Source organism: Ruegeria sp. CDSC079 (genome assembly GCF_059610505.1).
In genome coordinates this window covers 282,441-337,988 of record NZ_JBXWNT010000002.1, presented here as the reverse complement: position 1 = coordinate 337,988, position 55,548 = coordinate 282,441, and the positions used below count along the sequence as shown (strand labels likewise).

Here is a 55,548-nt window from a genome sequence, read left to right as displayed (position 1 = left end):
CCACACGCGCCGAGGTTTCAGATGTGGCAACCGCAATCTACGAAGGCACGGATGCCATCATGCTGAGTGCGGAATCTGCCGCTGGCTCATATCCGATCGAGGCCGTGCAGACCATGAACAAGGTCGCCATCGAGGTCGAAGCCGACCCCACTTATGATCAGATTATCGCAGCATCGCGCACGGCGAAGGGGACTACCGTGGCCGACGGCATCGTCGCCGCCGCTCGCGAAATTGCCGAGAAAACGGATATCAAGGCCATCTGTTGTTTCACTCAAAGCGGCACAACTGCGCTGTTGACCGCGCGCGAACGCCCCGGAGTTCCGATCATTGCAATGACCCCGGCAAAAGGAACGGCCCGTCGGTTATGCCTGAGCTGGGGCTGCCATTGCGTAATGACGCCCGAGCTTGAGCGTTTCAAAGGGGCGGTCGTCAGCGCCGCCCGTGCTGCTCGTTCTGGTGGATTTGCAACTGACACGGATCAGATCGTTGTCACCGCTGGTGTTCCGTTCAACGTGCCCGGCACGACCAATATCCTGCGGATCGCGCCTTGCGACGAAAGGCTGATCTATAACACGGATCCTGGCTGATCAGGCGGGTATGACATTCTGCCCGACCGGTTCCTTGACGATTTCCATCACGGTAAAGGAACTGGTCTGGTGAATGCCCGGAAGCTTATTTATCTTTTCCCCCAGGGTCTGGCGGAAATGGGCGATGTCGCGTGTGCGAACGGTTAACAGATAGTCAAACGACCCCGCCACCATCAGGCAGCTTTCGATTTCGGTGACATCGCGCACGGCATCGTTGAATTTATCCAATGAGTTCTCAGACGTTGCAGCCAGGGAAACCTGCACAACCGTCATATGCCCGAGACCCAACCGCTCCTTGTCCAGAACGGCGCTGTATCCGGTGATATAGCCGGTTCTTTCCAGTCGTTTTACACGCTCGGAACACGGGGTGTTGGTCAGGTTTACCCGCATGGCAAGCTCGACGATTGGCAGGCGGCCATTGGCTTCCAATTCCTGCAGGATGCGTTGATCGATCTTGTCCAATTCTCTGTCCATTAGGTAAATTCCCTGTAATTTTGGCGCATAATGGGATAATTTACTGAGAATAGACCAAAAATAATACCATTTCCTAGTGATTTTTCCTGATACTGACTTGAGGGCAGTCTACAATAAATGCTCCAAGTTCCGGCTGCCCTGCCGGGGGCACGGGCCCCGGTCAAATGAACAATAAATGGAGGAACGAGATGACAACAAAAATTGTCATAGGACTGGACGGGACAGAATCCGGAGAACGTGCCATCGCCTTCGCCAAAGATTTGGCTGAAAGAATTGGTTCATGCGAGCTTCTGGTTGCATATGTCATTGAATGGTCGCCCTACACTTTTCAGACACCTGAAGAAAACGCAAAGCGGCACATGCGGCGTGAGGAGGAGATTGAACTAGCAACGACACGGGTGGTGGCACCCGCCGTCGACGCCCTGAAGGCCGCGGGTTTCGCCGCGACCGGAGTGGTGCGCCACGGAGATGTGGCTGAAACGCTGAATGCCATCACGGTAGACAGCAAGGCCGTACAGATTGTCGTTGGACGCTCGTCCGCGGATGGCCTCAAAAAGCGTATCTTCGGCAGCTCTACGCAAAACCTTGTAATGCATGCCGATGTACCGGTCACGGTCGTGAATTGAGGGAGGCACAGGAATGAAAACACTATCTCAACTGGGATTGGCAGCCGCCACCCTGATGGCCAGCCCCGTCGCCGCGCAAGAGGCGCCCGGGTTGGACGAAAAGATCAATCAGGCTTTTGCTGATATCACTGGGCCATTCGTTAGCTTCATATTCGCACCAATTCCCGGGACAGGATTTCCCTGGATCGTGATGTGGTTGGTTATCGCGGCGTCGGTTTTTACTCTGTACTTTGCTTTTGTGCAGATGCGCTTTTTCGGCCACGCGATAAGTCTGGTCAAAGGCGACTATTCCGATCCCAACGATGCGGGTGAGGTTAGCCACTTTCAGGCATTGGCCACTGCCCTGTCGGGCACGGTCGGGCTTGGCAATATCGCAGGCGTTGCCGTTGCTGTTGGCATTGGTGGCCCCGGGGCGACCTTCTGGATGATCCTGGCTGGTCTTCTGGGCATGGCGTCAAAATTCACCGAATGTACACTTGGCGTAAAGTATCGCAACGAATACGAAGACGGCAGCGTCTCGGGCGGCCCGATGTACTATATGTCCAAGGGTTTTGACGAGCTTGGCCTACCCGGAGGTAAGATCCTGGCGGTTGTGTTCTCGATCTTCTGTATTCTTGGAGCGCTGGGCGGGGGCAACATGTTCCAGGCCAATCAGGCGCATCAGCAGATTGCAGGCATCGTCGGGAATTACCCGGGTTGGATCACCGGTGTGGTCTTTGCGGTTGTCGTGTTCATGGTGATCGTCGGTGGACTTAAATCCATCGCGCGAGTGACTGAAAAAGTTGTGCCCTTTATGGGCGTGATGTATGTCGCGGCGGCTCTGGTCATCATCGTCATGAATGCGGATATGATCGGTTGGGCCTTTGGTCAGATCTTTGCCGGTGCGTTTACCGGTCTTGGTGTGGCCGGCGGCATGGTCGGTGCTCTGATCCAGGGCTTCAAACGGGCCGCGTTCTCGAACGAGGCCGGCGTTGGGTCTGCTGCGATTGCCCACTCGGCGGTGCGCACAAAGGAGCCGATCACAGAAGGCTTTGTTTCGCTGCTTGAGCCGTTCATCGATACGGTCGTGATCTGTACCATGACTGCGCTGGTGATCATCATTACTCAGCAGTTGATCATCGACCCCGAGACCGGCAACTATATGTTGAACGAAGCAGGAAGCGCTATTGCGACCGTTGACGGCAACTCAGGCGTCAGCCTGACCTCTGCCGCCTTTGGCAGCGCGTTCAGCTGGTTCCCCTATGTTCTGGCGATTGCGGTGATCCTGTTTGCTTTCTCGACTATGATCAGCTGGTCCTACTATGGCCTCAAGGCCTGGACCTATCTGTTCGGTGAGGGGCACACCAAAGAGCTGGTGTTCAAGATCATCTTCTGCGTCTTCGTGGTGATCGGTGCTGCGGCCAACCTCGGCCCGGTTATCGACTTCTCGGATGCGGCGATCTTTGCGATGGCGGTTGTGAACGTCTTTGCGCTCTACTTCCTGATGAAGATCGTTCGTCAGGAACTGGCATCGTATAGTGAAAGACTGAAAAGCGGTGAGATCCGCAAATACGGTCACTAAATAGACCACCGGGGCGGCCTGCGTCGCCCCGGTGCCTGACTGGGCTGCTAAAATTGCAGATTCAGCCAAAACCCCCTTGCCAGTATGGTCGAACTTGCGTAAACGGCGCTTCTGATCGCGTGACCGGCCGAGATGGCATGCCGAGTCGCGTTTCGAACCGAACCCCGAAAGGAGACGGAAATGCCTAAGATGAAGACAAAGTCGAGCGCCAAAAAGCGCTTTAAGGTGACTGCGACCGGTAAGGTCCTTGCTGGCCAGGCCGGCAAACGTCACGGCATGATCAAGCGGACCAAGAAATTCATCCGCGATGCTCGTGGCAACACCACCCTGTCCGCCCCCGACGCCAAAATCGTCAAGGGCTATATGCCCTACGATCGATAAGAGGAGATTAAGACATGTCCCGCGTTAAAGGTGGAACCGTAACTCACGCCCGTCACAAGAAGGTTATCAAGGCCGCCAAAGGTTACTATGGCCGCCGCAAAAGCACCTTCAAGGTTGCCCGTCAGGCCGTAGACAAGGCCAACCAATATGCAACCCGTGACCGTAAGAACCGCAAGCGTAACTTCCGCGCGCTGTGGATCCAGCGGATCAACGCTGCTGTACGTTCGCATGACGAAGCCCTGACATATTCCCGCTTCATCAACGGCCTGAACCTGGCCGGTATTGAAGTGGACCGTAAAGTTCTGGCCGATCTGGCCGTGCACGAACCGGAAGCGTTCGGCGCGATCGTCGCCCAGGCTCAGGCTGCTCTGACCGCCTGATCCTCTGTAAAGAGACAGTGAATAAAGGGCCGTTCCGTTTGGGGCGGCCTTTTTTGTTACTGGTAACTGGTAGGGTCCGCTTTGAACCAAGAAGGCCGGATGCTGTGCAATGTCTGTCTGCTCGATTACTGAGAACGGTCAAACGATCTTGGGTTTATTCGCGATTTGGCTCACATAGGACATAAAACCAAAAAACATCTTGGCAGATACTCTGCGTTTCGCTTCTGATTTCAAAGCCTCTGCAGTTTCGGAAAATAACAGACCCTCTTCCACCATGCGGTCTGCTCCGCGTTCAATTACGGTGAGAAAATAGGTCGCTTCCCCTTCTGCCACATATCCATGACCTTTCCGAGCCCCAAGTTGAAATCCGGCATCGACCAGGATGCCTGAAATCTGACGCATTATCCAAAGATTAGTGACATTTTGATTGATCATGAATTTGATGAGTTGATCGAGCGGATCAAAGTCCGCGATCTGCGCAGTTGCGGTACTGTAGTCGCCATCACAAATTGCCAGCACACCTCCGGGCTTCAAAAGGCGGAAGGCCTCTTGAACAACGTCTTCAGGTCCAGGGACGTGGCACAACAACGTGTGCATTAACACAAGGTCAAAGGTCTCGCTTTCAAAACCTGTGTTTTTGGCATCCCCGATATCAAAGCTAAGTCGATCATCATCCCCAAAGCTCTTCTGGGCCCGTGCGACCATGACGGGCGAGGGTTCAATTCCATGAGCCGTTGCGGCTCCTGCAAGCTCCAACAAATCTCGGGTAACGTGTCCTGTTCCTGAACCAAGCTCCAGCGCCCGTGCACCTTTGGGGAGCCTCAGGTTTTCCATGTAGGCTTTGCGAATTGCAATCTGCGCAGGCTCTAAACAGCGCACTTCCATTGCTGTTGCGATCCGCTCTTGAAGGGCGGTGTCTTGCGCGCCGAGGTCAGAGTATGGATCGGCCATAAGTTAACTCATTTGAAATGGACCACAGGAGGACATGATAGACCAACATTTTCATCGGCGCCAATAGCGGCCATTGAGGCCCATTAGTCGTGTGACGGGGCATCTCCGGCCCTCTGTCCCCTAGCTACACCAGCAACACGTAGGGGCTTCGCCATCATCATGTGTGAAGTTGGCTCCTGAAAACCGCAACTCAGCGCGTAATATGCCGCCTGGTTTCGGCCATACCAATACCCTTTGTCAGGCTGAGTATGCCTATTCTCAAAGCGGCCTGTCAGGATGCAGGATCACCAACTATCGTGTTCAGATCGCGCTCAGAGATTTTGGTGCCGCACCCTCTTTGCGCCGTTCATCCCGACCAAGACCTGCACGCGGCACCAAATGTTGTCAAATTCGTTGCGACCACCCCATGCCACACAAACGCCCAGCATGGGATTTCTTTAGAGTGCTGCCTTGCGGCTTTCGTCCAGATAAATCTCGCGCAGACGTTTGGCTATGGGTCCCGGCGTGCCGTCGCCCAGCGCTGTGCCGTCAATTTCAACCACAGGCATGACAAAAGCACTGGCAGAGGTGGTGAACGCCTCATCAGCCTCTTTGGCCTCGTCGATAGTGAACAGGCGTTCTTCGACAACCATCTGCGCTTCAGCTGCCATTCGCAGAACGGCCTTGCGGGTGATGCCGTGCAGGATGTCGCTCGACAACGGCCGGGTGACAATCTTGTTGCCTTTGACAAAATACGCGTTGTTGCTGGTGCCCTCGGTCACATAACCGCCTTCGACCATCCAGGCATCATCACAGCCCGCGGCCTTGGCCATCATCTTGCCCAGCGAGGGATAGAGCAGCTGTGTCGTCTTGATGTCGCGCCGGCCCCAACGGATATCCTCGATCGAGATGACCTTGGCACCTTTCCGGGCAGCAGGGCTGTCTGCCAGACCCGGCTTGTTTTGGGTGAACAAAACCAGTGTGGGTTTGGTATCAGCCGCAGGAAATGCAAAATCCCGGTCGCCGTCGCTGCCGCGCGTGACCTGAAGATAGACCAGCCCCTCTTCAATGCCGTTCAACTCAACCAGCTTGCGGTGGATCTCCAGCAGCTCGTCCTTCGAGCAGGGTTCAGCCATCTGCAATTCGTCCAGCGAGCGCTTGAGGCGGACCGCGTGGCCTTCGAAGTCGATCAGCTTGCCGTCCAGAACGCTGGTCACCTCATACACGGCATCGGCCATCAGGAAGCCACGATCAAAGATCGACACTGTGGCTTCGGTTTCGGGCAGGTAGTCGCCATTCACATAAACGGTGCGGGTCATGTCAATCTCCTTAGCCCCAGAGCGCCGCCAATGGCGGGTACACTCCGGCATCATCAAAAGTCAGCGGGTTGTCGCGGTCTTCGGCCAACAGAAGTGGTCCGTCAAGGTCCGTTACCATCGCACCCTGCGCCAGCAATGTCGCAGGGGCCATCGCCAAAGAGCTGCCGACCATACAGCCGACCATGATGTCATAGCCTTCAGCAATCGCCGCTTTGCGCAGCTCCAGCGCTTCGGTCAGACCTCCGGTCTTGTCGAGCTTGATGTTGATCACATCATATTTGCCCTTCAGTTTGGGCAGGCTGGCACGATCATGGCAGGATTCGTCGGCGCATACGGGAACCGGGCGCTCCATCCCGATCAGCGCTTCATCGTCACCGGCGGGCAGAGGTTGCTCGACCAAGGCCACACCCAGGCGCACAAGATGTGGCGCAAGATCGGTGTAAACGGCGGCGGACCAACCTTCATTTGCGTCCACGATGATCGTCGCATCCGGTGCGCCTGCGCGAACGGCTTCAAGTCGGGGCATGTCATCCGGCGTGCCCAGTTTGATCTTTAAAAGCGGGCGATGTGCATTCGCAGCCGCCTGCGCCTGCATCACCTCGGCGGTGTCCAACGACAATGTATAGGCCGTGATTTCGGGGCCAGGCTGAGGCAGTCCAACCAGATCCCAGACACGTTTACCGGCTCGCTTGGCCTCAAGATCCCACAGCGCACAATCTACGGCATTCCGTGCAGCGCCCGCAGGCAATAAGTCCATCAGTTGCACTCGGTCGAAACTGTCGGGCAATCCGGCAATTTCAGCCTCGACCGAATCCAGTGTTTCACCATAACGCGCATAGGGCACACATTCGCCCCAGCCCTGATACTGGCCGTCAGAAATGCGTACAGTCAGAACCTTGGCCTCGGTCCGTGACCCACGTGAAATCGTAAAGACCTGAGCCAGCCTGAACACATCGCGAGAGACGTCAATTTGCATAACATACCTTTTCCTGGCAGAGCCGCCCGGATTTTCCAATTTAGATCCGGGCCGGCGGGACCAGACCGCTTTATACTGCTGCCAGCGCGTCGACCAGCTTGCCTGCACCAAAACGGAACGGGTCCGTCGCGGGCAGCCCCATGTCAGCTTCGACCTGTGCCAGATAGGCGGATGCGTCTGCTTCGCTCATATGCTGCGTGTTGACCGAAACACCGATGACCTGACACTCAGGATTGGCAACCTTGGCCAGCGCCAGCGCCGTGTCCCGCAGAGCCTGCAAAGATGGCAAACTATAGGTCGGCAGACCGCGCATATGCTCGCGGGTGGGTTCATGGGACAGGATCAACGCGTCCGGTTGACCGCCATGGATCAACGCCATTGTCACACCGGAATATGACACATGAAACAGTGACCCTTGCCCTTCGATCAAATCCCAGTGGTCGTCATCATTGTCGGGTGTCAGCCATTCGACCGATCCCGCCATGAAATCTGCGATCACCGCGTCCAGCGGTACACCGTCACCGGTGATCAGAATGCCAGTCTGGCCAGTAGCTCGAAAGGTCGACTTCATGCCACGCTTGCGCATCTCGGCGTCCATGGCCATCGCGGTGTACATCTTGCCAACCGAACAATCGGTGCCCACGGCAAGACAGCGCTTACCTTTACGTTTGATTCCGTTGGCGATTGGATAGTCGACCGACGGAACCCGCACATCATGCAGCTTGCGGCCTGTTGCTTCGGCGACTGCGACTAGATCGGGTTCATCACACAAAAGGTTGTGCAGGCCCGAGGCCAGGTCGAAACCTTCCTCCAACGCCATGACCAGCACCTTTTTCCATTCCTGACTGATCACACCACCACGATTGGCCACGCCGATGACCAAAGTCTTGGCCCCGGCCTCTTTGGCCTTAGCCAAGGACATGTCGGTCAGGCCCAGATCGGCTTTACAGCCCTCCATCCGGTATTGACCCACGGCGTTTTCCGGACGCCAGTCCTTGATTCCAACGGCAACCTTGGCCGCCAGCTGGTCGGGCGCATCGCCCAAAAACAACAGATACGGTGTCTCGATCATTGCGGTGCACTCCTTTGATTCTGGCGCAGGCTATGGGACGGGCAAGGCGAGTGTTTCTCGATTTCGCCCAGCATCGCTGGGTCCCGCAGGAAAATTTCGCGCAAATATCGTAGCTTGCGCAAAATTCTTTCAAGTTTTTAAAGCGATTAAACTTTAATCACCAGAGACATGGCGCATTGCGGCGAATGCTGCGACTGCATTGCCGCAGATGCACAAACGTGCTTGCGGAGACCTGCGCAATTTAATACCTCATAAGACAACAAAATCGCAATTTCCTTTCCTGCACGAGGTCCAGATGAGCTTTCGCATTCAACCCGCCGCCCCCGCGCGCCCTAACCGTTGTCAGTTGTTCGGCCCCGGGTCGAACACCAAGCTCTTCCCCAAGATGGCGGCCTCTGCGGCGGATGTGATCAATCTTGATCTTGAGGATTCGGTTGCACCATCTGACAAGGACACAGCGCGTGCCAATGTCATCGAGGCGCTGAACACCCTCGATTGGAGCACTAAATACATGTCCGTACGAATCAACGGGCTGGATACGCCTTACTGGTACCGCGATGTCGTGGATGTGATGGAGCAGGCCGGAGATCGACTGGACCAGATCATGATCCCCAAGGTCGGTTGTGCGGCGGATGTCTATGCGGTGGACGCGTTGGTCACCGCCATCGAACGCGCAAAAGGCCGTACTAAACCGATCAGCTTTGAGGTCATCATCGAATCCGCAGCTGGCCTCGCCCATGTCGAAGAAATCGCTGCCTCGTCCCCCCGGATGCAAGCCATGAGCCTTGGGGCAGCCGACTTTGCGGCCTCGATGGGCATGCAGACAACTGGCATCGGCGGCACGCAGGAAAATTATTACATGCTGCGCGAAGGTGAAAAACACTGGTCCGACCCGTGGCACTGGGCGCAGGCCGCCATCGTTGCCGCCTGCCGCACCCATGGCGTGCTGCCGGTGGATGGACCGTTCGGCGATTTCAGCGATGACGAAGGCTATATCGCGCAGGCCAAACGTTCTGCCACTTTGGGCATGGTCGGCAAATGGGCAATCCACCCCAAACAGATCGCGCTGGCCAACCAGGTCTTCACCCCCTCGGACGAGGCGGTGTCAGAGGCCCGCGAAATCTTGGCCGCCATGGAGCAAGCCAAGGCCATTGGCGAAGGTGCGACGGTCTACAAAGGGCGTCTGGTCGATATCGCCTCGATCAAACAGGCCGAGGTGATCGTGGCCCAGGCCGAATTGATCGCGGCCAACAGCTAAACGTAAAAAGGCGCCCCACCGGGCGCCTTTCTCTTACCGTCCGAAGACATCATTGGGTGTCCAGGTGAACCTTTCGCCCTTTTTCCCAGATTTCATCATCAGACAGGATGTCCCGAGCTTCTGGAAATAGATGATCTTGAGCGCGTACCACCCGGCTTTGGGCACATCGACTTCGGTCCGCTGATTGGCCTCGCAGCCCTGAATGCCCGAGACTTGTCCAATGTTCTGGCCTCCGACGAATGCCTCTATCCCGTCATTTGACCACGTTTCCAACTCGTAGATTCCAGCAGAGTCGAACCGCATGTACCCCGTAATTTCGGCGGCGACATTGTAAGCGCCGTCAAACGTCATGACGTCCTGACCCTTACTGGTGTCCCTGTAATCCAAGCCCCGCAACGGTTGTCCGGGCTGCGCTTTAGACAGCATGCTTTTTGCATGGCTCAGATCTCGGATCTTCTTGTGTTGATTGCCAGTGCCAAAGTAGTTCACATTCAATCCCGCCTTGGGGCTGGGCTGTGGGTTGGCAGGTTGCAGCTTTAACGGAGCTGCCAAAGATGCTCCCGCAATCATCACCAAAGTTGCGACCAGTGCTCCGGTCCGAACAAGTTTCATCGTCTTCTCCCTGAATACGACCGGTTGGGGTTGTCCCCATTTTTGGTCAAATCTTTGGCAAGACAGTAAAACGTGAATCCAACTCCGGCAAGCCGGTACAGAATCATCTTTCCAATGTCAGGCCCGCATATCCTTGGGCGAGCCCATGACGACATAGGACGTGATCGACGTGACATGGGGCAAAGTCCCCAGAACTTCGGTGTGAAAAGTTTTGTAAGACGACAGATCGGCACATTCCACGCGCAACAGGTATTCGATCGTGCCGGTGATGTTATGGCACTCCACCACCTCAGGCGCGCGCTGCAATGCACGCTCGAACCCTTCCTGAGCGGCCTTTGTATGTTCGCCCAGCCCCACGCCAATATAGGCGACAAAGCCGATGCCCAGCGCAGGTGGGTTCAATACAGCACGATAGCCCGAGATCACGCCCGCGCGCTCTAATTCCTGAACACGGCGCAAACAGGCCGAGGCTGACAGCCCGACCCGATCGGCCAATTCAAGGTTGCTTATCCGCCCATCACGTGTCAGCTCACGCAATATATGGCGATTTATATCATCCAACTTGATCATTAATTGCAGAATTACCGCAATAACCAGCGCAAACGCAATTTCATTTGGGCGGATTCCATCAATTATCTGCGCTATGAACCCTGAATTGCTATTTGCCCTCGTCACCTTTGCCTTCGTCTCGTCGATCACGCCGGGACCCAATAACCTGATGCTGATGGCCTCGGGCGCGAATTTCGGGTTTCGACGCACAATCCCACATATGTTCGGAATCGGGTTGGGCTTTACAGTCATGGTCCTTCTGGTCGGAACAGGGCTGGTACAGGTGTTTGATGCCTATCCGATCAGCTATACCGTGTTGAAAGCGGCTTCAGTCGCATACCTGCTGTATCTGGCATGGAAAATCGCGCATTCGGTCCCAGCCGAAGCGGGCGCGCCTGCGGGAACACCGATGACGTTTTTACAGGCCGCAGCATTCCAATGGGTCAATCCAAAAGCCTGGGCCATGGCCCTGACAGCAACAACCGTATACACCCCCGACCGCACCTTGAACGCCATCGTCATTGTCGCGATTGTTTTCGGCGCAATCAATTTGCCCTCGGTCAGCACGTGGACGGTGCTTGGGCAGCAAATGGCGCGAGTACTCACGAATCCGCGCCGGTTGATGCTGTTCAACTGGGTGATGGCGGGGCTGCTAGTCGCGTCGCTCTACCCTGTTCTGTGGTCGGGGTAAGAGCGTATACAGGCCTGCAACTGCTTGACGAATGCCGGCATCCTTGCCAACCCTTCAGATCTTGCTGAGTTGCATCCGACGCGACGTCAGGCCATATAGCAGAGAACTTCCGCGTTAAGAGGCGTCATGACCCAGTATTTGGAATTCGAAAAACCCTTGGCCGAGATCGAAGGAAAGGCCGAGGAACTGCGTGCACTGGCGCGCGCCAATGAAGAGATGGATGTGGCCGCAGAGGCCGCCGCTTTGGACGCCAAGGCTGAAAAGCTGTTGGACGAACTCTATGCCGATCTGACGCCATGGAGAAAATGTCAGGTCGCTCGTCACCCTGGACGTCCCCATTGCAAAGACTACGTGGAAGATCTGTTCACCGAATTCACACCTCTGGCAGGCGATCGGAATTTTGCTGACGACCTGGCCGTGATCGGCGGTCTGGCGCGGTTCAACGATCAACCTGTTATGGTGATCGGCCACGAAAAGGGCAGCGACACCAAATCGCGCATCGAACGCAATTTCGGAATGGCTCGCCCCGAAGGGTATCGCAAGGCTGTCCGACTGATGGAGATGGCAGGACGCTTTGGACTGCCGGTTATCACCTTGATCGACACGGCTGGCGCCTATCCCGGCAAAGGCGCCGAAGAGCGCGGCCAGTCCGAGGCGATTGCCCGCTCGACCGAAATGTGCCTGAAGATCGGCGTCCCGTTGGTCTCGGTCATCATCGGCGAAGGTGGATCAGGCGGTGCGGTGGCTTTTGCAACGGCAAACCGTGTCGCGATGCTGGAACATTCGGTCTATTCGGTCATTTCACCCGAAGGCTGCGCCTCGATCCTTTGGAAAGATTCAGAGAAAATGCGCGAAGCAGCCGAAGCGTTGCGGCTGACCGCGCAAGACCTGCACAAGCTGGGCGTTTGCGACCGGATCATTTCGGAACCCAAAGGCGGCGCACATCGTGATCGCGCCGCGACCGTGGACTCCGTGCGGGATGCAATTACGGCGATGCTCAAGGATCTGGACGGCAAGGATTCTGCCGCCCTGATCAGAGATCGTCGTCAAAAATTCCTCGACATCGGCTCAAAAGGGCTGGCTGCGTAACCCTCCTCAGCCCCCCAACTGCCTCAGCAGCGCAACTGAGGGCTCTCCGGTCGCGGGCAGCCCATTGGCCCGCTGGTACGCAGAAATCGCGGATGTCGTGTTTTTACCGACTACACCATCTGCGCCTTCGGTGTCGTACCCGGCGGATGTCAGGCGGCGCTGTAGCTCTTTGCGATCTTCAAGCGTCAGACCAGTCGCATCCGGTCCGAAAGAGGCCTGGAACGGCGCGCCTCCGGCAATCCGGTCTGATAGATGCCCTACCCCGATCGCGTAGCTGTCCGAGTTATTATACCGTTTGATCACCTGAAAATTGCGGAACACGGCAATGCGGGGCCCTGGTACCTGAGGTTGCAGCACGGCAACCGGCGTGCCCGAGACCGTCCCGGCCTCACCGCCCCAGGGCTGTCCACGCACCCAACCGGAACGCGCCAGATAAGCCGCCGTTGATGCCAGCGAATCCGTTGGATCGTCGGACCAGATATCGCGCCGTCCATCGCCGGTGAAATCCACAGCATAGGCCAGATAAGAGGTCGGGATGAACTGCGTGTGCCCCATGGCACCGGCCCAGCTACCTGTCATGTTGGCAGATGTCGTGTCACCGTTCTGCAGGATCTTCATCGCCGCTATCAGCTGGCTTTCAAAGAACTGCCCGCGCCGACCGTCATAGGCCAACGTCGACAGGGCCGATACAACAGGCACATCACCGCGCCGCGCACCATAGCGGCTTTCCAGCCCCCAAATCGCCACGACAACTTCTTTGTCGACGCCGTACTGCGCCTCGATCTGAGACAGCGTTCCCGCATGACGCACCAGCATTTGCTTGCCGGTCGCGATCCGTTCATCCGAGGTTGCAATCGCCAGGTAGTCTTCAAGCGACCTCTTGAACTCGACCTGATTTCGGTCCCGCTCGATCACTCCGGGCAGATATCCGGCGCCCTGGAAGGCGCGGTTAATTGTGCTTTGCGAAATCCCTTGTGCGGCCGCGCGGCTTTTGAAGCCCGCGACCCAGGCGTCCCAGCCCGCGTTCCGAACCGGTTGCATGCGCGCGGCCGGCGCCGAAGAAGGCACGCCATCCGTACAGGCAACCAACAAGCCGGAGCCCAGCCCAAGGGAAAATAACCGTCGATCAATCATGGTTGAAAACTGCTCTTATTGTGATTTCTCACAGCCTAGCGCAGAGAAATCGCCGGGGCCAGAACAGCGATACCGAACCGGGCGATTTCGGCAGCTTCGGCAACAAGCCGCTTAGCTGACCAGCATCCGCAGGCCCTGTGTAACATCCGAGCGAACCGCAAGGCGCAAACCCGGCTCATCCCCGGCCTTTAGCGCCGCAATTATCAGCTTGTGGTGATGCGGTGGTTCCGTTCGCTGCAGCCGCCCATAAAGCGCGCGCATCGTCGGCCCAAGCTGCAACCATACGGTTTCGGCAATCGCCAGCATCGCAGGGGCCTGCGCCCGCAGATACAGAGTTCGGTGAAACTCCAGATTGGTGCGAATATATCCAACGGCATCACGTTTGGTGACCATCTCGGCCACCGTCATGTTGATGCTCTGCAATCGGTCAATCAGGGCAATATGCGCACGCGGCAATGCCCGGCTGGCCAGCTCGACCTCAAGCAAGGCCCGCAGCGCAGCAAGCTCCTCGATCCGGTCATTGGTCAGCTCGGGCGTCGAGACGCGGCCCGAGGAAGACAGAAACAACGCCCCTTCAGCCGCAAGCCGACGCACCGCCTCTCGGGCCGGTGTCATTGAGACACCAAACTCTTTGCCAATTCCCCGTAAGGTCAGTGCCTGACCGGGGGCGATATCACCATGCATGATGCGGGATCGCAGGGCCCGGTACACCCGGTCATGCGTTGCGGTCTGCGTTTCCGAGGGGCGTGCGTTCAACATGTCTCTATGTGATCACAAACACCGCACAGGTCAACTCGCAGGCGTGTCAAATCTGTACTGGTGCAGCTGCGCCCCGTTGTCGCGCAGCCAGCGCCGCTGTTCTTTGTAATCTCCGAATAACCGCTCGACCTGGGCCCAAAAGGCTGGGGAATGGTTCATCTCGGCCAGATGCGCCACCTCATGTGCAGCAACATAATGCAGGACGTCTGGTGGAGCGAGAATCAGCCGCCAGGAAAACATCAACCCACCCTCAGAACTGCATGATCCCCAGCGCGATCGGGTATCCCGAATAGAGATGCTGGCATAAGCCCTACCCAACATCGCTGCGTAGTCATCACATGCGCCGGTCAGCCGGTCGCGTGCCAGTTCTTTCAAAAAGCGCGCCAAACGTCGCGCTTCAGCGCCTTCAGGTACTGAAATCTGATCCGCCTGCAACAGAACGCGTCGGCCCGTTGCCCGGACAATGCGCCGTTGGGTGCCCTCAACAGGAATATGCTGCCCAAATTGAACCACCGAGGGGTCTGGCCGATCACTCAGGTGCTGCCGAATCCAGCTTTCTTTTTGGCGGGCAAAGTTCAACGCATCGGATTCAGCAACGCCATTTGGATAGGTCAGTGTAACACGCCCGTCCAACTGGGATATACGCAGACTGATCCGCCGTGCCCGCGCCGATTTGCGCAATGTCAGCGGCACCGGAGGCGATCCTGGCAGTGCGTGATCTCCCATAGGTCTGTTTCTCCTGCTCAAAGGCTTTGACAGTGCCCGCTGCTTGTGGCACCTGACCTGAATCGTCGATACGACTCACCTGATATCAAGGGGATTGGACATGCCCAAGGAAGAATGGGGTGTAAAGCGCGTTTGCCCGACCACCGGTAAACGGTTTTATGACCTGAACAAAGACCCGATCGTTAGCCCTTATACCGGCGAGATCGTGGAACTCGAAACCGGTAAAAGCCGGATGATCGCAGCAGATGCAGAAGATGCTGCATCGGCCAAGGCGCGTGAAAACGCGCCTGAGGAAGAACTGGTTCTGGATGACGACGACGAAGTCGAAGTCGATCTGGATGATGATCTGCTGGATGACGATGATGACAGCAGTGATGAAGTTCCGCTGGACGACATCACTGACATTCCAGCAGAGGACGATAGCTGATCACGGTCAGAGGCGGCCTCGCGCCGCCTCGCGCCATTTGCAATCTGGTTTCAAAATTTTAACGGCGACGCCTGTTTTTGGACTTGCGCTTAGCGCCACTGTCTCATAAACGTCCGCCCACTGCTTCTGCAGTACCTGTATGGGGCCTTAGCTCAGTTGGGAGAGCGCTTGCATGGCATGCAAGAGGTCAGGGGTTCGACTCCCCTAGGCTCCACCAAAACCTCATTCAGATAATTTGCGTCACTTAAGAATCTGAATGGAAAAGATAATTCACCGGTTCGAAGATCCGATTTGGAAGAGTAACTTCCCTTCTGAACAAATAGCATTCTAAGCAGCGCTCTCTTGCCCCTATAGTCGCTTTTTTTCCATACTTTCCAAGATTTTGACAGAATTTTGGCGACCGGTTCGAACATCTCTTCAAAATTCCTTTGCGGAACTTCGAAATCTTCCAACTTCCGCTTGAGCTCTTCCTGCTTCATCGTCTGTCTGGCTACAGGAATGGCAACCCACACGTTGCGGACTTTTCCGCCGCTCCACCCATGATTGATAATACCTGGTCTGTAGCACATTGCGACAATAGTGACGTGTGCTTGTTTCAAGTTTCAATCCTGGCCGCTTTGACCGGATTGGGCCGTATAGTAAAGAATCTTGGAATTGCGGCCTGATCCAGGCAATATTGCCAAATCAAAGCGGTCTCAATCGAGTGCTGCGCCCACCCCAGAGTTTGATGCGGTAATGTTTACCGCTGTCAACTCAGCCAAGGATGGGCGAGACAGACATCCCCTAGCCCAATACTGCTGTAACCGCGCGCAGAGTTGCCGCGACGACGGTATCAGCTTCTTCACGACTCAGGCAAAACGGTGGCGCGAAGCCCAAGATGTCGCCTTGCGGCATAGCGCGTGCGATGACCTTATCCTGTGCCAAAAGAGCGGCTGAGACTTGCGGGCCAATCTTGTCCGCGGAGTCAAAGAAGGTGCGGCTATCTTTATCCTTCACGAACTCGACCGCGCACAACATTCCTTCGCCGCGCACATCGCCGACATTGGCGTGTGCTGACAGTGCATCCTTCATCGACTGTTTCAGATAAGCGCCGACGTTGCCTGCGTTTTCGATCAGGTTCAGATCATCAATCAATTTGAGGTTTGCCACACCGGCCGCGGCCCCGATCGGGTGTGCCGAATAGGTCCAGCCGTGGCCGATGGCGCCGTTTTCATCTGTGCCCTGTTCCAGCACCTTCCACACTTTTTCCGAAACAATCGAACCTGACAGCGGCGCGTAGGCCGAGGTGAGGCCTTTGGCGATGGTGATGATATCGGATTCCAAGCCGTAATGCTCAGAGCCGAACATGCTGCCCAGGCGGCCAAACCCGGTCACAACCTCATCGGCAACCAACAGGATGTCATGCTTGCGCAATACGGTCTGGATGGCGGCCCAGTAGCCTTCCGGCGGGGGCACGATACCGCCGGTTCCCAACACCGGCTCGCCAATAAACGCGGCGATTGTATCAGCGCCTTCACGTTCAATCAGCGCCTCCAGTTCAGTCACGCAATGCGCGACGAATTCGGCTTCGCTTTGGTCCAGATTATCGCGGCGGAAATAATAGGGCGCTTCGGTATGAACCACCTGCGTGAGCGGCAGATCGAACTTTTTGTGGAATAGTTCCAGCCCAGTCAGCGACCCGGTGACAAGGCCCGAGCCATGATACCCTCGCCAGCGCGAGATGATCTTTTTCTTTTCGGGGCGGCCCAGGATATTGTTGTAATACCATATTAATTTGACGTTGGTCTCATTTGCATCTGAACCGCCCAGGCCGAAATAGACCTTGGACATGTTCGAAGGCGCGCGATCAAGGATCATCTTGGACAGGGTGATGGAGGCTTCTGTGCCGTGGCCCACGTAGGAATGATAATAGGCCAACTCGCGGGCTTGATCCGCAATCGCTTCGGCAATTTCCTGACGGCCATAGCCCACATTCACGCAATAAAGTCCTGCAAAGGCGTCCAGCAATTTGGTACCATCACGGTCTTCGATATGGACCCCGCTTGCGGTTTTGATCACTCGGGTCGCTGTTTCGCCCCGCGCGTGCTGGGCCAGATGAGTGGAGGGATGGAAAAAGTTCTCGCGGTCCCATTGGTCAAGTTGATCGTTCTTCAGCATCTTTTCACTCCTCATGCCCAGTCGCGGCAGACATATTTGATTTCGGTAAACTCTTCCATTCCCCGTCTTGCCCCTTCACGGCCCAGACCGGATTGTTTGGTGCCGCCAAAGGGGATCGGCGCGCCGGTGACCTTGGTGCGATTCACCGCCACCATGCCAAATTGCAATGCACGAGATACGCGGTAAATACGGCGTGGGTCATGGCTGTGCAGATACGCAACCAAACCGTATTCGGTGTCATTGGCCCGGGCGATCACCTCTTCTTCGGTATCAAAGGGCGCAATGGCCGCCACAGGGCCAAATGTTTCCTCTGACATAACCACGGCATCGGCAGTCACGTCGGTCAGAACCGTGGGCTGATAAAACAGCGGGCCGAGAGGATCCCTTGCACCTCCGCACGCCAGTTTGGCCCCCTTGGCCAGCGCATCGGCGACATGTTCTTCCTGCTTTTGAACCGCCTTTTCATTCATCAGAGGGCCGATGTCGGGGTCGTCCATACCGATACCAAGGGACAACCTGCGGGTCGCTTCGGTGAACTGCGAGCAGAATGCGTCGTAAATTGAGCGCTCCACAAATATCCGATTGGCGCCAAGACAGTCCTGCCCGGATGTGGCGAATTTGGCCTTGATCGTTTCAGAAACCGCAATTTCAAGATCGGCCCCTTTGAACACAATCACCGGTGCATGCCCGCCTAGTTCCATTACAAGTTTTTTCACTGTGTCGGCGGACTGACGGTAAAGTAACCGTCCGATTTCGGTGGAGCCTGTGAACGAGAGTGCCCGAACACGGGTGTCTTTCGTCCAAGGTTCGACCACGGTCGAGGCCTGGCCGGTGACCACGTTGAACACGCCCGCCGGAATACCCGCCTTTTCCGCCAGTTCAGCCAACGCGAGGGCCGAAAACGGGGTTTCACCTGAGGGGTGAGCCACAACCGTACACCCCACGGCCATGGCTGCTGCTGCTTTGCGGGTCAGCATGGCAGCAGGGAAATTCCACGGTGTGATCATTGCCACCACCCCGACCGGCTCTAGCCAAACCTCGACCTCGGCATCGGGCAGATGGCTGGTGACGCCTTCAATATTGGGTCGCTTGGCCTCTTCGGCGTAGAATTCTACAAAAGACGCAGCATAATCAATTTCACCGCGCGCCTCGGACAGGGGCTTGCCCTGTTCCAGTACCATGATCCGTGCCAGATCTTCTTTGTGGTGCAGCATTAGGTCGAACCAACGGCGCAGAATGGCGGATCGGTCTTGTGGCAAGAGGCCCGACCAGGTCGGAAAGGCGGCCTGTGCCGCATCCACGGCGGCAGAGGATTCCTCTGCCGAAAGGCTGGCGGCCTCACCGATAACATCGCCAGTTGCCGGATCGGTGACGCGGATGGTGTAACCCGACGAAGCTGCACACCATTTACCATTCACATAGGAAAAACTACGCGCCAAAGATTTGTCAGCAATATCATCGCGCGCAGAAAGTGCAGTGTCTTTCATGGATACCTCTCCCTCGATGCCCGACAATGTCGGGCATTACAGGCAAAGGATGAGACCAAATTTCAGGGCCAAAGCAGAGTATTCTACTGTCAACCATCTCTCAGGCAGAGGGTTACTCCTGCCATCCAGCAATGAGGGAAATCGGCGGAACGCCCTGCCCCTTCACTGGTTTGGTGACAATATAGGTAAAATATTTTTCCAGACCTATGTCAGCATTGAGCATTTCATCAATCAGGCGTTGATAGGCATCGATATCGCGCGTCACGATTTGCAGGATGTAATCAAATCCTCCGCCAAGCGCCCAGCAGGCCAACACTTCTTCATAGCGTTGCATTGCGGCCTCAAAAGCCTGAAAGCTGGCAGCGGTATGATCGGACAGTTCGGCCGCAACAAAAACAGTTACATGTGGCCCAAGTTTGCGCAGGTTGATCTCGGCTCTATATCGCTTGATCAACCCGGCTTTTTCCAACTTTTTCAGCCGCTCCCAGCAGGGGGTGGGCGACAGGCCAACGCGGTCGGCCAAAGCCGTTTTTGTGATGCGCCCGTCGGTTGAAAGCACCCGTAGAATATCCAGATCGCGGGCGTCGAGCCGCATGGTCTCACCTCCGGGGAATAAAGTTATCCAACTTTCAACCCGATCACCGCCGCGCAATCGCCCGCTTTGATGAGACCGGGAAAGTGGCGACTGATCAAAAGGCCCGTAACTTTGGCTCGGTATTCAATCGGGGCAATCCCGGTGCGGTCAACCGGCCAAATGCGGGCCACAACATCGCCTTGGCTGACCTGTTCGCCAAGATCAACCATCGGCTCGTAGAGGCCATCGTTTTCCGAGAACACGAAGCAGTTACCATCGGGCATATCCAGGCGCACGGTTGGATCAATCTGCATCTCGCCCTTCAGAATTCCTGCGTGGATCAGCACATTGCGCAGGCCCTTTTTTGCAACGGCAATCGACTTGGCTGTGGCAGAGCCACCACCGCCCAATTCTGTTGAAACCAGAACCTTACCCATATCTTCGACCGCGGTGTCGTACATTCCGACATTGTCGATCTCCAGTAGCTGCACCGAATAGGGGGCGTTAAAGGCGGCCATCGCGGCGAAACAGGCCGCTTCATTGGCTTTATCTTCAAGGATATGGGCCGCCGCGAAGGGCACGAAATCCAGCGTTTTTCCGCCCGAGTGAAAATCCACCGCAATATCGGCCATTGGCAAAAGTACGCGCTGGAAATAGTCGGCAATCTTTTCGGTTGGGGTGCCATCTGGCCGGCCCGGAAAGGCACGGTTCATATTGCCTTTGTCGATGGGCGAGGTGCGTAACCCGGCGCGAAAAGCGGGATAATTGAAGGCAGGCACGATGATCACGCGTCCGGTGATGTCCTCGGGCTTTAGCGTAACCGTCAGTTCTTGCAACGCCACGGGCCCTTCATATTCATCGCCATGGTTGGCGCCGGTCAGCAAAGCCGTAGGCCCATCTCCGTTTTTGATAACCGTTAGCGGGATCATAATTGACCCCCATGCACTGTCATCCCGGCTGTAAGGCAGCCGTAGGAAACCGTGGTGGATACCATCGCTATCCAGCGGGATCGTCGGGGAAATTGGGTTGGGTGTCATTACTCAGTCCTTCACAACCATTTTGCGGGGCACGTTGGCCAGGCACTCATGGCCGGTTCTGGTGATGCGGATGCTTTCAGTAATCTCAAAACCCCAATCCTCCATCCAGAGGCCGGTCATGAAATGCAGGGTCATGTTCTCCTGCAGAACCGTCTTGTCGCCGGGACGAAGCGAGAAGGTCCGTTCACCCCAGTCGGGCGGGTAGCTGACACCGATCGGGTAACCGGTGCGGTTATCTTTGGTGATCCCGTATTTCTTTAGCACGCTGAAGAAGGCAATGGCGACATCTTCACAGAGGTTGCCCTCTTTTGCAGCCTCCAGCCCGGCCTCCATGCCCTCAAGCACAGCCTTTTCAGCGTCGAGGAATGTTTGCGTGGGCTTTCCAAGGAAGACCGTGCGCGACAGCGGGCAGTGGTAGCGTTTGACGACACCTGCGATCTCGAAAAACGTGCCTTCGCCGGATTTCATTGGCTGATCGTCCCATGTCAAATGCGGGGCTGAGGCATCCGCGCCTGAGGGCAAAAGTGGCACCAGCGCGGGATAGTCTCCGCCCGCACCGATCTGTGCGTCATAGCGTAAGGCCGCATCATAGATTTCGGCCACCAGATCGCATTTGCGGATGCCCGGCTCGACCTTTTCAAAGATACGTTCATGCATTCGGCCCACTATGCGGCCCGCTTGGCGCATATATTCCAGCTCGGTTTCAGATTTTACCGCACGCTGCCAGTTGACCAACGCAGTCGCATCGGAAAATTTGGCATTTGGCATGTGGTGCTGTAGCGCGGCAAAGGCCGCAGCTGTGAACCAGTAGTTGTCCATCTCAACGCCGATATGGCCCTTATCCAGCTTACGATCGGCCAGCTGTGCCGACAGGTAGTCCATCGGGTGACGTTCGGTGGATTGTACATAATGGTCCGGGTAACCGATGATATTGGCGGGATCCATAAAGCAGGTGCGAAGCGCGCCATTGGCATCTTGTCCACGGCCGTACCAGACCGGCTCGCCAGTGAGACTCAGCACTACGCATTGATGCACGTAAAAAGACCAACCGTCATAGCCGGTCAACCAGTTCATGTTCGAAGGGTCCGTCACGATCAGAAGGTCAAGCCCACGTTCGGCCATGGCGGCGCGGGTTTTTGCAATGCGCTGGCTGAACTCATCGCGTGAGAAGTGGAGTTTTGGTTCTGGCATAGAATTAATCCGTTGTTAGCTTGAAAACGTGTTGCCTTTGCCTGAGTTTTCCGCGCGCTGGCGAGCAAGCGTGGCAATGGCGGTGTCCTGGACACCCGTACCTGTCAGGTCAGCAATAATGATGTCACTGTCGGATTGTCGCCCCGGCGCCTTGTCGGAGGTGATATCACCCAGTTCAGCAAACCTGCCATCAGCCGGGAAAATGCCTACCGCAATGGCGCTGCGCAGCTCGCCTTTGAGGGCGCATTGGGCTTGGCTGTCGGGCACATAGAGCGTTGCCTTGGCAAGACAACCCGGGTCAAGCTCGACCTTGTGTTCCTGATCCGAACCCATCGCAATGACAAGCTGCCCCGGTTGCAGCCAGTCCGCTTTGATCAGCGGGGTCGCCGAAGGGGTTGTCGTGACGATGATATCTGCCGAGGACACGGCACCCGCCCTATCAGTGCTGGCCGTGACGTCGACCCCAAGTTCTTCGCGAAGGCTGGAAGCCAAGGTTTCGGCCTTGGCCGCATCCCGCGCCCAGATCACAGCGCTTTCGATGCCGCGCACAAGGGTCAGCGCCTTGAGTTGTAGCTTCGCCTGCACACCAGCACCGATGATACACGCGCGTGTCGCGTCCTCGCGCGCAAGGTGGCGCGCAGATACCGCTCCCGCAGCGGCGGTGCGCACATCCGTGAGATAACCATTATCCAGAAGCAAAGCTTCCAGAACGCCAGTGGTGCTTGAGAATAGCACCATCAAGCCTGATGTGCTGGGCAGGCCCAGCTTGGGATTATCGAAAAAGCCGGGACTCATCTTCATGGCAAAGCTGTCTATGCCGGGGACATAAGCAGACTTTACACATACCTCGCCATTATGATCTGGAACCATCAGTGTCATGATTGGCGGCATGACCACTTTGCCCCCGGCCAGTGTCGAAAAACCCTGTTCGATGCAGTCCACTGCATCGATATCGAGCGGCACCAGATCGCGCAATTCGGCTTCTGTCAGAATTTTAATCTGCGCCATTCTAGCCCTCCGCCGTCACATCTACATCTTCGCCGGAAATGATCCGGTGATGCAGCTGCATGTCGATGTTTTGCCCCGATATCAGCGCGACGCACCGACCTGGGTCTTTGATTTTTCCCGCCAGAAGCGCGGCAATGCCGACACTGCCGGACCCTTCAATGATCTGACGTTCCTGCCAATAGGCGTGACGGATGGCAGCAGCAATCTCGGTCTCGGTCACAAGAATCAGATCATCAACAAAGGCACGAGTCATGGCAAAAGTGTGCTGGTTGTCCAATCCAACCCCACCGCCCAGCGAGTCGGCCAGTGTCGACAGTTCTTCGACCAGAACCGGTTTCCCCGCCTTCTGGCTTCCATACATAGCCGCCCCGCGCTCCATCGAAATTCCGATAACGCGGACCTGCGGATTAACCGCCTTCATCACCATCCCGACGCCGGAAATCAGCCCGCCGCCCGACAGCGGCACCAGAACCGTTTCAAGATCCGGGGATTGTTCCAGCATTTCCAGTGCAACGGTGCTTTGCCCGGCAATGATATCGCGATGATCAAACGGGGGAAGCATGACCATCCCATCGGCGACCAGCCTGTCAACTTCTACCTGTGCGTCATCCTGAGAACGCCCGACAATGCGCACCTCTGCGCCCTGCGCCTTGATCCCATCCACTTTGTTTTGTGGAACCAGCTCGGACATGCAGATGATGCACCGCACTCCGGCCTGCTTTGCCGCATAGGCCAAACCGCGCCCGTGATTGCCCGTCGATACTCCCACCACACCTTTGGCGCGCTGCGCATCGCTAAGTGACAACACAGCATTGGATGCCCCGCGCAGCTTGAAACTGCCGGTAATCTGGCCTTGCTCCAGCTTGAGGCGAATATCACCGCCCGTGGCCTTGCTCAGCGCGTCTGAGGACACCGTCGGTGTGACCCGGATCGACTGTGCGATCCGCGCGCGCGCAGCAAAACTATCCTGAAGTGTGATTTCAGAGCTCATCTCTTGTCCTGACTTTTTTCCTATTTACTGAACAACATACCGCCCGCGGGATAATTAGAAGTAATCCCAAGATGCCTCATGCAGCGCCAAACCATCGCCTGATTGGAGGTAACAACCGGTTTGCCAAGCCGGGCCTCCAATTGTGCGACACATGGGGCGGCACGCACCGCCGTACAGGAAATAAAAAGCGCATCAGCATCGGGATCGCACGCAGCAACACCACCTTCGATAATGCTGTCCATTGAGACGCGCGCCATGTCGCGATCATCGGACAATCCAAAGCAAACAGCGTTCACCACGTCGAGGCCGTGTTGCGAGAAATAGGTGACCAGAGAATCCGTCACATCCTGCGTATAGGGCGTAAGAACACTTACTTTTTTTACCCCCAAAGCCTCAAATGCATCAAAGGCTGCCGAGCTGGGTGTGACGCATGGCGTGCCTGGCTTTGCGCTGTTCATGTGCTCGGCCACTTTGTCGTTCCCCAACACTACCGAAGCTGCAGTGCATCCATAGACCAATACATCTAGCGCCTCGCCAGGCAGGATCTCTGCTGCGGCATCGGTCAGCAGCGGCCCTGTCTTCAAAAGGCTTTCATGTGTGGTTGGGTTTTCAAACCCGATCCGGTTTACATATACGCCCACATCATGCCCATGCAGAATGCGTGCGAAATCAGTTTCCGTCGTATGATCCGTGGCCAGCGTGACCAGCCCGATACGATGTGTGACAGGGCGAGCATCCAGCGCGAGAGCCACAGACGAAGTCGAAGATTGTATATCCAAAGCCATTGCCATCCTCACACCACCAGAACCGGGCATTGCGCAAGGCTGGTCACTTTGTGAGAGACGCTGCCCAGCAAATAGCCCTCAATCGATCCCAATCCCCGGCTGCCCATCACGATCAGGTCATTCTCATGTTCTTTGGAAAAGCTGACGATAGTCCGCGCCGTTGGCCCGCCTTTGACAAAGGCCCGGATGTTCTCGCACCCCGCCTCGCGCGCAATGGACGCGCCGCGTTCAGCAGTTATCTTTGCGTGATCGCGCATGATCCCGTCAATATCATCGGGCTTTTCTGCATCGATGACATACATCGATCCTTCCAGTATCGAATGATGACGGTAGAGCGTCAGTACCAACATTTCCGCATCACACAACCTAGCCAATTCAGCGGCTTTGCGAAGGGCGGCCTCTGATCCTTCAGACCCGTCAAAAGCAGCGAGTATTGATTTGAACATTTGTCGCTCCTTTTATTTGTTAAATGCGATGTCGCGCAAAAACAGTGCCACCTGCGGGAAGAAGATCATCAAGACCGAGACACTCAAAAGCATGATCACGAAAGGCGGCGTTCCTCTGATTACTTCCAGATAGGGACGTTTGAACACCGCTACCGCCGTGAAGATATCGCATCCGAACGGCGGAGTGGCCGAGCCGATGGCGGCTTGCAATGTGATCAAAGTGCCTACCAGAATTGGGTCCAGCCCGGTTTTCTCGACCACGGGCGCAAAGATCGGAACAAAGATCAAGATGACCACGATGGGATCCACGAACATACAGCCGATGAAGAACGCAATCGCGATTGTGAACAGGACGCCGATCTGCCCCATTTCATCAATGCCAAGAGCGCCCAAAATCTGTTGCGGTATCTGCGCGAATGACAGAACCCAGGCAAAGGCAGCACCTGCACCCACCAAAATAAAAACTACCGCCGTTACCATGCCCGTTGACAGGGCGACCTGGTATAGGCCTGTGATTTTCATTGTTTTGAAAATGAAGACTTCCAGCAACACCGCATAGGCCACGCTGATTGCTGCGGCTTCGGTCGGGCTGAAAACGCCGAAGAAGATGCCGCCGATGATCAGAACCGGGAAACCCAGCGGCCACAAGGCCCGTTTAACCGCTACCGCGCGTTCGCACCATGTGGCGGCCGGTTCAGTGGGGACGTCATTTAATTTGGCGTAGATCATACTGTAGACCGAGAACATGAACAGGATTAACAATCCGGGCCCGATGCCCGCGATGAACAGTTCAGGGATGGAGGCCTTGGCAACTACACCGTAGATGATCATCCCAATACTGGGCGGGATCAGGAACGCGATGTCACTTGAGTTGACGATCAGGGCCAAAATGAAAGAATCCTTGTAGCCACCTTTCAGCATTCGGGGCCTGAGTGGCGTTCCCACCGCAACGACCGTGGCTTGGGTGGACCCGGACACGGCACCGAACAATGCGCAAGCCGCAGCTGTACTGACGGCCAACCCCCCTCGAACATGGCGAACAAAGGCCATGACCATATCAATCAGCCGCCCTGCGGACTGGCCACGTGTCATGATATCCGCTGCCAGAATGAACATAGGCACGGCGATCAATGAAGAGGGCCGGATACCACCCAACATTTGCTGAATCATAAACTCAGTTTTGTCGATTGTGCCAAACAACTCGATCACGCCGATGAACGCGCCGGCAATGAGGGGTACCATCATCGGGAAACCCATAAGCAGCAGGACAACCATTGCGGAAAACATTAAGAGTGCCATGGTTAAAGCTCCACTTCCAGTTCCCGCGCATCTGCTTCTCGCAGATCAGTTGACAGGTAGATTTCAGGTTCCTGAAGATTTTTGATGAAAGTGAGCGCGTATTGAACCCCGGTCACAAACAGCCCAATCGGCACCCAGATGTAGCTGAGATAAACAGGGAATCCGAGGGCAGGATAGACCCGCCCCTTTGCGTACATGCTGATGATGTATTGCACAGCGTACCACGCCAAGAGCAGCAACAGCACAGCGGTGACTCCCGTGACTACAACCATCAAGATTTTTCTGACCCGTTCGGGTAACGCGTCTGAGATGGCGGACATGCGGATATGCCGACCATGGCGCGCGGCGTAGCCGATACCAGCAAATGTCACCAACAATATGAATATACTGTTCAACTCTTCGGCGAATATAATGGAGTGGTTGAAAACAAACCGGCTGATGACATTTGCGATGGTGTTGACTGCCATCAGAATGACGCCTGTGGCCATGATCACCCGCTCAAGCGCAGCGATCCCCCTGTCAATGCCATCAACAATTCCGGCAAGGCCCGACTTTTTCTTCGTCGTTTCGCTCATATTCCCCCCGAACATTCGCAATATAGGCTGATCGCCGGTTTACTATTTCCAAATTGCAGGCCCGAACTATGGTTCTGGGCCTGCACCGATTTTTCAGATGAACACATCGCAAACGTGATGGATGCCTGTGGCAAAGCGCTACTGCTGCGCAGCCGCTAGATCCTTCTTCATTTGCTCGAGGATGGCAGCGCCACGTTCGCCCGCTCTTTCGACAAAGGCTGCTTCGACCGCTTTTGCACGTTCTTTAAAGGGTGCACGCTCTTCCTCGGTTAGCCGGTTTATTGTGTAGCCCGGATTGCTCTCCTGAATTTTTGCCAGACCGGTTGCATCCAGTTCGACGGCAACATCAAGAATATAATCGAGTGCGACTTGCGACGCATTCTGAACAAGTTCTTTGTCCGCATCGCTTAGCGCGTCGTAAAACTCTGCATTTGCCATCACAGCAGTCGTGTACTGACCATGTCCGGTATAGGTCATCACATTAGTCAGGTTATCCAGATCATAGGCCTCGATCCAAATTGCCGGGTTTTCCTGCCCGTCAACCATTTTGGTTTTCAGCCCGCCGATCAGCTCGCCCCAAGGCATAGCAATCGGGGAAGCGCCAAAGGCCGTGTAAGTCTCCAAAAGCAATGGTGAGGTCATGGTCCGAATTTTCATACCTTCCAAATCGGCAGGTGTCCGAAATTCCTCCATTGTGGTGACCACCATTTCACCTTCCGGGAACACCGACAACAATTCCAATCCCTGTTCGCGATAGATATCGTGGAACATCTCGTTTACAGCGACGCCTTCTTTGAAAAACTTGCGCACGACTTGAGGGTCCGTCGGCTGGATATATGGCACCAGAAAGGCTTCGGCCTCTGGGATCAACGCACCGGTGAAACCTGGAGATTGATCAATGAACTGCAGCAATCCAGCCTGGGCCTGCTCCATGGCGTCGGCCGATTCACCAAGCGTACCCACAGGATAAATCTGGACTGTGTGATCCGAGTTGGCTTCGATTTCCTCTTTGAACTTGGTGGCGTACAGGCCTTGCGGATCTGTCAGCCCCTCTTCCATAGCATAGCGCCAATTGTCCGCATAAGCGGCAGTTGAGGTTAGCAATGCAGCAGCAAGGGGTGCGCAGACGCGCAGGGTAAAACGTGCAGTCTTGGTCATCATATCCTCCCAGATATCACCTTCTTTGTTAGTGATGTTCCACCACATCCCGAAGATTGTACTGCGAGTCAATTATTATATTGTTGCGCTACATTCTAGTAAGCGAATTGCGGCAAAGGCTCGCGTGGGCGCAAAAGTAAACCGGCCAGAAGCTTCAGAGCTTGGCGAAAACGTTCGATTTCGCGAATGCTTCCCACCGAAATGCGCACTGCATTTGTTGGGGTAGCCTTGGGAGAAAGGAATGGGCTTTCGGGGGACACCGCAACATTTAGTTCGCGGGCATGGGCGACAAAACTGTTGGAATCCCAATCTGGAGGGAGCTGCAACCAAAGATGCAAACTGGCCGGATGGCCCGTCCATTTAAAACCAGCAAGCTCTTGCGTTGCTATGTGATACCGCTTGACTATTTCTGCGCGCTGCCAAACCGCCAGCGCTTGTGCTGTGCCATCTTCCACCCAGCGTGAGGCAAGTTCGCAGATCAGCGGCGTTGCCATCCAACCAAATACGATCAGTCTCGCTGTCAATGCAGGAAGCAAATGGTCCGGAGCAACGGCATAACCCGCACGCAACCCGCTGACCGTGCATTTGGTGAACGTTGTCAGGTAGACCGACAGTTCTGGTGCGAACATCGAAACAGGCGGCTGGCGATCCGCTGCGACCGGACCAAACGCATCGTTTTCAATAATATGCAGCCTATGTTTGCGGGCGATTGCAGCAATTTGGCGCCGACGTTCCTCTGGCATCATATGTACATTAGGGTTGGCAAGAGATGGCAATAAATACAAGGCCTTAGGGGCCTTATCAACGCACGCCTTTTCCAATGCATCGGGCAGGATTCCGTGCTCATCAGTTTCAAGGCCAACATGTCGGTATCCGAAATATGCGACACTCGAAACCAAGAGGTGATGCGTGACCATATCCGACAGAATGACGTCGCCAGGACGCAATATCGCAGACATTGCTGCCGACATTCCATGCGTTACCCCGTTCGTCATGAGGACTGAATCTGCATTTGTCTCAAGGCCGCAATGTGAAAGCCATTTGACTCCCGTTTTTCGGTGAGTCGCGTGGCCTACATTCGGACGTGTAGAAAGATATATGGCCGGGTCGAGCCCGGCATGCAAAGTCCTCAGCGTTGATTGCATCGCCTCAACATGCAGGCCACTAAACAAGGGGCGCGAAATCGACATGTCGAACAAGTTTCGAGGTTCTGACTCCAACTTGAATGGCTGTCCGTCGGTTTTGTCAGTGTCGACAACATAGCTGCCACGCCCAATCTGACCATCGATCAGGTTTTGGCGACGCAGAATGTCGTAAGCTTTGCTGACGGTATTAACGCTCAACCTCAGGTCATCGGCCAGTTTCCGGTGTGTGGGTAATTTCTGTCCAGGTGACAAACTGCCGTCTTCGATCGCGCCTGCAATCATCGTGGCAAGGCTCGTATGCAGCGGTGAACTCAGCGTATCTCGGGATGGTTTCCAATTTGTCATGCGACAATAGTAACCAATTCGAATTCGCGAACAAGCAGATCAATCACAAAGAGCTTCACAGGGGTCGGAATTACAGCTTTTTCTATGTGTCTCCCTTGAAAAGAAAGTAATTGCTGTGACCGTGGATCTATCACTTAGTTTTCCTGAAGATCTCAACACGTCAGTATGCGCGGATTGTCCGGGACTGGATGAAGCCCATTGGCTTCGAGGCCAGCGCCTAAGGAACTCCATCAATGCGCCGGACCAAAGTCACGCAGTTCTACAAGAAAAGACAGGAAGTCTTCGGGCGATTCAGTTGCTCTTGGGTCATGCAAAGATGGTAAGCACGGTTCGGCATCTGAGCGTCGAGCTTGAAGACGCCTTTGCCATCGCAGCAGCAATCGAGATCAAGAGCTTGTAGACCAATTTTGAACCGGCCATCTGCTGCTGCGCATCTCATCGAACCTGCTGTTCGTTGCTAGCGCAAATTCTAACCCACCCCCAACTCGCAAGTTGAGGGATTTTTGCTCCGCGTCGCATAGAGAACAGACACGCGTTTAGCGACGTTTCTACAAGATGAGATGTCCTCGGCTGATTCCATACCTCAATCTACGGATCGCATTCTTGCAGGAGTTGCACTGATGCTTGGATTTTGCCTCACCGCTCCTTTGCTGGACGTAGCTGCAAAACTCGCGTCGGCTAGCGTACCAGTTGGGCAGATTACGGCTGCTCGCTTTGTAGTGCAGTGCGTGTTGATGGCCCCGTTCGTCTGGATAATGGGGCTGTCGTTGCATGTAGCGCGAGGCAAATTGATCGTACTCGCATTCCGCTCATTACTTTTGCTGTTCGCAACTTTTTGCTTCATTGCTGCCATCCGTGTGATGCCACTCGCCGATGCGTTGGCAATCGTGTTTGTGGCCCCGTTCATTGTCTTGTTGGTTGGTAAGTTTTACCTTGGTGAAGACGTAGGTCCGCGTCGTGTCGGGGCAGCTCTTGTCGGGTTTGTTGGGGTAATGTTCGTCATCCAGCCCAGTTTCGCGGCCTTCGGCGCGGTTGCAATAATTCCGCTTGGTACGGCAGTTGCTTTCGCTTTCTACATTCTTGTGACGCGAGGATTGTCACGTCGGATGCATCCCGTGGCTCTGCAATTCCACACTGGCCTGATTGCCAGCCTGTTTTCCATTCCAATCTTAATATTTGCGCAAGGCTCTGGTTCGGAGCTGTTCGATCCTGTTTGGCCGACAGACATCGCTTTGTTGTGGCTTTTGGGAGCTGGTTTTTTTGCAACGGTGAGCCACATGATGATGACCTATGCGCTTTCGTTCGCGCCTTCGGCCACATTGGCGCCTTTGCAGTACTTTGAGCTGCCGGTAGCGACCCTGTTCGGCTATCTTGTCTTCAATGACTTCCCGAACACGCTTAGCCTACTTGGTATTGCAATCATCATCAGTGCAGGGCTGTACATGATTCATCGCGAAAGAGCCGTAGCCAGACAATTGGTCACAGAACGTGCAGCACCTCCAATCTAAAACTACTCTCTCTCGCGGCCCATTTCAGACATTTGAGCAAAGCAGAATTTGGGATGACCGCTTCCGCCGAGTTAGCCCTGGTACATTGCACAACATCGGGCGGCTACGGCCCCTCGCAAACCAGCGGGAAGGCACCGATTTCCGGAATCGTGAGCGTGCCTACAGTGACGGATTTGTCTCCTTCGACAGCGGTTATCAATCGAACCGAGGCAACGATCCGACTGTATTCGGGATCGGCAAAGTCGATAACAGTACGCATATCGACATCGGCCCCCTGTGCCACGATGATTGGTATCGCACCATCGACTTCAGTAAGGCTCCAGTGTTTGCCGTCTGCGTGAATGGTCGCGCTTACGACTGCGAGACCAGGGACAGTTCCCAATCCGACATCAAATACAGCGCCTGATCCATCAGGGGCCTCGCAATACAGCCCGACAGTTGCGAATGCCGAGGTTGCCGAGAGGAGAGCTAAGAGCGTCAGTGCAGTAGTTCTGATCATGAACTTTCCTTTTCGTTCGCAATCCGGTCAAAATATATCTTTGGTTCAAAGTTCTCAATAAGCGCGTCTGAACGCAGATCAAAGAAGCAGAAACACCGGCACCCTCAAACCACTACGTTGCCCCAAATTAATGGCACCGCACGGCTGGAACTTGGCTGGTTCCAGTGAGATTCTGCGCTTCGGAGCGGACATCCAACTTCAGCGCAGCAGCGAAAGCAAAGATTTGCATCATCCATTTCTCTGGATGTCGACATTGTCAAAAATGTGGACAACGCTCCGCCCGGCTTTCTAGGTGAAGTTGGACACGACCTCACACACACGTTAGCCTTAAATTCAGAGCGGTACGACAAACGTTAAGGAGACCGTTTTGCGTTTATTTATGTGGATCGCCGCCACACTGCTATGCGGTTCGCTCGCCACTGCCGAGGAACGGCTGGCGATGGTTATTGGGATCGACAGCTATGAAAATATTAACGACCTGCAAAAGGCAGGCAATGACGCTCGAGCCGTCTCTGCCACGCTGAGCGAACTCGGATTTGTGGTCACCGAACTGATCGACCCCGAGCGGCTGGACCTGCGGCGCGGCCTTGTAGATTTCTCTCGCCAGATCAGTCCTGGAGACGAGGTCGTGTTCTACTTTGCAGGACACGGCATCGAAGTAGAAGGTCGCAATTACCTGCTGCCCACCGACGTACCCCAAGTGCGTCCGGGCGAAGAAGATTTTGTGACCGGCGAAAGCATCGCTGCTGACCAGATCCTTGATGTAATCCAGTCCCGCGGTGCGCGCGTGGCACTGATGATACTCGATGCCTGCCGCGACAACCCATTCCCCGCCCAAGGTACCCGGTCCGTGGGCCGCTCGAGCGGGCTATCGCGAATGGAACCGGCCGAAGGGGCCTTCGTCCTCTTTTCTGCCGGTACAGGCCAGACTGCGCTGGACCGACTGTCGGACAATGACCCAAACCCCAACTCGGTCTTCACTCGCTCCCTGCTGGAGCGGATGACCACACCCGGCCTACCTCTGAACGAGCTAGTGCGCCTTGTGCGGACCGACGTGCGTAAACTGGCTGCCAGTGTGAACCACAACCAGTTCCCAGCTTACTACGACCAGCTACAGGGCACATTTACCTTTGAGCGCGGCGGCCCCGCCCCGCTCCCAGTAACTGTTCCAACGCCCCAACCCTCTGCCCCTCAGATCAGCCCATGCGACGCGGCACGCGCTGACTGGGAGGTGCTACAAACCACGTCTAGCACCTCCGCGCTGGAAGCGTTCATGACCATGCACGCGGGCTGCCCCATCTATGCCGCCGCTGCTCAGGATCGGATCGACACGCTCAGTGCCGCTACCCAACCCGCCGAAAGGGCCGTGGCACCAGTGCCTTCGCCGCCCAGCACCTGCGAACAGCTTTGGTACTCGCGCAACCTCATCTTTCATAACAACGGCTTCTGCTTTCAGTCCACGCGTGCGCGGGCTGCCTTTGACACAAGCCAATGCACCACTCGAAACCCGCGCCTGACAGCAGCCGAACAAGGCGAGGTGCAGCGTCTGCAAGCGCTCGAAAGGGCCAATGGATGCTAATATCGCGGCTAGTCGCTGTCTCTCTTGCGCTTGGACTCTTGCCGAGTTTTGCGCGTGCAGATGGCTGCGTCCCCCGCGATTTTCTGACGATGCCATTACCGCAGGGTCGGTCCGCAATCGCCACAGCACTTGAGACCGCATATCCCGGCCTGACCGTCGACGAAGCAGCGAAAACGCTAACAACGGGCGGCCAGACGCTGCCACTTGGCGCGGCTCATAACGGTCCGCCGAAGGAACGGCTGGCGAACGCCTCCATCACCGACCAGTTCGCACAGATTTATCCGCTGGCCTTTGACCTCGCGGCGCGTGACACACCCTGGTTCGATCCAGGCCGCGCCCGCAACGACGCCTTCTTCCGCGCACTTTATGGGCAAACAGAAACTCAGGTTGCCGCCCGGCTCTGGCGCGCAGAATACCAGGGGCCGAAGCGCCGCGCCCGCTTTGCCTTGAACAGCCACCACTGCGCTGCACATCAATTACAAGCGGCGTTCGATGCAATGGCTGCCAGTGGTGAGGATTTTGACCCATATTTCACCCAAGTCGGCGGAAGCTTTAACTGGCGCCGTATCGCTGGCACGCCACGGCTTAGCGCGCACAGTTTTGGTATCGCGGTCGACTTCAACACGCAGCTTGGCGGCTATTGGCGCTGGTCAGGCGCTCCTGAAGGCAACGCCGGGGCCTACGAAAATCAATACCCAGTTGCGCTCGTTCAGCAGATGGAACGCTTTGGGTTTATCTGGGGAGGCAAATGGCACCACTTCGATGGAATGCATTTTGAGTACCGACCCGAACTCATCTTATACGCACGCCTCAAAACGGGTTCACAAAACAACTGAGTCGCGCTTATCCTTGTCTGTCAAGACTCCTGGGTGGACACACACAATGAAGAACCTGACATCAGCGGCCTCCATTTGCATCGCGTGTGCCCTCGTCGCACCGCCGGTTTTTGCGGATTGCGGGTTTTGCGCCGAAAAGGTCACTTTGAACGAACTGCTCGCGAAATGCTATCTCAAGCGGCTGAACGACGAACGCTTGGCGGCATCACAGAACAACTCAGAGGTGCACCTTGTTGATTTGTCCGCATGTGGTTTAGATCGCAGTGCGACTGCGCTTCCGGACGTGCAAACCGATGGAGGGGGGCCGGTGCAGCTGGACCAGGCGTTTCTAATACCCGAACCGGCGCTTGATTGTCTTGCGCGCGAGGTCGAAACCGCGCAATTCGAAAAGGACAAAACACTGACATTTGAGGTCCGCGTTGACTGCTCCAACTGACAAACGGTCGATTAGGCGTACGCGTTCCAATGATCTGGACCCGGGCGCAGCCGAACTTTCCGGTGTTCTTGAATCTGTACAGGCGGACGAGGATGTCGAACCAGGAGACGACGGCCCGCTTGGCCGCCGAATTGCCACCGCCGACACGGCCCCCGCGCCTAAAACCGCATGGGAACGAATTGAGAGCACCTTTCGCCTTTTGTCACTGATCGCTATTGCCGCCTCGGCCGGGGTCTCGGCGTTGAACTTCTATCAGGGCTACCTCGACACAAAAAAGGAGCGCTCCATCGAGTTGATGTCGGACTGGCAGAAAACCGGTGCACGCGAAACATACACCCAACTAGGCAACGTTCTGATCCCCGCAATCAAAGCTGCGGGCGAAGTACCCGCGGACTTGCCCGAGCGAGCACGGCAACTGGCCCGTAAGCAGATCGGTGCGAACCTATTGGAAAATCTCAAAACAGGCGATGCAGATACACTCAAAGAAATCGAAGCGCAGATCGACACAGTAGTTGTGTTTTTCAGCGAGGTTGAATTTTGTTTACGTGCCGACCTTTGCAATACTCCTTTGCTCAAAGACTATTTTGGCACGGAAGTGACCTTATTTTGGGACTATTTTCAGGCCTACGCCTTTGAACAACGCGCCGGTCTATACCCAACCTACGGGGACGCGGTAGAAGCGCTGGCTATCAGCTTTGCAAGCCCATGAACGACGTTACGAAACGGCGCATATACTGAGGACCAACTTTTCCCAATAAAGATAATGTCGGCCCAAAAGAGACATTCCCCACCCGCGCGCGATGCTACGTTCGCAACCAGCGCTGCCCACCCCAGCCAGACACCGCAGCGCGTCAGACATGAGTTTCGCCAGAATATCGCCGGTAGCCGGCCAGACCGATGCTCTCGCCAGCAAGGGCAGTTACAACATCTGGATCAATACACAAACTCACGCGTCGATGAGCAGGTCTTGGGAAACCATATTTCCGACTTGGAGTATTTGCTGCGAGAGTGGCGAGAAGACCTCGACTATTCGACGGATTGAAATGCAGCAAATCGAACAACGGCCAATGCACAAAGCAAATACGATGTGACTAACCTTCCAGAAGATTGATGCGACCACTGAATCCCAACGTAAGTTCCTCTACTATGCGATCGTCGGCGTTGGCACTGCTGCGACCTGTGTTGCCGTTTGGCCGCTAATCAGTTGCTAGGCCCGACTGATAGAAATCAAAATAGACCCGGACTCTCTGCATCTGATGAAAATCGCGTGTCGGACAAGAGCGGCGAATTCCCCATCACGGAAATCAGCGTTGTAATTTCCTTTAGAACGGCGTGGCGCATAATGAAGCCGCAGGCGTTGTCTTGTGTGTTCCGCTGCATTAGCGTCCGGAATCATGGTCATCCGACGATACACATTTGCGCTATTGACGAGTCTTCTGGTCATTCTGGCCGGATTTGGTGGCGAGTCTCATGCCTGCGTCGGGCTTCACTGCGGGGACCATATGCAATCGGCAGGACACTCCGCCGCGGTGAAAAGCATCCCTGACATCTCGGCCCAAAGCAGCCATCACGACACGGATAATGCCGGTACCGGAGAGTGTAACCCCTTGCTTTGCCAAGCCGTCGTACTGATCTCGCAGAACAGCCAAGTCGTGTGGAATCAATATCAGCTTGACCGAGAGTTCCAGATTGGATCCCAATCCAAGTTGACTGAACCAGATAGCCCCTACAGACCCCCTGACCTTTGAAGCTGCCAAGATCCGCGCGCGCCTAAGTGACCGGCCCTTGCGGCTGTTTGCGATGTGCCGCAGCACTTCCAGCCTCCACAAAGTCAGGTTCAACCCATGAAGAAAAGTCACTTGTTAATCGGCGCTTGCGTCGTCTCGGCTGTTGCCGCTTTCATAGTTTTTCGTTCAGACCCAATCGAAGAATCCAGCCTTCAGGCGACAGTTTCAAGAGTCGACCTAGTCGCAATTCAGATGCCACCTATTGAGGGCAATGCAGCAATCGGCCAGCGGGTCTTTGATGCCTCCTGTGCCACTTGCCACGGAGTCAATGCGGTCGGAATTGACGGCGCAGGACCGCCACTGATCCACAAGATATACGAACCTAGTCACCACGCTGATGAAGCGTTTCAGAGGGCGGTTTCACAGGGTGTAAGAAGTCACCATTGGCAGTTTGGAGACATGCCGCCCGTCGACGGCTTGACGCGAGGTGACGTCGCTATGGTGATCGCCTACATTCGTGAAATCCAGCGCGCCAACGGAATAAATTGAGGATAGGCCCATGAAGAAGATTGTAATGCTTATACTCTTGGCTGCGCTCCCCAGTTTTGCGCTGGCGCATTCCAAGGTCACAGAAACAACACCTGCAGACGGAACCACAGTAACGACTGTGCCTGCTGAAGTTGGCCTCAATTTCTCGAAAGACATCCGGCTGACCCGGATAGAGATGGCACACGAAGAACACGGGGCAGTACGACTGGATTTGGGCGACCAGGCAAGATTTGCTCAGAAGTTCAAAATTCCATTGCCAGGCAATGGCGCGGGCACCTATGTCATCGAGTGGCGCGGTTTAGGTGAGGACGGTCATGCGATGCAGGGCGCGTTTACCTTTACTGTGGAATGAGCATGCCAGACATCTGGGGAATTGCTGCAATCCTCGCAAAGCTAGCACTCTATATCGGCTTTGCGGGGGCCACTGGCCTTGTGGTCGTTAAGTGTCTCTATTCCAGCTTGGTCACACCGATAAGCCTGGCGATGAAACGCCAATCCATGGCCTTGGCATGGCTTGCTCTCATTGCGACGGCACTGGGGTTCATGCTTCGTGGAGCCCTCTTGACGGGCGGAGCGGATGGGCTGGTCGACCCCGAGATGCTTGGATTACTCTGGCAGACATCCGTAGGCGATGTATTTGTTTATCGAGTGATAGGCGCAGCAATGATCCTTGTCGGATTGTCTGTTCCGCGCTTTGGTTTAGGGATCGCACTTGTGGGTGGCACGATGGCTCTGTGGTCCTTTGCACAGATCGGGCACCTATCGGATCTAGAGAATTTTGGTACCCAACTCTTGTTACTAGCACACCTGCTCTGTGTAGCTTTCTGGGTAGGCATCTTCAGCCCGCTGCGGAGTATGGCTCTTCAACCTGAGCAAATTGCAGCTGCTGCTGCACTTGGGCATAGGTTTGGCCAAGCTGCGGCACTGATGGTACCCGCATTGATCGTCGCAGGTTTCTGGATGGCTTGGTTGCTTGTTGGTGATATCCGAGCGCTCATTTCCACTGGTTATGGGCAGGCCCTGTTGCTCAAAGTACTATTTGTAGGGCTGCTATTGATCCTAGCCGCCGCGAACAAGCTTCGATTTGTTCCGGCAATGCTGGACGGAGATACCAAGGCGGCGCAGCACCTCGCCCGATCCATCGAAGTTGAGGCGCTGATCGTTCTGGCGGTGCTGACAACTACGGCGACACTAACAACTGTTCTGACGCTTCCGAATTGAGGTGGGTGGAGATGACCAGGCACTTATTTATTTTGGTCCTATGCAGCATTTATTCCAGCGTTGCCGCGGATCATACGTTTACAGACAGAGACGTGGCGAATGGACAGAGGCTCTACGTAGATCAATGCGCCGCGTGCCACGGCGTTAACCTGGAAGGCCAACCCAACTGGCAAACACCGGGTGAAGACGGTGTGATGCCTGCTCCACCACATGACGTGACCGGGCACACATGGCACCATGATAGCCTGCTTTTGTTTGACTACACCAAATTCGGCGGTGCAAAGACACTGGCCGCACGCGGCGTCAAGAATTTCAACAGTGGCATGCCGGGTTTCGAAGGCACTTTGACTGATGACGGCATATGGGATGTTCTGGCCTATATCCGTTCCACATGGCCGAAAGATATTCAGCAGGTACAAGCCAGTCGCAACCTCGCACACGACTAGAGGCAGGCCAACACGAATGTCACAGACATCATCTGTGCGGGATACCTGAACATTAGCAAATCGCAATGTTCAGGAGGAACTATTTTCCCGAGCTCGAAATCCCAAAAGCCTTTCGATATTTGGGAATGAAAATATCTTTCCCCTTTATCTTGCGTGTGATCCAGTCACCCACTGTCACAAAAAGCCAACTGCTGCCGATGACTGGGCCAAGGGGCACCAGAATGGGTGCTTTTTTCCAGGGCGCGTAGGGTTTCTGACTTTCAACGGGTGCGCCCTCGATTACTTTCTTAAGCGTTTTGATCAGCCAGGGATTCTGCCGTGCCGTTGCTACGATTGTCATTCCGTCGCCAATGTCGGCAATGTCACCGCCGACGAAGACATTCGGATAGCTTGACGGTCGCAACCATTTGTCGGTTTTGACCCTACCCAATGCATCAGCCGACACGCCCGGAAGGCTTTGAACCAAAGACGATTGGGGTTTCGATCCAACCACCGGAAATATAAGATCTGCCGCGATCACTCTACCGTCGGTCAAGCTCACGGATCCTTCGTAGGGCCGATCCAAATGGCGTAAATCCTGCGCCCTCTGGCCGAGAATGACAGTGACGCCCAGCCGTTCCAACTTACCTTTGAGCTGCGCGCCTAGCTTGGCCGGGTACTTGGGAAACAAGGTATCATCCGACGAAACCAGGGTGATGGATTTACCCGGATGTGCCGAGGCTGTTTCGCCCGCAAGCTCTGTACCGACAGCGCCTGCCCCTACGATCACAACTGAATTCGCCTTGGCCAGTTGCGCGCTGACGTCTTTGCTCGCTTGCTGAAAATCCGCAATGCTGTCACCCGACGGCTTGAACGGCGCTGCATAGGATGATCCGGTGGCGATCAGGATATAGTCCGCCGGAAAGACAGCTCCAGATTCTAAAGTGACCTCGGTTTCAGAAACCGAAACGGCGCGCCCGCGCACGACCTTACCCGATTGCAGCAGATTGTCGTATGGCAGGATGATCTGGTCCAGCAAGGCGGGTTCAACCAGCGCGCGGATCGCTGCAGGCGGATGCACGAACGCTTCGCGTTGCTCAATCAGGGTGACGTCCGCGCAAGCGTCCAGTTCCCGGGCAACTTCAAACCCGACATAGCCCCCGCCAATGATCACAATTTTCTTCTTCGCCATAGGGTCCCCCCGTTGCGGCATAACGTTCTGACCACTATCTAAAATTGCACGTTCACACGAACAAGTACGGTCATCTAGGATACTGCCTTGAAACATGATGAGTTAGAGGATCATTGTCAGATCGAAGCATTGATCTCGGCGATCTCAGGTCGATGGAAGCTGTTGATCATCTACTGGCTTTCGCAGGGGGACTGCCGGTTCAACCAGCTTCAGCGAAACCTCGGGCGCATCACACATCGAACGTTAACGCGCCAGCTGACCGAGTTGCAGACGACGGGCTTTGTCTCTCGCAAAGACTTCAAGACCATACCGCCGCATGTCGAATACAGCCTCACACCTCTGGGTCAAAGCCTGCTTCCACTGCTGTATGAGATGCATCAATGGGCGGCGCAGAATGCGGACAAGTTACCGGAACCGAAAGATCTTTCGAAACAACTAGGGCGATGACCTAGCCCATTGAACAGGGCCAGGCATCTGAAGGGGCAAGACCAAGATCTATGTCAAAGCCCGACCAATATCTCTGGCAACCATGTCGCCACTTCGGGGATCAGGATGATAACCACAAGAACCAGCATTTGCGCCCCTACAAAGGGCAACACGCCGCGATACATCTGCCCATAGCTCATGTCACGCGGAGCGATTGAGCGAAGATAGAAAATCGACGGTGCCATTGGCGGTGTCAGATACGAAGTCTGAATCACCACTAGAACCATCATGGCAAACCAGATCGGATCAATTCCGGCGGATTTCACGATCGGAGCAAAGATCGGAATGAAAATCAGAACGATCGACACCCAGTCCAGTACAAAGCCCGCGAAAAAGACCACCAACAAAAAGAATGCGATGATACCGGCATTGCCATACCCGATCCCGGCAACGGTATCGCGCACCAGCTGTCCGCCTCCGGTGACCGCAAAGATGCTGGTGAACATCGTGCCTCCGGCCACGATCAACATGATCATAGCGGTGATGCGCAGGGTCACATTCAGTGCCTCGGACATCAGTTTCAGGTTTAGTTCCCGAAACATCAAAGCCAGCAGGATCGTGCCGGCGGCCCCGACTGCGGCGGCTTCGGTGGCCGAGGCGACACCGGCCAGAAGCGAGCCCAGCACCAGGACAATCAATGCCAGCGGGGGCAACAATGCCGTCAACGTCACCTTCATCTTACGGCCGGTTGGCATCGCGCGCTCTGCCGGTGGCAACGGAGGAGCGTCAGCAGGTCGGACCATGCTGCGCACCAAGATATAAAGCACGAAGAACACCACCATCAGCAGGCCGGGCAGGATAGATGCGGCAAACAGCTTGCCAATCGACAGCTGCGCAATCGACGCATAGACGACCACAATGACCGAGGGTGGAATTATTGTCCCCAGTGAGCCCCCTGCACAGATTGTTCCCGCGATGAGGTCATTACGATAACCCGCTTTGGTCATGGCTGGGATGGCCATCAACCCCACAACTATCTCGACCGCACCTACAACGCCGGATGCGGCGGCGAAAACCGCGCACATTGCAATCGTCGACAGCGCCAATCCACCGGGTAAGCCGCCCAGCCACAACTGCAGTGCAAAGAACAGACGTTTCGCGATCCCCGAACGCTCAAGTATCGCTCCCATGAAAATGAACAGAGGGATTGCTGCCAGTACGAAATTCGAAGCCGTATGAAGCAGCGGACCATAAAGCTGCAAAAAGATCAGCTCGCCGAACACCATGTAGCCAAAGGCGACGGAGATGATGATGAGCGAAAAGGCCACCGGCACTCCGGCAAAGACCAGCACAAAAAGGGCTGCAAACATCAGTAATGGTGTCATTGGTTTTCTTCCATGCCGTCCAGTTCGCCCGGTGCCTCACCAGGTTTCTTGCGCCCCGAAAGCAACTTGATCGCCTCAGCCAGGAATTGCAGCGCCAAGGCCGCCAGACCAACGGCGATGACCGTGTAAAACGGCCAGACAACCGGCGCCCAGGGGCTGACGCTTTCGACCTCTCCGGTGATCAGTGCTTTCCAGGCCTTTTTGCTTGCAACCCAGGCAAAGATGGTCGTGATCGGTGTCATGACCAACAGAAAGACAGCACCGTTCAACAGCTGCTGCGCCCGCATCGGCATACGCTGAGACAGAAAGTCGATCCTGACATGCACGTCACAGCGCAGGGCATAAGCCGCCCCAAGCAGAAAAACCGAACCGTTCAGCATGTACGAGATATCAAACGCCCAAAGCGTCGGCGCACCAAACGCATAGCGAGCAACAACCTCGTACAGCATTGCCACGATCAGGGCAAAAATTACGCATCGACCCAGCAGGGCCAGCGCCCCGGCAATCGCGTCGATGACTCTGAGAATAGTGGTCATGTATGTCCCCGGAAACGGATGACCGGCACGAATATCCGGTCATCCAACCAATGTCAGGGCAGAGCCTATTCGGCGCTGTCGCGAACCAAATAACCCGAATTCTCGGCCCAGTTCGCTTGATAGGCGAGGTAGCTGTCCAGAACCTCTTGCATCCGGGCGCTTCCGTCTTCGGCTTTTTTGGCAGCCTGGCTACGGGCCCAATCGCGCCCGGCGGCGCGGATCTTTTCGGATTCCGCTGGTACCATGTTGATGATTTCAACTTTGGTGTCGCGGAAGGCAGCCATGGCTTGAATGTCCGCGTGACCGAAATGTGTGAAGCTTTCGTATGTTGTCAGCTTGGCCGCTGCGGTAACCTGAAGCTTGATATCCTCGGGCAGAGCATCCCAGGTTTCCTGTTTGACGAAGACTTCCCACAGAAAGGATGGCTGATGCACGCCGGGCATGATCATATAGGGCGCAACCTCGTGGAAACCTTCAGAGATATTGCCTCCTGGTGTCGACCATTCGACCGCGTCCACACCCTTACGCTGCAGCAAAGTGTAGATCTCATTTCCCGGGACAACCGTCGGAACGCCGCCAAAGCTTTCCTGTAGAACTGCGGCCCATGCGCCCGAGGTCCGGTATTTGACGCCCTTCAGATCGTTGGTTGTTTCGATCTTGACGTTCGAATGCGCCATCACTTCGGACGTACCGACCCCAACGACCAGCGTGTGCAGACCCATTTCTTCGCGGCGGAAATCCTGCAGCATCTGCTCACCGCCGCCTTCATAGATCCAGTGCAGGGTCGCCTCGCCGGACATGCCACCGGGGAAGCTGGCGAAAACGGCATTGGTCGGGTCCTGGTTTACCAGATAAGACGGCGTGGAATGACCAGCTTCGACGATGCCGTCCTGAACTACTTCATACGCCTTGAAGGCCGGGGCCAGAACGCCCGCGCCAAAAGGTTGGACATGCATGCGCCCCGCGGTCAGTGTGTCTACATTGGCCGCAAATCGTTCCATGAAGTTCTGGTAAAAGAATGAACCTTCACCAATCGCTGCGGTCATCTTCCATTCAATTTCTGCGGCGCTTGCGGGCATTGCAAGCGTGGCTGTTACCGCCAGGGCGGCAAAGTTCGAGAAGAGTTTCATCTTGTCCTCCTGTTATGGGCCAAAGCCCGATTTTGCACGTCGAATGACGCGGAATTTCCGGTGATCTGCTTCTATGGCAGAGTGTTGCGGATGATACGGAACAGCCGATCTGGGTGTCCCTGCCCGGCCCCGTTCACCGGAGCCAAAGCCTTTGATATGGCCGAGGCAATTTCTAGCCTCAGCCCTGTGGTTCACCGCTTATTGCGTCGAGCCTTCCAGATCTTCGGGGCTGAGTGCGGCGGGCATGTTCTGATATGCCACGGGTCGCAGCCAACGGCGGATGGCCATTGTGCCGACGCTTGTTGCGCCGAAATTCGTGCTGGCAGGATAAGGCCCCCCGTGGACCATGGACCCCACCACCTCGACCCCGGTTGGGAAGCCGTTGAACAGCAACCGCCCGGCCTTGCGCTCCAGAATCGGGAAGAGTTGCTGCGCCAGCGCAGTGTCGCTGTCATCCATCTGGATCGTGGCGGTAAGTTGCCCGTCCAGCTGGGCTGACAAGGCAACCATCTCTTGTTCCGAGTCCACGCGCACAATCAGCGATGCGGGCCCAAACACTTCTTCGCTGAGGCTGGGATCAGCCAGAAACGCTTCGGCATCGGTTTCGAATAGCGCCGGTTCAGCTGAACGGCCTGCCGTGGAACCTTGATGGATCGTGCGCACGGCAGGATGTTCGGCCAAATGCGATTGGCCGGATCGAAATGCCTCGGCAATCCCATCGGTCAGCATGGTCTGTGACGGCACTGTACTCAGGGCACTCGCAGCAGCATCGATAAATTGGTCAGCATCATCGCCTGTGATCATCACGGCAACGCCCGGATTGGTGCAAAACTGCCCTGCCCCCATGGTCATCGACCCCGCCCAGGCTTTGCCGATCTCTTCACCTCTGGCGGCCATAGCGTTTGGAAGAACAAACATCGGATTGACCGAGCCCAATTCACCAAAGAACGGGATCGGGTCTGGGCGGCTTGCGCAGAGGTCAAACAGCGCCCTGCCTCCGGCCAGCCCACCGGTAAAGCCCACGGCACGGATTGCCGGATGCTTTACCAATGCTTCTCCGATGCTGCGGTCCCCACCTTGCACCAATGAGAATACGCCGTCGGGCATACCGGTCGCCCTGGCCGCCGCGTGGATGGCATCAGCGACGATTTCGCCGGTGCCCGGATGGGCGGGGTGGCCTTTGACCACGACCGGGCAACCTGCGGCCAGTGCCGATGCGGTGTCACCTCCGGCAACCGAAAATGCCAAGGGGAAGTTCGAGGCGCCAAAAACAGCCACCGGGCCAACCGGGCGCTGCATCATCTTGATGTCAGGACGTGGGGCGGGTTGGCGATCCGGCATCGCCAGATCATGGCGGCGCTCTAGATACGCACCATCCTGGACGAATTCGGCAAACATGCGCAACTGACCAACCGTGCGTCCCCGCTCGCCTTGAAGACGCATCTCGGGCAGACCGGTTTCTGCACTGCCAATGCTGGTGATGGCCTCGGCACGGGCCTCGATCTCATCCGCGATAGCATTCAGGAATCTGGCTCGATCCCCTCGGCTGCGATTGGCGTAATCTCCAAAGGCAGCCTCGGCCAGGGTACAGGCCTGATCAACCAACTCAGGCGTTCCCGCAGCAAAGTTGCTCCCCTCACCCGAGACGGGGCTGGAGGCAAAGCTTTCATCAGCTCCAACCCACTGACCGCCAATCAAGTGCTGACCGCGAAAAACATATCCATTATTCAACGACATACCCAATCCTCACGCTGCATTTTGCGCCGAAGAACCGGCCTGACTGCTCCAGTTCTCGTACCAGGTACGGAACAGTCTGAACTGTTGTTCAACATAGCCGCGCTGGCTGTCAGTAAGGGCATCTGTTTCGTTGAAATGATGCGTGTATTCGGGATGACCCGTCATAACCATTAAGTGTTTGTAGTAGAGCACAAGATCGGTGCCTTCGTCGAAGGACGACAAAACGCCCAAAGCCGCCTCAAGCTCCAACGCCCGGGCACGCGCGTTGGCATTGCCCTTGGCCGCCGCCTGACACAAATCCACCAGATGCAGAATCTCATCGGGCAGCACATTCCCGATCCCAGTGATGGCGCCGGTTGCGCCACAATTCACGATCCCGTGGAACACCGCGGTATCCACGCCGACCATCAGGGAAACATTGTCATCACCGCTGGTGATGTTTTCGGAGGCATAGCGCAGATCTTCGGCGCCGCCGAATTCCTTGTAACCGATCAGGTTCGGGTGGTCCTTGCGCAGATCAAAGAACAGGTCCGCACGGGTGGTAAATCCGTAATAAGGGCTGTTGTAGATCACTGCGGGAAGATCCGGTGCCGCGGCCAGAATGCCTTTGAAGTGGTGCCGCTGCGCAGTCATGGACGCGCCGCGTGACAGTACACGGGGAATGACCATCAAGCCGCTGGCGCCCACTTTCTGCGCGTGTGCGGCATGCTGGATTGCCAGGGCCGAATTGATCGCGCCTGTTCCCACGATCACCGGGATACCAGCCCCGACCAACGCCTCGACGCCCTGCATACGCTGCGCATCGGTCAAAAGGGGCCAATCACCCATCGAGCCACAATAGACAACCGCGGACATGCCCGTCTCGATCAGCTCAAGACCTTTACGCACAAGCGCCTCAAAGTCAGGACTGCGATCCGCGCGACAGGGCGTCATCAGGGCCGGGATGCATCCGGAAAAGACATTCGGGTTCACGATTTGGGTCTCCGTATTTTTTTGCCGGGCCGGTGGATTGCCCCACCGGGTTAGGGATTCGTGTAATCTTGCCGTCAGTCTACTTTAAATATTTTATTTGTCGACAAATTTTCGACAAGAAGGAATAAGGCCCTAAAATACGTGAAAAACAACTGGTTTTTGGCTGGGATTAACACTCGACTTAGCACCGGTACGTGTGGCAAAATTGATGTGCGAACGCAGATGGACCGCGATCCAGCGGCTAGGGAATGCTCTGACATGGAAAAACGAAAGCCGGTCGAAGCCGGCCGCAAACGTGGATCAGGCGTTCAGTTCGTCTATGAAACCCTGCGGGACGAAATCATCGACCTCGCCCTTGCGCCCGGCAGCGCCATAGACGAGGCCAAGCTGAGCGAGCGGTTCTCGATGTCGCGCACCCCGATCCGCGAAGCCCTTGTCAGGCTGACATCGGAAGGGTTGGTGGCGACACTGCCGAACCGCGCGAGCATCGTGGCGCCCATAGACTTTTTGAATCTTCACACATTCTTTGATGCGATGACCCTGATGTATCGCGTTACAACCCGGCTGGCCGCCGAATACCGAACGGACCAGGATCTGAGCGACATTCGCATACGGCAACAGGAATTTTCGGATGCGGCTGCCAGAAATGACGTTCTGACCATGATCGCAAAAAACGCAGAGCTTCATAATGCAATCGCCAAAGCAGGGCGCAACCCATATTACGAAAGCCTGACGCGCAGATTGCTGAACGAAGGGCAACGGATCATGCGGCCCTATTATTCGTCCTTTGGGGATCGGTTACCGGATCGGTATTCCCTGGAACATGACGACATAATCGCAGCTATAGCGGCCCAGGACATCACCGAGGCCGACCGATTGGCGAGCGCCCATGCGGAACAAATCGTCCAGAACATCCGCGACATGATCTCGGCGGATCGGCGTCACTCAATCAAACTCTGATTCTGTTTCGCTAGATACTAAGCCGTTGGAAAAATTGAGGGGTTTGAAGGTTTACACCCGGATCTTCCCAAAAAAATTTACCTCTGCTAAAAAAATTTTGATATTTCCTCTGCGATCCGGTTGAATGCGCGGCAACCCACGATTCCGGGAGACAGGGAATGAACGCAGCAAACGCGAGCGACAAATCAAAGCCGAAGGGCACGCCGACCGAGCTGGGGCAGGCAATTCGCAGGCGGCGCAAGGCGATGGGCCTGACTTTGGACAAGGTCGCACAGACCTCTGATCTGACAACGGGCTTTCTGTCTCAGGTCGAGCGCGGCCTGAGCTCACCCTCGCTGACCTCGCTGATGGCGATTGCCGCGGCACTTCAAACCAGCATCGAAAAGCTGCTCAGCGTACCCGAGGTGTTCAGCGAATATGTGGCAAAGGACAACCGCCAGACATATTCCCTGGGTATGCGGGGCAGGTTTTATGAGAAGCTGGGCCCTGGTTTTACCGGTGCATTGTTCAACCCACAGATCGTTCATCGCCCCCCGGGGCACGTTTCCGAAAAGATGCGGCATGAGGGCGAGGCGTTTTGCTATCTGATCTCGGGACGGCTTGAATATCACCTTGGTGACAAGGTTTTCATTATGTCGCCAGGTGACGTCGTTCACCACGACACATCTACCCGTCATTTCTCAGTCGTATTGGGGGACGTAGAAGCCGTAGAGCTTTGGGTAACAACCTCTCCGATCAATGATTCCGGCTTTGTGGCAAGTTAAATTGACCAACCGAACAGAGGTCAGCCTAAATACATTTGGCCATTTTTCACCCATCACTAAAAAAAGCTTTAGTATTGTTAAGAATCGGATATGGTCGCCCCGAGCATGAATTCATTCTGCGGGAGGACTGATTATGAAATTGAAGACGGTTTTGGGACTAACCGTTGCCGCCACCCTGGCCATGCCTGCTTTGGCACAGGAAAGAGGCGGCACACTCAACTTTGCACGCTATGACGGGTCGCGCCTGATTGATCCGATCTATGCGGATCGCAACCCCGATATCTGGATGGTCGGCAGCCTGTTCGACACCCTGCTGCGCAGCAGTGCCGACGGTAATTCTGTCGAGCCCGGCCTTGCTGAGACCTATACGGTCTCTGACGATGGTAAAACGGTTTCGCTGACCCTGCGCGAGGGGATCAAATTCGCAAACGGTACGCCCATGTCAGGTGACGACGTAGTCTTTTCCCTCGACCGAGCGCGCAATCCCGACCTGAGCCCCTGGGCTGGCTTGCTGGGTTCGATCGACGCGGTTACCGCAGATGGAAACGCGATCACGGTTGCCCTTGGCAGCCCGGATCCAACCATCCTGTCCATGCTGGCCACATTCAACACGGCAATCGTGTCCAAAGCGGCCTTTGAGGCCGCAGAAGGTGCAACAGATCAGGAAAAATCCGCTGCGATATTTGCCGCCACAGCCGCCGGAGTAGGCTCTGGCCCCTTCTATCTGTGTGGCTTTGAACAAGGTGCATCGATGGATTTCTGCGCCAATGAAAACTATTGGCGCATGGGCGCAGACGGCAAAGCTCTGCCGTATCTGGATGCCGTACATTTTGAGATCATCCCGGATGACGCTACCCGCATCCTGAGTTTGCAGGCCGGAGAAGTTGATGCCGCAGAATTCATACCATTCAGCCGTGTGGCCGAGCTGGAGCAGGATTCCAACATCAACATGAACCTCTATCCGTCGACGCGGATCATCTATTCGCCAATCAATACGCGCGATAGCCGAGCCGATGGTTCTGCCAACCCACTGGCCGACGCCCGCGTCCGGCAGGCGCTGAACTATGGCACCAACAAAGAAGCGTTGATCGGGCTGGTACTGCATGGCGCGGGTCAACCGATGAGCTCGCCGTTGATGGCCAAGGCTACCCAATATGCCGCCGACATGACCCCGCTCTATGGCTATGACGTGGACAAGGCCAAGGCATTGTTGGCCGAGGCCGGGTTTGCCGATGGAACCGAAATCACCTTTACCACGCTGGCAGGTTCTGCGGACGATGCAACCATCTTTGCGGCGCTCCAGCAGATGTGGGCTCCTCTGGGCGTCGATCTTGTGGTCGAGCAAGTGGACGGCGCAACACGCGGCGCAAAGAACCGATCAGGTGAGTTTGACATTCACACCTATGGCTGGGTCAACGATGTAAATGATCCCAGCCAGGTGGTGGGCTGGCTGGGCCACACACCCACGGCCAAGGCGGTAGGAACCGGCTGGGAAAACGCCGAGTTTAACACCCTGTTCGACGAAGCCGCCGGTGAAATGGACGCCGAGGCGCGCAAAGCGAAATTCGCCCGAATGCAAGAGCTATATGCCGAGGCAGCCCCCCTGCTGTTCATGTATGAGACCCCCTTTGCCGTTGCAGTTGGCTCGGCTGTCGAAGGCTATGTCCAGACCCCTCTGGGCAACAATATCTTCGATCAAGCAACCGTCAGCCGCTAAGGTAAGACCCCTGGTCCCGCCGCTTTCAGGCGGCGGGACAAATTTGCGGAGCTCGCTTTGTCCAGCCTGTCCTATATCTTCAAACGACTCCTGATGATGATCCCGACCTTTTTCCTGGTCATGATTATTATTTTTCTTCTTGTTCGATTGCTACCGGGGGACCCTGCCATTGCGATGGCCGGTGATCGTGCCTCGGACGCCGACATCCAGGCCATCCGTGAACGGCTTGGGTTGACCGAACCTATGCTGGTGCAATTCTGGCTGTTCCTTACCAACACCGTGCAGGGCGATCTGGGTCGGTCCATCCTGATGCGCTCGGATGTGATCAATGTGATTTCTGACCGGCTTCCTATCACTGTCTTCCTGACTGTGTATTCGGTGGTTTTGTCGCTGCTGATTGCCGGTCCGCTGGCCTTTGTTGCTGCGCTCAACCGGGGCCGCTGGCCTGATGCGGTGATCCGCACCGTCTTTCAGATCGGGCTGTCGATGCCGGTGTTCTATATTGGCCTCGTTCTGTTGACCTTTCTGGCAGCACAGCTGCGCCTGTTTCCGGTCGGAGGATATGGCGACACCTTTACCGAGCGGCTCTATCACCTGTTCCTGCCTTCAGTGACCGTAGCGCTTTACACCTCGGCCATCATCATGCGGAACCTGCGCAGCGCGATTATCGAGGTTCTGGACGCCGAATATGTCCAGTTCGCGCGTGCCAAAGGCCTGCCGCCTCGTTTGGTTCTGGGTCGCCACGTCCTGCGCAATGCGCTGATTTCCACGGTAACCCTGCTGGGCCTGTCCATCGGCAATCTGATGAGCGGGACATTGGTCACCGAAACCGTATTCGCCGTGCCCGGAATGGGGCGCCTGATGCTCGAGGCTATCTTTGCCCGCGACTACCCCCTGATTCAGGGGCTGACCCTGACATTTGCTGTTCTGGTTTCCGTGGTTTTCCTGATGACCGACCTGTTTCAGAGTCGCCTTGACCCAAGGATGCGCCTGCAATGAGTGACGCGACCTTCAACAGCACCTCGCAGCGCCCCACCTTCATGCAGCGGGCCTTGCGCAAACCTGGGTTCGTGGCCGGGTGCATCATCATCGGGTTTTCGGTGCTGCTTGCCCTGTTTCCCGGCGTATTCGCGCCCTATGACCCAAGCGCAATCGACTATCTGGCCCTGCGCCAACCACCATCCTGGGCACATCCGTTCGGCACAGATCTGTTAGGGCGCGACAGCCTATCCCGCGTCATCTGGGCCTATCAGGTCAACATGCAGATGGCAATTTTCGGGACTGTATTCGCATTGGTCACTGGTATAACTGTTGGCGCGCTGGTCGGGTATTATCGCGGCATCGCGGACATGATCTTTGGCCGCATCGTTGACGCTGTAATCACCTTTCCTTTCCTGGTTCTTGTCATTGCCGTGGTTGCGGTTCTAGGGCCGGGCCTGATCAACATGTATATCGCGATTTCAGTTGTTTACTGGGTCTATTATGCGCGCCTGATGCGGGCCGAGGTAATCGCTCAAATGGGGAATGACTATGCCTCGGCCGGGGTGGTGATGGGATATTCCGACAGCCGCATCATCTTCCGCCACCTGCTGCCAAACGCGATAACACCGGTTATTGTCTATTGGATGACTGACATGGCGCTGGTGATCTTGCTGGGGTCATCCCTTGGCTATCTGGGGTTGGGGGCGCAACCACCGCAGGCCGAATGGGGCGTGCTGATCGCCGAAGGGCGCAACTTTATCTCGACCGCCTGGTGGCTGAGCCTGATGCCCGGCATCGCCATCGTTCTGACCGGCCTTGGCTTTTCGCTTTTGGGCGATGGGCTTGCCGATCTGCTGAGACCGCGGGGATAGCGATGCAGGACCAATCGAAACTTCTAGAAGTAACCGGGCTATGCACAACCTTTCACAAGAACGGTCGCGCGCTGCCTGCGCTGCGCGATGTCAGTTTCGGCGTGAACCGGGGTGAAGTTTTGGGGCTGGTCGGCGAAAGCGGGTCGGGCAAGAGCGTCACGTTGCGCTCGATCATGGGGCTGGCGCGCCGCTATGGCGACGTGACCGGCCAGGTGCGCTGGAATGGAAGTGATCTGATATCCATGTCAGACAGGGCTCTTCGTCGGTTTCAGGGTCGCGAAATCGCGATGATTTTTCAGGAACCGATGACTTCGCTGAACCCTCTGCTGACAGTCGGACTGCAACTGGAAGAGACCCTGCGTGCCCATACCGACCTGCCCCGCGCCGCGCGCTTGGATCGGGCAATCGAAATGCTGGACCTTGTCGGCATCCCCTCGGCAGCGCAACGCTTGAAGGACTATCCTCACCAATTTTCCGGCGGAATGCGCCAGCGGGTCATGATCGCAATAGCGCTTGCCGCAGAACCCAAACTGTTGCTGGCGGATGAGCCCACCACAGCTCTGGACGTGACCATTCAGGCCCAGATCCTCGATCTGATCCTGCGACTGGCGCAGGATATGGATATGGGGGTTGTGCTGGTCACCCATGATCTTGGCGTGGTTGCCCAGACTTGCGACAACGTGGCCGTTATGTATGCGGGACGGATCGTCGAACAAGGGCCGGTCCGCGATGTGCTGCGGTCACCGCATCACCCCTACACTGTCGGTCTGATGCGGTCTGTGCCCGAAAACATCGCTCCTCGCACGCCGCTATATTCTGTTCCCGGAGTGCCGCCCGCACTGGATGCCCTGCCTGCCGGATGCGCGTTTGCACCGCGCTGTGCCGCATGCATAGACGCCTGCGCGCAAGAGCGCCCAGCGATGACCCTGATCACCGAACATAGACAGGTCGCCTGTTTCAACCCGATAACCAAAACCCAAGGGAACGCCGCATGACCGCCCTGATGCAAATCCGTGACCTGCATCTGCGGTTCCCAATGGGCCGAAGCATCGGCGATGTCATTTCGCGGCGTCCTGGTCGCGAAGTACGGGCGCTGAATGGTGTCAGCCTAGATCTGACCCGCGGCGAAACTCTGGGCGTCGTCGGAGAGTCCGGGTGTGGAAAGTCCACACTAGCCCGGTGTATCGTGCGCCTTCATAAGCCCAGCGACGGTTCAATCCACTTTGAAGGTCAGGACATATTCGACGGCGAAATCAAAGCTGACCGCACCTATAACCGCCGGGTTCAGATGATGTTCCAGGACCCCTATTCATCGCTCAATCCCCGGATGACGACAGGGCAAATTCTGGCCGAAGCCCTGAGCGTTCACAACATGCGCCCAGAAGCAGAAATTCCCGACCGTGTGGCCGAGTTGCTTGATCTGGTCCGCCTTCCGAAGGACGCGCAAGACAAGCTGCCGCACGAATTCTCCGGAGGTCAGCGTCAGCGGATCGCCATTGCGCGCGCATTGGCGGTCGAACCCGAAGTTCTGATTGCGGACGAACTGGTCTCGGCACTAGATGTTTCGGTTCAGGCGCAGGTGGTAAACCTGTTGCTGGACCTGCAGCGGGAACTTGATCTGACAATCCTGTTTGTGGCCCATGACCTGCGGCTTGTCCGTCATGTTTCAAACCGGGTCGCGGTAATCTACCTTGGGCGGATCGTTGAAATCGGCGACAGCGAAACCTTGTTTTCCGCCCCCTCCCACCCTTACAGCCAAGCTCTGCTTTCAGCCGCGCCTTCGCTGAACCCCGACAACCGGGGCACCGTCAAGCGGCTTGAGGGAGAGCTGCCTTCACCGCTGAACATGCCCTCAGGGTGCCCATTCCATGTCCGGTGCCCTCACGCCAGCAACATATGCAAAGCCAAAGTGCCTGCCCTGCTGCCTTTTGAAAATCGTGGCGAGGTCGCCTGTCACCATGTTGAAGAGATAAATGCCGATGCTTGATGCCCCCGGAACCGACCGATCCGCGATTGTTTCGGCCTTGCGCGCAGAGCTTAAAGCACAAGGTCTGGATGCCTTTATCGTGCCCCGCTACGACGCACATCAGGGCGAATATGTTGCCCCTCATGATGAACGCCTCGCCTTTGTAACTGGCTTCAGCGGCTCGGCAGGCATGGCCATCGTCACACCCGAAACTGTCGCTTTATTTGTCGATGGCCGCTATGTGGTGCAGGCTGCAAACCAGTGTGCCGAGGCTGTTTTCTCGCACCATCATCTGTTTAACGAGCCGCCCGAATACTGGCTGGCCGCCGTTGCACAGAAAGGATGGAAAATCGGCTTTGACTCGATGCACCTACCGCCGGTCTGGTTTGACCGATTTGAGCACGGGCTGGAAGGCAGCGGTGCCGCGATGGTAGCGACGGCTTCAAATCCGGTCGATGCAATCTGGACCGACCAACCCGCTGCCCCCCAAGGACAGATCGAGCCATTTCCACTTCAGTTTTCGGGCCGGGCGGCGGGTGATAAGATCTCGGATCTGGCCACAGAGCTAACACGCCGAGAGGCCGACTTGCTGGTGGAAACTCAGCCCGACAACATCGCCTGGCTGCTTAATGTGCGTGGCTCAGACGTGGCTTTCAACCCTGTTCCCAACTCTTTCCTTCTGTTGCAAAGCTCGGGCCAAGTGCACTGGTTCGTGTCTGACCAAAAACTGGATGCCGATGTCACTGACCACATGCCGGAAAATGTTTCGGTTCAGGCGCCGGATGGTTTTCTGTCTACACTCAGTGATCTCACAGCGCCCGGCCAGGCTGTGATTTTCGACCCCGATTTTTCGCCGACGGCGGTCAAACAAGTGCTGGAGCGTACCGGAGCGAAGGGCGTGCCGGTCAACGGATTGTTAAGCAAAACCAAAGCCCGCAAGAATACAACGGAACTGGAAGGGTTGCGCGCTTGCCATATCCGGGACGGGATCGCCTGGACCGAATTCTGCGCCTGGCTGGCGGCTCAGGTACAGAAACAGGCTGAACCGGTGACCGAGCGCGAAGCAGAACAGCGGGTATTGGCCTTCCGCAGCGTTCAGGATGGGTTCATCCACGAAAGCTTCAACACAATCTCGGCCGCCGATGGCAATGCCGCGATGTGTCATTACGCTACCGAGGTCGACAATACCGTTCCGATCCAACCGCGGGGCACATACCTGCTGGATTCCGGGGGGCAGTACGACACCGGCACAACGGATGCCACGCGCAGCTTTTCGTTCGGGCCTCAGCGGCCTGATGGATATGACCGGGCCTATACCGCAGTGTTCAAGGCCTTTCACGCTCTGGCCACGCTGCGCTTTCCTGCAGGCACACAGGGCCATCACATTGATGCAATCTGTCGCCGCCCGCTGTGGGATCTGGGATTGGATTATGACCACGGAACGGGTCATGGAATTGGCCACCGGTTGTCTGTCCATGAACATCCGCAGCGCATTGGCAAACCTTACAACCCGGTCGACCTGATGCCTGGCATGGTTATGTCGATCGAGCCGGGATATTACGAGGCCGGCAGGTTCGGCATTCGCATCGAAAACCTGTTCGAAATTGTCGAGGCAGATGACGGATTTCTGGAGTTCTCGAACATGACCTGGATCCCGATCCAGACGGATATGTTGATGCCAGATATGCTGAATCAGTCAGAAATTGACTGGATCAATGACTATCATGCCAAGGTTCTCAGACAGGTCGGGCCGCATCTTTCGCCTCTGGCCCTTAGATGGGCCCAGACGGCCTGTGCAACGCTGACCAAATAAACCAGAGTTTTGCCATCAGACCACCGTTCGAGGCGTCTTTCCTGCAAATACCGGCTGGACCCGGGCACCCTGATATTCGCAGGCGTTATCCAACCAGGCCAGAAACAGACGCGTGTTTCCAACAATGTGAGGGACAAAGCCGAAATCCGGTCGATTACCGGCCAGCTTTTGAACCAAAGAACCCGTTTGCAACACGAAGATCGCGCCCCCTACCACAACGGCGGCGCTGATTGTGGGCGAGGCTGCGATCTCATGGCTTTGGGTTCCGGCCACCCAAAGAGCAAATGCCAGACGCGTCATCGCCACCGTATCCGTGACGCGGCGCAAGCCAGGAAGGAAATAGGTGGATAGAGCCGTCGCGCATACAATGACAGCCATATAGATCAGGCCGATAACAACCGGGACGGGTAATCCGAAACGCGTTGCCTCTATATGTGAGTAAAGAGTGAAACCCGAGGCAAAAGCCAGAGCCGCAATCAGCGACAACCGCCGTCTTTCGAGACTTAGATGCCTTGTGACTCTTTTCACTGCGTCGACCCTCATGTTTTGTTGAGGATCTGTTTGAGAT

The 55,548-nt window shown here is 56.0% G+C and carries 60 protein-coding genes, 1 tRNA gene and 1 pseudogene (1 of these 62 cut by a window edge); 30 read left to right on the top strand and 32 right to left on the bottom strand.

The genetic code is table 11. The features are described from left to right. Nucleotides 1-587 carry the final stretch of a pyruvate kinase gene (gene pyk / locus AC2FIC_RS04980; RefSeq protein ID WP_142637911.1) on the top strand. 859 nt of this gene lie to the left of the window's left edge, so the window shows 587 of its 1,446 coding nt (coding positions 860-1,446); its start codon lies beyond the left edge, outside the window; its stop codon occupies nucleotides 585-587. On the opposite strand, the gene AC2FIC_RS04975 is transcribed toward pyk, so the two are convergent. Next, nucleotides 588-1,061 carry an Lrp/AsnC family transcriptional regulator gene (locus AC2FIC_RS04975; protein ID WP_271950091.1) on the bottom strand — a complete coding sequence of 158 codons (474 nt, stop codon included), beginning with the start codon at nucleotides 1,059-1,061 and terminating at the stop codon, nucleotides 588-590. 188 nt (nucleotides 1,062-1,249) lie between these two features. Here AC2FIC_RS04975 and AC2FIC_RS04970 point away from each other — a divergent pair, with 188 nt between their 5' ends. The 4 genes from AC2FIC_RS04970 (at nucleotide 1,250) to rplT (ending at nucleotide 4,009) form a co-directional block, all read left to right on the top strand. Then, nucleotides 1,250-1,687 carry a universal stress protein gene (locus AC2FIC_RS04970; protein WP_142637907.1) on the top strand — a complete coding sequence of 146 codons (438 nt, stop codon included), beginning with the start codon at nucleotides 1,250-1,252 and terminating at the stop codon, nucleotides 1,685-1,687. A gap of 13 nt (nucleotides 1,688-1,700) precedes the next feature. Beyond that, nucleotides 1,701-3,248: an alanine/glycine:cation symporter family protein gene (locus AC2FIC_RS04965; RefSeq protein WP_271950089.1), complete on the top strand. Its 1,548-nt coding sequence runs from the start codon at nucleotides 1,701-1,703 to the stop codon at nucleotides 3,246-3,248. A 180-nt stretch (nucleotides 3,249-3,428) separates the two neighbouring features. Further along, the gene (gene rpmI, locus AC2FIC_RS04960) at nucleotides 3,429-3,629 is read left to right on the top strand and encodes a 50S ribosomal protein L35 (protein WP_010443552.1); all 201 of its coding nucleotides are present in this window, start codon (nucleotides 3,429-3,431) and stop codon (nucleotides 3,627-3,629) included. A 14-nt stretch (nucleotides 3,630-3,643) separates the two neighbouring features. Next, nucleotides 3,644-4,009 carry a 50S ribosomal protein L20 gene (gene rplT / locus AC2FIC_RS04955; protein WP_142637903.1) on the top strand — a complete coding sequence of 122 codons (366 nt, stop codon included), beginning with the start codon at nucleotides 3,644-3,646 and terminating at the stop codon, nucleotides 4,007-4,009. Nucleotides 4,010-4,147: 138 nt separating this feature from the next. Here rplT and AC2FIC_RS04950 read toward each other — a convergent pair whose 3' ends face one another. From AC2FIC_RS04950 to dgcN, 4 genes are all read right to left on the bottom strand, one after another. Further along, entirely contained in the window at nucleotides 4,148-4,894 is a 747-nt protein-coding gene (locus AC2FIC_RS04950) for a methyltransferase domain-containing protein (protein ID WP_281973127.1), read from the bottom strand. A 503-nt stretch (nucleotides 4,895-5,397) separates the two neighbouring features. Further along, the gene (locus AC2FIC_RS04945; RefSeq protein ID WP_496693027.1) at nucleotides 5,398-6,258 is read right to left on the bottom strand and encodes a D-amino-acid transaminase; all 861 of its coding nucleotides are present in this window, start codon (nucleotides 6,256-6,258) and stop codon (nucleotides 5,398-5,400) included. A 10-nt stretch (nucleotides 6,259-6,268) separates the two neighbouring features. Further along, nucleotides 6,269-7,234, bottom strand: a complete 966-nt coding sequence (gene dgcA, locus AC2FIC_RS04940; RefSeq protein WP_496693026.1) for an N-acetyl-D-Glu racemase DgcA — start codon at nucleotides 7,232-7,234, stop codon at nucleotides 6,269-6,271. 70 nt (nucleotides 7,235-7,304) lie between these two features. Next, nucleotides 7,305-8,306 carry an N-acetyltransferase DgcN gene (gene dgcN / locus AC2FIC_RS04935; RefSeq protein WP_271950080.1) on the bottom strand — a complete coding sequence of 334 codons (1,002 nt, stop codon included), beginning with the start codon at nucleotides 8,304-8,306 and terminating at the stop codon, nucleotides 7,305-7,307. 295 nt (nucleotides 8,307-8,601) lie between these two features. On the opposite strand from dgcN, the gene AC2FIC_RS04930 reads away from it, so the two are divergent. Next, nucleotides 8,602-9,564 (top strand): L-malyl-CoA/beta-methylmalyl-CoA lyase, encoded by a 963-nt coding sequence (locus AC2FIC_RS04930; protein ID WP_496693025.1) that lies wholly within the window; start codon nucleotides 8,602-8,604, stop codon nucleotides 9,562-9,564. A 33-nt stretch (nucleotides 9,565-9,597) separates the two neighbouring features. Here the strand turns inward: AC2FIC_RS04930 and AC2FIC_RS04925 are convergent, their stop codons facing one another. Together AC2FIC_RS04925 and AC2FIC_RS04920 are read right to left on the bottom strand one after the other, a co-directional pair. Continuing rightward, a complete protein-coding gene (locus AC2FIC_RS04925; RefSeq protein WP_271950077.1) occupies nucleotides 9,598-10,176 on the bottom strand; it encodes a PA14 domain-containing protein in 579 nt (192 codons plus the stop codon). 117 nt (nucleotides 10,177-10,293) lie between these two features. Beyond that, nucleotides 10,294-10,746, bottom strand: coding sequence for an Lrp/AsnC family transcriptional regulator (locus AC2FIC_RS04920; RefSeq protein ID WP_281973130.1), 453 nt, complete (start codon nucleotides 10,744-10,746; stop codon nucleotides 10,294-10,296). Nucleotides 10,747-10,819: 73 nt separating this feature from the next. On the opposite strand from AC2FIC_RS04920, the gene AC2FIC_RS04915 reads away from it, so the two are divergent. Beyond that, nucleotides 10,820-11,416, top strand: a complete 597-nt coding sequence (locus AC2FIC_RS04915) for a LysE family translocator (protein WP_496693024.1) — start codon at nucleotides 10,820-10,822, stop codon at nucleotides 11,414-11,416. Nucleotides 11,417-11,542: 126 nt separating this feature from the next. Next, the gene (locus AC2FIC_RS04910) at nucleotides 11,543-12,505 is read left to right on the top strand and encodes an acetyl-CoA carboxylase carboxyltransferase subunit alpha (protein ID WP_142637885.1); all 963 of its coding nucleotides are present in this window, start codon (nucleotides 11,543-11,545) and stop codon (nucleotides 12,503-12,505) included. 6 nt (nucleotides 12,506-12,511) lie between these two features. On the opposite strand, the gene AC2FIC_RS04905 is transcribed toward AC2FIC_RS04910, so the two are convergent. From AC2FIC_RS04905 to AC2FIC_RS04895, 3 genes are all read right to left on the bottom strand, one after another. Continuing rightward, the gene (locus AC2FIC_RS04905) at nucleotides 12,512-13,639 is read right to left on the bottom strand and encodes a lytic murein transglycosylase (RefSeq protein ID WP_496693023.1); all 1,128 of its coding nucleotides are present in this window, start codon (nucleotides 13,637-13,639) and stop codon (nucleotides 12,512-12,514) included. Nucleotides 13,640-13,750: 111 nt separating this feature from the next. Then, nucleotides 13,751-14,398: a GntR family transcriptional regulator gene (locus AC2FIC_RS04900; protein ID WP_496693022.1), complete on the bottom strand. Its 648-nt coding sequence runs from the start codon at nucleotides 14,396-14,398 to the stop codon at nucleotides 13,751-13,753. Nucleotides 14,399-14,428: 30 nt separating this feature from the next. After that, complete coding sequence (locus tag AC2FIC_RS04895) at nucleotides 14,429-15,124, bottom strand: M48 family metallopeptidase (RefSeq protein ID WP_496693021.1); 696 nt, start codon at nucleotides 15,122-15,124, stop codon at nucleotides 14,429-14,431. Nucleotides 15,125-15,224: 100 nt separating this feature from the next. Between AC2FIC_RS04895 and AC2FIC_RS04890 the strand changes: the two genes are divergently transcribed. Then, on the top strand, nucleotides 15,225-15,551 hold the full coding sequence (locus AC2FIC_RS04890) for a TIGR02300 family protein (protein ID WP_496693020.1): 327 nt from the start codon (nucleotides 15,225-15,227) through the stop codon (nucleotides 15,549-15,551). A 141-nt stretch (nucleotides 15,552-15,692) separates the two neighbouring features. Further along, nucleotides 15,693-15,768 (top strand) — tRNA-Ala (locus tag AC2FIC_RS04885). Between the two features lie 566 nt (nucleotides 15,769-16,334). Here the strand turns inward: AC2FIC_RS04885 and AC2FIC_RS04880 are convergent. From AC2FIC_RS04880 to ehuR, 13 genes are all read right to left on the bottom strand, one after another. Continuing rightward, complete coding sequence (locus tag AC2FIC_RS04880) at nucleotides 16,335-17,708, bottom strand: aspartate aminotransferase family protein (RefSeq protein ID WP_496693019.1); 1,374 nt, start codon at nucleotides 17,706-17,708, stop codon at nucleotides 16,335-16,337. Nucleotides 17,709-17,719: 11 nt separating this feature from the next. After that, nucleotides 17,720-19,195 carry an NAD-dependent succinate-semialdehyde dehydrogenase gene (locus tag AC2FIC_RS04875; RefSeq protein WP_496693018.1) on the bottom strand — a complete coding sequence of 492 codons (1,476 nt, stop codon included), beginning with the start codon at nucleotides 19,193-19,195 and terminating at the stop codon, nucleotides 17,720-17,722. A 112-nt stretch (nucleotides 19,196-19,307) separates the two neighbouring features. Further along, nucleotides 19,308-19,790, bottom strand: coding sequence for an Lrp/AsnC family transcriptional regulator (locus tag AC2FIC_RS04870; protein WP_142637871.1), 483 nt, complete (start codon nucleotides 19,788-19,790; stop codon nucleotides 19,308-19,310). A 23-nt stretch (nucleotides 19,791-19,813) separates the two neighbouring features. Next, a complete protein-coding gene (gene doeB, locus AC2FIC_RS04865) occupies nucleotides 19,814-20,806 on the bottom strand; it encodes a N(2)-acetyl-L-2,4-diaminobutanoate deacetylase DoeB (protein WP_496693017.1) in 993 nt (330 codons plus the stop codon). Nucleotides 20,807-20,809: 3 nt separating this feature from the next. Next, nucleotides 20,810-21,997 carry an ectoine hydrolase DoeA gene (doeA, locus tag AC2FIC_RS04860; RefSeq protein ID WP_496689993.1) on the bottom strand — a complete coding sequence of 396 codons (1,188 nt, stop codon included), beginning with the start codon at nucleotides 21,995-21,997 and terminating at the stop codon, nucleotides 20,810-20,812. Nucleotides 21,998-22,012: 15 nt separating this feature from the next. Next, complete coding sequence (gene eutC / locus AC2FIC_RS04855; RefSeq protein WP_496693016.1) at nucleotides 22,013-23,005, bottom strand: ectoine utilization protein EutC; 993 nt, start codon at nucleotides 23,003-23,005, stop codon at nucleotides 22,013-22,015. 1 nt (nucleotide 23,006) lies between these two features. Next, nucleotides 23,007-23,996 carry a hydroxyectoine utilization dehydratase EutB gene (eutB, locus tag AC2FIC_RS04850; RefSeq protein ID WP_496693015.1) on the bottom strand — a complete coding sequence of 330 codons (990 nt, stop codon included), beginning with the start codon at nucleotides 23,994-23,996 and terminating at the stop codon, nucleotides 23,007-23,009. 20 nt (nucleotides 23,997-24,016) lie between these two features. After that, entirely contained in the window at nucleotides 24,017-24,781 is a 765-nt protein-coding gene (eutA, locus tag AC2FIC_RS04845) for an ectoine utilization protein EutA (protein WP_496693014.1), read from the bottom strand. Nucleotides 24,782-24,789: 8 nt separating this feature from the next. Beyond that, the gene (locus tag AC2FIC_RS04840; protein WP_496693013.1) at nucleotides 24,790-25,227 is read right to left on the bottom strand and encodes a universal stress protein; all 438 of its coding nucleotides are present in this window, start codon (nucleotides 25,225-25,227) and stop codon (nucleotides 24,790-24,792) included. A gap of 12 nt (nucleotides 25,228-25,239) precedes the next feature. Beyond that, nucleotides 25,240-26,526, bottom strand: coding sequence for a TRAP transporter large permease (locus tag AC2FIC_RS04835; protein WP_496693012.1), 1,287 nt, complete (start codon nucleotides 26,524-26,526; stop codon nucleotides 25,240-25,242). Between the two features lie 2 nt (nucleotides 26,527-26,528). Then, nucleotides 26,529-27,101, bottom strand: a complete 573-nt coding sequence (locus AC2FIC_RS04830) for a TRAP transporter small permease (protein ID WP_496693011.1) — start codon at nucleotides 27,099-27,101, stop codon at nucleotides 26,529-26,531. Nucleotides 27,102-27,239: 138 nt separating this feature from the next. Beyond that, nucleotides 27,240-28,259, bottom strand: a complete 1,020-nt coding sequence (dctP, locus tag AC2FIC_RS04825) for a TRAP transporter substrate-binding protein DctP (RefSeq protein WP_142637852.1) — start codon at nucleotides 28,257-28,259, stop codon at nucleotides 27,240-27,242. Between the two features lie 95 nt (nucleotides 28,260-28,354). Then, entirely contained in the window at nucleotides 28,355-29,749 is a 1,395-nt protein-coding gene (ehuR, locus tag AC2FIC_RS04820; protein WP_496693010.1) for a MocR-like ectoine utilization transcription factor EhuR, read from the bottom strand. Between the two features lie 143 nt (nucleotides 29,750-29,892). Here ehuR and AC2FIC_RS04815 point away from each other — a divergent pair. Beyond that, nucleotides 29,893-30,149 (top strand): annotated as a pseudogene (locus AC2FIC_RS04815) (site-specific integrase); the annotation flags it as partial. A 160-nt stretch (nucleotides 30,150-30,309) separates the two neighbouring features. Then, on the top strand, nucleotides 30,310-31,257 hold the full coding sequence (locus tag AC2FIC_RS04810; RefSeq protein WP_496693009.1) for a DMT family transporter: 948 nt from the start codon (nucleotides 30,310-30,312) through the stop codon (nucleotides 31,255-31,257). Between the two features lie 103 nt (nucleotides 31,258-31,360). On the opposite strand, the gene AC2FIC_RS04805 is transcribed toward AC2FIC_RS04810, so the two are convergent. After that, entirely contained in the window at nucleotides 31,361-31,756 is a 396-nt protein-coding gene (locus tag AC2FIC_RS04805) for a hypothetical protein (protein WP_271950041.1), read from the bottom strand. 367 nt (nucleotides 31,757-32,123) lie between these two features. On the opposite strand from AC2FIC_RS04805, the gene AC2FIC_RS04800 reads away from it, so the two are divergent. The 5 genes from AC2FIC_RS04800 to AC2FIC_RS04780 all read left to right on the top strand — a co-directional run bounded on the left by AC2FIC_RS04800 (nucleotide 32,124) and on the right by AC2FIC_RS04780 (nucleotide 35,818). Further along, nucleotides 32,124-33,335, top strand: coding sequence for a caspase family protein (locus AC2FIC_RS04800; RefSeq protein ID WP_496693008.1), 1,212 nt, complete (start codon nucleotides 32,124-32,126; stop codon nucleotides 33,333-33,335). A gap of 89 nt (nucleotides 33,336-33,424) precedes the next feature. Next, on the top strand, nucleotides 33,425-34,171 hold the full coding sequence (locus AC2FIC_RS04795; RefSeq protein WP_496693007.1) for a M15 family metallopeptidase: 747 nt from the start codon (nucleotides 33,425-33,427) through the stop codon (nucleotides 34,169-34,171). Between the two features lie 46 nt (nucleotides 34,172-34,217). Beyond that, a complete protein-coding gene (locus AC2FIC_RS04790; RefSeq protein ID WP_496693006.1) occupies nucleotides 34,218-34,607 on the top strand; it encodes a hypothetical protein in 390 nt (129 codons plus the stop codon). Nucleotides 34,608-34,806: 199 nt separating this feature from the next. After that, nucleotides 34,807-35,316 carry a hypothetical protein gene (locus tag AC2FIC_RS04785; protein WP_496693005.1) on the top strand — a complete coding sequence of 170 codons (510 nt, stop codon included), beginning with the start codon at nucleotides 34,807-34,809 and terminating at the stop codon, nucleotides 35,314-35,316. Nucleotides 35,317-35,713: 397 nt separating this feature from the next. Then, nucleotides 35,714-35,818 (top strand): ubiquinol-cytochrome c reductase iron-sulfur subunit N-terminal domain-containing protein, encoded by a 105-nt coding sequence (locus AC2FIC_RS04780; RefSeq protein WP_496693031.1) that lies wholly within the window; start codon nucleotides 35,714-35,716, stop codon nucleotides 35,816-35,818. A 210-nt stretch (nucleotides 35,819-36,028) separates the two neighbouring features. Here the strand turns inward: AC2FIC_RS04780 and AC2FIC_RS04775 are convergent, their stop codons facing one another. After that, a complete protein-coding gene (locus tag AC2FIC_RS04775) occupies nucleotides 36,029-36,421 on the bottom strand; it encodes a hypothetical protein (protein ID WP_496693004.1) in 393 nt (130 codons plus the stop codon). Between the two features lie 30 nt (nucleotides 36,422-36,451). Between AC2FIC_RS04775 and AC2FIC_RS04770 the strand changes: the two genes are divergently transcribed. Genes AC2FIC_RS04770 through AC2FIC_RS04755 form a run of 4 tightly spaced genes read left to right on the top strand, consistent with a single transcriptional unit; the run spans nucleotide 36,452 to nucleotide 38,550 of the window. Then, nucleotides 36,452-36,883, top strand: coding sequence for a c-type cytochrome (locus tag AC2FIC_RS04770; protein ID WP_496693003.1), 432 nt, complete (start codon nucleotides 36,452-36,454; stop codon nucleotides 36,881-36,883). Between the two features lie 10 nt (nucleotides 36,884-36,893). Further along, entirely contained in the window at nucleotides 36,894-37,235 is a 342-nt protein-coding gene (locus tag AC2FIC_RS04765; RefSeq protein ID WP_281973150.1) for a copper resistance CopC family protein, read from the top strand. Beyond that, nucleotides 37,232-38,104, top strand: coding sequence for a CopD family protein (locus tag AC2FIC_RS04760; protein ID WP_496693002.1), 873 nt, complete (start codon nucleotides 37,232-37,234; stop codon nucleotides 38,102-38,104). Before AC2FIC_RS04765 ends, AC2FIC_RS04760 begins: the two co-directional genes overlap by 4 nt. 11 nt (nucleotides 38,105-38,115) lie before the next feature. Then, a complete protein-coding gene (locus AC2FIC_RS04755) occupies nucleotides 38,116-38,550 on the top strand; it encodes a c-type cytochrome (RefSeq protein WP_496693001.1) in 435 nt (144 codons plus the stop codon). A gap of 79 nt (nucleotides 38,551-38,629) precedes the next feature. On the opposite strand, the gene AC2FIC_RS04750 is transcribed toward AC2FIC_RS04755, so the two are convergent. Then, a complete protein-coding gene (locus tag AC2FIC_RS04750) occupies nucleotides 38,630-39,721 on the bottom strand; it encodes an NAD(P)/FAD-dependent oxidoreductase (protein ID WP_496677999.1) in 1,092 nt (363 codons plus the stop codon). Nucleotides 39,722-39,808: 87 nt separating this feature from the next. Here AC2FIC_RS04750 and AC2FIC_RS04745 point away from each other — a divergent pair, with 87 nt between their 5' ends. Next, on the top strand, nucleotides 39,809-40,168 hold the full coding sequence (locus tag AC2FIC_RS04745; protein ID WP_142637835.1) for a winged helix-turn-helix transcriptional regulator: 360 nt from the start codon (nucleotides 39,809-39,811) through the stop codon (nucleotides 40,166-40,168). A gap of 53 nt (nucleotides 40,169-40,221) precedes the next feature. Here the strand turns inward: AC2FIC_RS04745 and AC2FIC_RS04740 are convergent, their stop codons facing one another. From AC2FIC_RS04740 to AC2FIC_RS04720, 5 genes are all read right to left on the bottom strand, one after another. Next, nucleotides 40,222-41,517 (bottom strand): TRAP transporter large permease, encoded by a 1,296-nt coding sequence (locus AC2FIC_RS04740; RefSeq protein WP_496870038.1) that lies wholly within the window; start codon nucleotides 41,515-41,517, stop codon nucleotides 40,222-40,224. Between the two features lie 11 nt (nucleotides 41,518-41,528). Then, entirely contained in the window at nucleotides 41,529-42,068 is a 540-nt protein-coding gene (locus AC2FIC_RS04735; RefSeq protein ID WP_496870037.1) for a TRAP transporter small permease subunit, read from the bottom strand. A 65-nt stretch (nucleotides 42,069-42,133) separates the two neighbouring features. Next, the gene (gene dctP / locus AC2FIC_RS04730) at nucleotides 42,134-43,198 is read right to left on the bottom strand and encodes a TRAP transporter substrate-binding protein DctP (protein ID WP_496690002.1); all 1,065 of its coding nucleotides are present in this window, start codon (nucleotides 43,196-43,198) and stop codon (nucleotides 42,134-42,136) included. A 198-nt stretch (nucleotides 43,199-43,396) separates the two neighbouring features. Then, a complete protein-coding gene (locus AC2FIC_RS04725) occupies nucleotides 43,397-44,935 on the bottom strand; it encodes an aldehyde dehydrogenase (NADP(+)) (RefSeq protein ID WP_496870036.1) in 1,539 nt (512 codons plus the stop codon). A 9-nt stretch (nucleotides 44,936-44,944) separates the two neighbouring features. Then, a complete protein-coding gene (locus AC2FIC_RS04720; RefSeq protein WP_496692998.1) occupies nucleotides 44,945-45,907 on the bottom strand; it encodes a dihydrodipicolinate synthase family protein in 963 nt (320 codons plus the stop codon). 258 nt (nucleotides 45,908-46,165) lie between these two features. Between AC2FIC_RS04720 and AC2FIC_RS04715 the strand changes: the two genes are divergently transcribed. The 8 genes from AC2FIC_RS04715 to AC2FIC_RS04680 all read left to right on the top strand — a co-directional run bounded on the left by AC2FIC_RS04715 (nucleotide 46,166) and on the right by AC2FIC_RS04680 (nucleotide 54,980). Next, entirely contained in the window at nucleotides 46,166-46,867 is a 702-nt protein-coding gene (locus AC2FIC_RS04715; protein WP_496692997.1) for a GntR family transcriptional regulator, read from the top strand. A gap of 158 nt (nucleotides 46,868-47,025) precedes the next feature. Next, nucleotides 47,026-47,631: a helix-turn-helix domain-containing protein gene (locus AC2FIC_RS04710; RefSeq protein WP_496692996.1), complete on the top strand. Its 606-nt coding sequence runs from the start codon at nucleotides 47,026-47,028 to the stop codon at nucleotides 47,629-47,631. A gap of 133 nt (nucleotides 47,632-47,764) precedes the next feature. Then, on the top strand, nucleotides 47,765-49,348 hold the full coding sequence (locus AC2FIC_RS04705) for an ABC transporter substrate-binding protein (RefSeq protein ID WP_496692995.1): 1,584 nt from the start codon (nucleotides 47,765-47,767) through the stop codon (nucleotides 49,346-49,348). Nucleotides 49,349-49,405: 57 nt separating this feature from the next. Continuing rightward, nucleotides 49,406-50,347: an ABC transporter permease gene (locus tag AC2FIC_RS04700; protein WP_142637818.1), complete on the top strand. Its 942-nt coding sequence runs from the start codon at nucleotides 49,406-49,408 to the stop codon at nucleotides 50,345-50,347. Further along, nucleotides 50,344-51,201: an ABC transporter permease gene (locus AC2FIC_RS04695; protein ID WP_281973161.1), complete on the top strand. Its 858-nt coding sequence runs from the start codon at nucleotides 50,344-50,346 to the stop codon at nucleotides 51,199-51,201. Before AC2FIC_RS04700 ends, AC2FIC_RS04695 begins: the two co-directional genes overlap by 4 nt. A gap of 2 nt (nucleotides 51,202-51,203) precedes the next feature. Beyond that, a complete protein-coding gene (locus AC2FIC_RS04690) occupies nucleotides 51,204-52,196 on the top strand; it encodes an ABC transporter ATP-binding protein (RefSeq protein WP_496692994.1) in 993 nt (330 codons plus the stop codon). Then, entirely contained in the window at nucleotides 52,193-53,188 is a 996-nt protein-coding gene (locus tag AC2FIC_RS04685) for an ABC transporter ATP-binding protein (protein ID WP_496692993.1), read from the top strand. The genes AC2FIC_RS04690 and AC2FIC_RS04685 overlap by 4 nt, the downstream gene beginning before the upstream one ends. Further along, the gene (locus AC2FIC_RS04680) at nucleotides 53,181-54,980 is read left to right on the top strand and encodes an aminopeptidase P family protein (protein WP_496692992.1); all 1,800 of its coding nucleotides are present in this window, start codon (nucleotides 53,181-53,183) and stop codon (nucleotides 54,978-54,980) included. Before AC2FIC_RS04685 ends, AC2FIC_RS04680 begins: the two co-directional genes overlap by 8 nt. Before the next feature lie 15 nt (nucleotides 54,981-54,995). Here the strand turns inward: AC2FIC_RS04680 and AC2FIC_RS04675 are convergent, their stop codons facing one another. Beyond that, the gene (locus AC2FIC_RS04675) at nucleotides 54,996-55,508 is read right to left on the bottom strand and encodes a hypothetical protein (RefSeq protein ID WP_142637807.1); all 513 of its coding nucleotides are present in this window, start codon (nucleotides 55,506-55,508) and stop codon (nucleotides 54,996-54,998) included. Nucleotides 55,509-55,548 lie beyond the last annotated feature (40 nt).

Bases quoted from the DNA above. Each gene is read 5' to 3' on its own strand.
- AC2FIC_RS04970 (WP_142637907.1), top strand. From the start codon at position 1,250: ATGACAACAAAAATTGTCATAGGACTGGACGGGACAGAATCCGGAGAA.
- eutC (WP_496693016.1), bottom strand. From the start codon at position 23,005: ATGGCGCAGATTAAAATTCTGACAGAAGCCGAATTGCGCGATCTGGTG.
- AC2FIC_RS04695 (WP_281973161.1), top strand. From the start codon at position 50,344: ATGAGTGACGCGACCTTCAACAGCACCTCGCAGCGCCCCACCTTCATG.
- AC2FIC_RS04685 (WP_496692993.1), top strand. From the start codon at position 52,193: ATGACCGCCCTGATGCAAATCCGTGACCTGCATCTGCGGTTCCCAATG.
- doeA (WP_496689993.1), bottom strand. From the start codon at position 21,997: ATGCCAGAACCAAAACTCCACTTCTCACGCGATGAGTTCAGCCAGCGC.
- AC2FIC_RS04715 (WP_496692997.1), top strand. From the start codon at position 46,166: ATGGAAAAACGAAAGCCGGTCGAAGCCGGCCGCAAACGTGGATCAGGC.
- AC2FIC_RS04915 (WP_496693024.1), top strand. From the start codon at position 10,820: ATGAACCCTGAATTGCTATTTGCCCTCGTCACCTTTGCCTTCGTCTCG.
- AC2FIC_RS04905 (WP_496693023.1), bottom strand. From the start codon at position 13,639: ATGATTGATCGACGGTTATTTTCCCTTGGGCTGGGCTCCGGCTTGTTG.
- AC2FIC_RS04900 (WP_496693022.1), bottom strand. From the start codon at position 14,398: ATGTTGAACGCACGCCCCTCGGAAACGCAGACCGCAACGCATGACCGG.
- eutA (WP_496693014.1), bottom strand. From the start codon at position 24,781: ATGGCTTTGGATATACAATCTTCGACTTCGTCTGTGGCTCTCGCGCTG.
- AC2FIC_RS04790 (WP_496693006.1), top strand. From the start codon at position 34,218: ATGAAGAACCTGACATCAGCGGCCTCCATTTGCATCGCGTGTGCCCTC.
- dgcN (WP_271950080.1), bottom strand. From the start codon at position 8,306: ATGATCGAGACACCGTATCTGTTGTTTTTGGGCGATGCGCCCGACCAG.
- AC2FIC_RS04840 (WP_496693013.1), bottom strand. From the start codon at position 25,227: ATGTTCAAATCAATACTCGCTGCTTTTGACGGGTCTGAAGGATCAGAG.
- AC2FIC_RS04835 (WP_496693012.1), bottom strand. From the start codon at position 26,526: ATGGCACTCTTAATGTTTTCCGCAATGGTTGTCCTGCTGCTTATGGGT.
- rpmI (WP_010443552.1), top strand. From the start codon at position 3,429: ATGCCTAAGATGAAGACAAAGTCGAGCGCCAAAAAGCGCTTTAAGGTG.
- AC2FIC_RS04755 (WP_496693001.1), top strand. From the start codon at position 38,116: ATGACCAGGCACTTATTTATTTTGGTCCTATGCAGCATTTATTCCAGC.
- AC2FIC_RS04680 (WP_496692992.1), top strand. From the start codon at position 53,181: ATGCTTGATGCCCCCGGAACCGACCGATCCGCGATTGTTTCGGCCTTG.
- dctP (WP_142637852.1), bottom strand. From the start codon at position 28,259: ATGACCAAGACTGCACGTTTTACCCTGCGCGTCTGCGCACCCCTTGCT.
- AC2FIC_RS04725 (WP_496870036.1), bottom strand. From the start codon at position 44,935: ATGTCGTTGAATAATGGATATGTTTTTCGCGGTCAGCACTTGATTGGC.
- AC2FIC_RS04920 (WP_281973130.1), bottom strand. From the start codon at position 10,746: ATGATCAAGTTGGATGATATAAATCGCCATATATTGCGTGAGCTGACA.
- AC2FIC_RS04890 (WP_496693020.1), top strand. From the start codon at position 15,225: ATGCCCAAGGAAGAATGGGGTGTAAAGCGCGTTTGCCCGACCACCGGT.
- AC2FIC_RS04770 (WP_496693003.1), top strand. From the start codon at position 36,452: ATGAAGAAAAGTCACTTGTTAATCGGCGCTTGCGTCGTCTCGGCTGTT.
- AC2FIC_RS04705 (WP_496692995.1), top strand. From the start codon at position 47,765: ATGAAATTGAAGACGGTTTTGGGACTAACCGTTGCCGCCACCCTGGCC.
- rplT (WP_142637903.1), top strand. From the start codon at position 3,644: ATGTCCCGCGTTAAAGGTGGAACCGTAACTCACGCCCGTCACAAGAAG.
- AC2FIC_RS04930 (WP_496693025.1), top strand. From the start codon at position 8,602: ATGAGCTTTCGCATTCAACCCGCCGCCCCCGCGCGCCCTAACCGTTGT.
- AC2FIC_RS04710 (WP_496692996.1), top strand. From the start codon at position 47,026: ATGAACGCAGCAAACGCGAGCGACAAATCAAAGCCGAAGGGCACGCCG.
- AC2FIC_RS04795 (WP_496693007.1), top strand. From the start codon at position 33,425: ATGCCATTACCGCAGGGTCGGTCCGCAATCGCCACAGCACTTGAGACC.
- AC2FIC_RS04945 (WP_496693027.1), bottom strand. From the start codon at position 6,258: ATGACCCGCACCGTTTATGTGAATGGCGACTACCTGCCCGAAACCGAA.
- AC2FIC_RS04875 (WP_496693018.1), bottom strand. From the start codon at position 19,195: ATGAAAGACACTGCACTTTCTGCGCGCGATGATATTGCTGACAAATCT.
- AC2FIC_RS04950 (WP_281973127.1), bottom strand. From the start codon at position 4,894: ATGGAAGTGCGCTGTTTAGAGCCTGCGCAGATTGCAATTCGCAAAGCC.
- AC2FIC_RS04765 (WP_281973150.1), top strand. From the start codon at position 36,894: ATGAAGAAGATTGTAATGCTTATACTCTTGGCTGCGCTCCCCAGTTTT.
- ehuR (WP_496693010.1), bottom strand. From the start codon at position 29,749: ATGACAAATTGGAAACCATCCCGAGATACGCTGAGTTCACCGCTGCAT.
- AC2FIC_RS04965 (WP_271950089.1), top strand. From the start codon at position 1,701: ATGAAAACACTATCTCAACTGGGATTGGCAGCCGCCACCCTGATGGCC.
- AC2FIC_RS04750 (WP_496677999.1), bottom strand. From the start codon at position 39,721: ATGGCGAAGAAGAAAATTGTGATCATTGGCGGGGGCTATGTCGGGTTT.
- AC2FIC_RS04690 (WP_496692994.1), top strand. From the start codon at position 51,204: ATGCAGGACCAATCGAAACTTCTAGAAGTAACCGGGCTATGCACAACC.
- AC2FIC_RS04810 (WP_496693009.1), top strand. From the start codon at position 30,310: ATGTCCTCGGCTGATTCCATACCTCAATCTACGGATCGCATTCTTGCA.
- AC2FIC_RS04830 (WP_496693011.1), bottom strand. From the start codon at position 27,101: ATGAGCGAAACGACGAAGAAAAAGTCGGGCCTTGCCGGAATTGTTGAT.
- AC2FIC_RS04925 (WP_271950077.1), bottom strand. From the start codon at position 10,176: ATGAAACTTGTTCGGACCGGAGCACTGGTCGCAACTTTGGTGATGATT.
- eutB (WP_496693015.1), bottom strand. From the start codon at position 23,996: ATGAGCTCTGAAATCACACTTCAGGATAGTTTTGCTGCGCGCGCGCGG.
- AC2FIC_RS04735 (WP_496870037.1), bottom strand. From the start codon at position 42,068: ATGACCACTATTCTCAGAGTCATCGACGCGATTGCCGGGGCGCTGGCC.
- dgcA (WP_496693026.1), bottom strand. From the start codon at position 7,234: ATGCAAATTGACGTCTCTCGCGATGTGTTCAGGCTGGCTCAGGTCTTT.
- dctP (WP_496690002.1), bottom strand. From the start codon at position 43,198: ATGAAACTCTTCTCGAACTTTGCCGCCCTGGCGGTAACAGCCACGCTT.
- AC2FIC_RS04870 (WP_142637871.1), bottom strand. From the start codon at position 19,790: ATGCGGCTCGACGCCCGCGATCTGGATATTCTACGGGTGCTTTCAACC.
- AC2FIC_RS04975 (WP_271950091.1), bottom strand. From the start codon at position 1,061: ATGGACAGAGAATTGGACAAGATCGATCAACGCATCCTGCAGGAATTG.
- AC2FIC_RS04910 (WP_142637885.1), top strand. From the start codon at position 11,543: ATGACCCAGTATTTGGAATTCGAAAAACCCTTGGCCGAGATCGAAGGA.
- AC2FIC_RS04760 (WP_496693002.1), top strand. From the start codon at position 37,232: ATGAGCATGCCAGACATCTGGGGAATTGCTGCAATCCTCGCAAAGCTA.
- AC2FIC_RS04805 (WP_271950041.1), bottom strand. From the start codon at position 31,756: ATGATCAGAACTACTGCACTGACGCTCTTAGCTCTCCTCTCGGCAACC.
- doeB (WP_496693017.1), bottom strand. From the start codon at position 20,806: ATGACACCCAACCCAATTTCCCCGACGATCCCGCTGGATAGCGATGGT.
- AC2FIC_RS04880 (WP_496693019.1), bottom strand. From the start codon at position 17,708: ATGCTGAAGAACGATCAACTTGACCAATGGGACCGCGAGAACTTTTTC.
- AC2FIC_RS04895 (WP_496693021.1), bottom strand. From the start codon at position 15,124: ATGGGAGATCACGCACTGCCAGGATCGCCTCCGGTGCCGCTGACATTG.
- AC2FIC_RS04740 (WP_496870038.1), bottom strand. From the start codon at position 41,517: ATGTTTGCAGCCCTTTTTGTGCTGGTCTTTGCCGGAGTGCCGGTGGCC.